The sequence below is a fragment of the Bacillus sp. GW821-FHT11D08 genome (assembly GCF_058808515.1).
In genome coordinates this window covers 515364-572231 of the sequence record NZ_JBXARS010000001.1, presented here as the reverse complement: position 1 = coordinate 572231, position 56868 = coordinate 515364, and the positions used below count along the sequence as shown (strand labels likewise).

The window sequence follows — 56868 nt, the reverse complement described above, 5'->3', positions numbered from 1 at the left end:
TAAATCGTCAGCGCAGCGGAAGACGGAAAAAACACCGTAATCAAAATGGTGATGATGAACGAATAGATAAGAGCGGCGAGATTATAAATACATACTTTCGGAAACACCAGCTGCCACGCATGTTTGATATTCCGGTGAAACAGATGCTGATTTTTTATTTCCCCGTCAACTGACAACACTGTTTTGAGCGCATCTCCGACGAGCTGATACGAAAAGTTCGCAATGATAACCGCCGCAGACACGATGGCGGCTGCCGAATACCCGATAAAATGATGCGACAGAAGCGGAATACAAAAACCTAAAAACAGCATGAACAAATACAGCATACTGCCGAAGTTCCTGATAAAAAACCCGTCAATTCTCGATAAAAACAGCAGATCCTTTTGAAAAACGGCATGAAATATTTTGTTATTTCTATATAATTTCAGCTTTGGCGCAAAATCTGCATTTGTCAAAAACATATAAGGAATAAGGTCCATTTTCTTCAGCGTGGCCGACCATAGTTTAAACATCCCCGCCGTTAAAAGGACGGCGGCCGCAAACACCGCAGCGAAAACGAGCACGGAATGTGAGCGGAATGCTAACCATACATACGGCGTATTCATGAGGATGTTCCGGAAAGCCGGTGACTCCGTAAAGCTTGAAATATCCTTTGCGGTATACTCCCCAAACACGAGAAGATAAACGGCATACCCGACTGCAAGCGGAACCAGCAGGCTGACGCTGAATAAAATGCCTTTCATGATTTTCAAGTAAAACAATTTGCTCCACATATTTGTAAGAAGATAAACAACATAAGAAAACAGCATAGATAAAAATAAATTGAGAAGAAAATAAACGAAGCCCAAGAAAAATACGATGACCGCCGCAGACCCGGTCATGCCTGCGCTTGATAAAAACAAAAAGACCGGAAAAACAAAAAGATACCATACGAAAATGGTTTTTTTGATCGCCTGGCCGGCAAAAACAGAAAACAGCTGTAAAAAACGAACCTTTTTTAATTGATGAATGACCTTGCGCGTATCCAGCAGAAAGGCATTGTGATGTTCTTTAAAGAAGCCGGCAGCCCAAAAAAGCTGCTCAAGTGAAACGGCGATTAAAACAAATTGCCCCCATGCGCTGAGGGGCAGCTGAATCAGTTTTGTCCCGAATACAACACCGCATCCCAGGAAAACGAGATATAAACATAACAGAGAAATAATAATGGCAGACAGCAGTTTGCTGTTGAGTTGAGGAATGCCCCAATCTTCCTTTCTTTTTCGAAACGATGACAGGGTATTATATTTGATAAGAGCCGCAATTTGTTTGACTATCATACTTTCAATCCTTACATATGTATTTGGGAGAGAGGCTCTTTTTGCAGCTTGTACAAAAAGAGCAATTATTTATTGATCGATTTTACCAAGCAGCTGCGTATTTTTTGCCGTATTTCTTAATCATTGTTTTTGCTGTTGCAACGATTGCATAAGAAATCGCGCCTGCGCCTGTAACGATACCGATAAGAGAAATGATAGAAGCAATTGTTGATGCCGCATCAATAATATCAATTGCTTTTTTAGCTGCTGCTGTAGAGATGCCGAGAGTAGAAGCTAATTCAGCATTGGCTGAGAATGCATGAGCCGCCGCCACGTTTAATTCAGTTCCCGTTAATAATAGTGCATAAACCAATGTTGCTGCAGCAAGAGCCGCGCCAAACAAAATGAAAGACTTTTTATTAGATTTTACTAAGTTCATCATAACATCTCCCTACTCTGTTTTTTTAATTTATAATAAAATTCAGCTTAATTGACTCTCTCCCGAGCTAAATTTTATCCGCCATAAAATAGTTTAAGAAAATAGTAAAGAGTTTTAGTAAAACAAAACATCCAGTCAAAATGATTCTCTTGCCTTTACTGAGATCGGTCAGTTTTCCCGCAGCAGCATAAAGAGCCGCGATTGATATGAGCAGAAATGGATCCAGCAGCTGCAGACTCAAGCTGGTGCCGCCGGCAGAATATATAAGCGAGGAATCAGCCGTTAAGTAGTTAACAACTGAAAGAATCAACATTTTAAATGCCGAGATTAAAGAAGTCAGCGTATATAGAAGCAAATATATTTTTTTCGGTTTTTTTGTACCGAGAATAAAAGCGGCAACGAATAACAGAAATCCGCCTATCAGAATTTCCACAAAAGTTGTGAAGATCATAAACCCTTGCAGAAACATGACAATCGTACGAACACTTTTCTCCCCGATATCGTAGGTATTTTCTCCGACGGAAGAATAATACGACTGCAGAACTTTATCTGAAATACTGAATTGGAAGAGTAATGAACAGATCAAAATGATGAAAAAAGAACTTAAAAATATTTTTTTATTGCTCAATTGACCTATCATATTATCATCCTTTTCTTACAAAATAAATTAACTATTCTATACTTTTACAATTTAGTTTAATCCTATCAAAAAATCAATATCCTTTCGAAAAATATGACTTTAGAACGCGTTGACAAAGAGCACAACTTTCAGAGTTTTTGGTGCTATGTACCCTTTATTTTTTTTCGAATTTGCAAATAGTATGATTTAGACAATTGATTTGAAGTTTTAGGAAGAATCTGTCGAAAGAGACGCAGGATATAAAAAAGGAGGATATCGTCATGTATCCTCCGGATGTATGATCGCCAGCACCTGATGATCTTCCCATTTTCCATTTATTTTTACATTTTTTCTCGCAATGCCTTCTTTATGAAAGCCAGCTTTTTCGAGCACCCGGATTGACGCCTTATTGTTCGGCATAACTCCGGCTTCTATCCGATGCAGTTCCAGCTCATTGAATGCATATTCGACTGCCAGCTTAACAGCCTTCGTCGCATAGCCTTTTCCGTTATATTTGCCATCTAAAAAATAACCGATAAAAGCGCTTTGGAGGGAACCCCGAACCACCTGAAAAAGGCTGATCGTGCCAATCAGGGTCTGATCCTGAAGAAAAATGCCGAAGCTGTATTCAGTATCATTTTCTGCATTCTTCAGTGATTGTTCAATTCGTTTTTTCCGGCCTTCCAGCGTATAAAAATCCTCTTGTCTCGTCATGGCAAACCGTTCAAAAAACATGCGGTTTTCCGTCTGCAAAACCAGTTCCTGCTCTGCATCATTCAAGCTGAGCGGCCTGATATCAACGCTGTTTCCTTCCTGCATATGCATCGCCGTCCTTTTGTTTTGATCAGAAACGTTTTTTTAATTGCCTCTCACCCATGTGATACGGTACGCTTTATCGCATTAAGAAAATTCCAAGACTTTACGTTCACCTTTCCTTTCGTGACCTATGTCTGATGTGAGTAACCGAAACGGAAGCACAAGGTTCTTTTGTTGACTTAAACCGTGCTTTAAGCCGTATCATCATATTGTGACAAGGAAAGAATAGTTTTGGCGGGTTTCCCGATGATCTAAAATCAATTTTACAGAATCACTGCTGTCTTATTTCATGCCTATTTGCGGGATGAATATATTGATTGGATCAAAGCTGAAATGTGACAAAGAAATGTAAAAACAATCGGAAAAGAGGAGTTAATATGAAACTGACGGGAAATACAATACTGATTACAGGCGGAAATGCCGGAATAGGATTGGCTTTCGCAGAACGGTTTTTAAAAGCGGGAAATAAAGTCATCGTGACCGGACGGCGTGAGCACGCTCTTCAAAAAGCAAAGGAAACATTCCCGGATCTTATTACATATGTCAGTGATTTGAGCATTCCATCTGAACGTATATCACTGTTTGATTGGGTGAAAGAAAATTATCCGGAAGTGAATGTGTTAGTAAACAACGCGGGGATTCAACAACGTTTTCATGTGCTGAAAGCGGATGCGAAGGACAATTGGGACTATTTCAATAAAGAAATCACAACGAACATTGAAGCTCCCTTCCACCTGTCTATGCTGTTCGCTCCGTTTTTTGCCGGAAAAGAAGATGCGGCTTTCATTAACGTCTCTTCGGGATTGGCTTTTACACCGCTTGCCATTGCACCGATCTATTCAGCAACGAAAGCGGCGCTTCATTCATTTACAATGAGTCTGAGACATCAGCTTTCTGATTCATCTGTAGAAGTGATTGAAGTTGCGCCTCCGGCGGTGAATACAGATTTAGGCGGAGCAGGGCTGCATACTCAAGGAGAACCGCTGGATGAATTCGCTGATGGGATTTTTAAAGGACTGAAAGAGGGCAAACAAGAAATCGGATATGGTTCTTCAGAAGAACGGCTGCGCATGTCACGGGATAAAGCCGATGAACATACGGCAAATATGTACCATGCTATGAAACATACAATCGAATAACCTCTTTGAAAAAGGAAAACCCGCTTCTGTTGAGCGGGTTTTCCTTTTATTAAACAGATAAACGCCTTTTTTAACAATGGTGCAAGCGCCACCGGAAAGAAAGACGTCATATTTTTTCATCCTAAGAATGGCGGGTTGACCCTTAACACTCTTCCGGCGTACCGGCGTTTTTGGCCGTGCGGAAAGATGAACCGCAGCCGCAGGAAGCGATGGCATTCGGGTTGTCAATGGTGAAACCGCCGCCCATCATGGACTGTTTGAAGTCAATGATCGTGCCGGTCATAATATCAAGGCTTTCGCTGTCGACCAAAACGGTGATTCCGTGCTGTTCAAACATGCTGTCTTTTTCGCCTTTTTCGTGCTCAAATCCCATTCCGTAAGACAGGCCGCTGCAGCCGCCGCCTTTTACGCCCACACGGAGAAACGCGTTTTCTTCTTCATGCTCTTTCATCATATCTTTTATATGCAAAGCCGCTGCTTCAGTGATGGTTACTGGAACACTCATAGGTAGACCTCCTTTTTTAAAAAACGGATGCTGATATCTATTATAAACCTTGAGGAGAGTATTTCTCAAACGAGCTGTTTACAAATAATAGACGCCGCTGCATACGGTTTCGGCGGGTCCCGTCATCAGCACGTGCCCGTTGTCCTGCCAATTAATCACAAGGTCGCCTCCCGCTAAATGAACGGTGATATCCCGGTTTCGTTCGGAAACACCGTTCAATACGGATGCGACAGCCGCCGCACAGGCGCCTGTTCCGCAAGCCTGTGTAATGCCGGAGCCGCGTTCCCATACGCGGAAATGAAGTTCATCGGCGCTGACGGATTCCACAAATTCGACATTGACGCCTTCCGGAAATCTCGGGTCTTTTTCAATGACGGGACCGAGCGTTGTAAGAGGCGCTTGATTGATATCCGCAACCGGAAAAACAATATGGGGGTTTCCCATTGATACGGCTGTTCCGGAAAGCTCCGTTTCTCCAAAAACAAAGGTTTCATCGATCGTCCGTTCATCTTCATTGCCGAGCATCGGCAGCTCTTTTTTGGTGAGGCGCGGTTCGCCCATATCAACGGCGACTTCACGCACAATCCCGTTGTCCTCTGTAATGTCTGCTTTCACTAGACCTGAAAGCGTCTCAATGAAAAAGGACGTTTCTTCTGTCAGCTTATGTTCGTATGCGTACTTTGCCACACAGCGAAGGCCGTTGCCGCAATTTTTCCCTTCTGAGCCGTCATTATTAAAAATCCGCATTTTGACGGGCGCTTTTTCTGACGGACAGATGAGGATCATTCCGTCAGAGCCGATGCCCGTGTGAATGCTGGACACTTTAACGGCAATCTCAGCCAGCCGTTCTTCCGGCAGCTGTTCTTCAAATTGATTTACATATATATAACTGTTTCCAAGACCGTGCATCTTGGTAAAACGGAATGAATTCATATCGGCCTCCAACTTTTTTTCTTTTACTTAGTATAAAAGCTCTTCTGCTCGGACACAATACAAATATCCCCCGTTTTTCATACATAAAAGCTCCCTGCATATGCAGGGAGCTTTTATCGTTTACTAAATAAACATGCCGGCAATCGCCGCGCTGAGAAGGTTTGCGAGTGTTCCCGCAATAACCGCTCTTAATCCGAGGCGCGCAATGTCCGAACGGCGGCTTGGGGCCAAACCGCCCAGTGTGCCGAGCATAATCGCAATCGAAGAGAAGTTGGCAAATCCGCACAGCGCAAAGCTGATAATCGTAGACGTTTTTTTAGAAAAGTCCGCAATATGCGGACCGAAGTTTGAATAAGCGACAAACTCATTCAGCACAAGTTTCTGTCCGATATAGCTTCCCGCTCCGAGTGCTTCATGCCAAGGAACGCCGATTACAAATGCGATCGGTGAAAACACGTAACCGAGAATGGATTCTAATGTAATATGTTTGAAACCGAACCAGCCGCCGATTCCGCCGAGAATTCCGTTCACTACGGCGATGAGCGCGACAAACGCAAGCAGCATGGCGCCGACATTTAGAGCAATCTGAAGGCCCGTGGACGCGCCTTTTGCCGCTGCATCAATCACATTAGCGGCGCCTTCGCCTTCTTCGTCCATATTAAAATCGCCTTTTATCGTCTGCGTTTTTTCCGTTTCAGGTATTAAAATTTTTCCGAACACGAGACCGGCCGGAGCCGCCATAAAGCTGGCCGCCAGCAAGTATTCGATCGGAATGCCTAACAGGGCGTAACCGAAAAGCGTCGAACCCGCTACAGCCGAAAGGCCGCTCGTCATAATCGTAAACAGCTCGGAACGGGTCAATCCCGCAATCAGCGGTTTAATGGCAAGCGGTGATTCAGACTGTCCGACAAAAATATTCGCAGCCGCCGCAAGCGATTCCGTTCTGCTTGTCCCAAGAAGTTTTGACAGTCCGCCTCCGATGACGCGAAAGATGAGCTGCATGATTTTCAAGTGATACAAAACGGCAATCAGCGCTGAGAAAAAGATAATGACCGGCAGAACGCTCAGCGCAAAAGCCGGGCTGCTGCCCACTTTTAACAGCGGGCCAAAAATAAAGCTGATGCCTTCGTTCGCATAATCAATGAGAAGCTGCACACGGCTTGAGAACCATAAAAATACGGCCCGTCCGGCGTCCCACTTTAATACGATGAATCCGAAGGCCATTTGTAAACATAAACCGACAATGACGGTTCGCAGGTTAATTTTGCTTTTCTTCTCTGATAACAAAAAAGCAATGGCTAATATAGCAACTGCCCCGAGCAGCCCCCAAACGATATTCAATGAATCCACCTCTAAAATTTTATTTAAAAAAAGTCTTTATTAAGATAACAATATTTATTTTTGCTGTCTACAAATTTTTTATTTTGCCAAAACCCGGGGCGCAATAAAAAAGAGACCCCGTTCGGAGCCTCTGATTAAAACATCGGATTTTCTTCTATGAATGTATATATGTTGTCAACCAATTCAGCAGGCGTGCCCCCCGTGACCACTTCGCCGTTGACCAGGGCGAACAGGGACTCCATGCATTTCCCGCAATAGCTTAAACAGCCGTATTCAAGCACGTCCAAGTTCGGATCCTTCTCTAAGATCTCAAGTGCTTCCTGGGAACCGCGCGCTAAATTGCTGACACAGAATTCAATCATCGGATTCATGCGGTTTCACCTCACATATGTACCTTATCCTAACGGAATTTCCTCTATTCGTCAAAGATCCGGTTTCACGCTCAATGTTATCGTAACATATTAATTCAGGTTAAAGGTTTTACTATTACGCGTTTTCTGGTCAATTTGTAGGTTATTTTAAAACTATTATTGTGGTTTTAGATCAAATTCGATATAATTCTAGATGTTATTTTACATAGTTCGTTATTTTGTAACAACATTGACTACCATATTTTTCGGGCAAAAGGGGAATCATTATGAAAAAATTGGTCTTGATCGGCGGGGGTTACGGAAACATGCGGGTGCTGCACCGCTTACTGCCGAACCAGCTTCCGTCAGATATATCCATCACGCTGATTGACAGAAACCCGTATCACTGCTTAAAAACAGAATATTATGCGCTCGCCGCCGGCACGATTTCTGATCATCATATCAGGGTGTCTTTTCCTGAGCATCCGAATCTGGATGTTCAATACGGTGAGGTGGCTTCCGTCGACACGAAAAACAAACAGGTTCTGTTTCATGACCGCGAACCGATTTCTTACGATGACGCGGTGATCGGACTGGGCTGCGAGGATAAGTATCATAACGTGCCCGGCGCGCCGGAACATACTTACAGCATTCAGACCATTGATCAGTCACGCGAGGCCTATCAAAAGCTGAACAACCTCGGCGCCAATGCATCTGTCGCTATCGTCGGAGCGGGATTAAGCGGCGTGGAGCTTGCCAGTGAATTAAGAGAGAGCCGTGACGATCTGAAGATTATGTTATTTGACCGGGGCGACCTGATTTTATCAAGCTTTCCGAAAAGACTCAGCAAGTATGTACAGAAATGGTTTGAAGAACACGGCGTCACCATTATCAATAATGCGAATATTACAAAAGTGGAAGACGGCATCGTTTATAATCATGATGAAGGAATATCGGCCGATGCCATCGTGTGGACGGCGGGAATTCAGCCGAATAAAGCCGTCAGAGAACTGGACGCTGAAAAAGATCCGCAGGGCCGCATCGTTTTAACACCGCACCACAATCTTCCGGGCGATGAGCATGTTTACGTCGTCGGTGATTGCGCGAGCCTGCCGCATGCGCCGAGCGCCCAGCTGGCTGAAGCACAAGCGGAACAAATTGTGCAGATCCTCCTGAAACGCTGGAACAATGAAGAGCTGCCGGAAACAATGCCGCAATTTAAGCTGAAAGGCGTTCTCGGTTCACTCGGAAAAAAAGCGGGCTTCGGTCTTGTCAACGACCGTCCGCTCATCGGGCGTGTGCCCCGTTTATTAAAATCAGGCCTTTTATGGATGTACAAGCATCATAACGGCTGATAAGAAAAAAGCCGCTGATTGCGATCAGCGGCCATTTTTAAGAGCCCGCAACATAGCCGCGCTTTTCCATTTCTTCATATATATCTTTTAAATGCGGATTCCCTTCCCCCACAATGACATCCTCCACCAGCACGAGCGGATAGAAAAATTCATCGTTTCTGATGCGCTCCGCAAGCTCTTCTGTCTCCTTTTGCTGAGGCGGTGCGTCAATATCAATATACCGCATGTTAAAAGGCTGCTCCGGATATTTCCGTTTCAGCGCCGCCTCCAGCCATTCAAACGTATCTTTGGCGCTCGGCATATTCACGCAGCTTGCGCAAAGCGTTTCAGCGCCGTAAACACTGAGCGTAACCGGCTTAATCATGTACATCATCCCCTTTACACCAGTATACAAAGGACGGGGCAGCTTTTGTATAAAAAACGGTTTTTATGTTCAAGTTTAAATATGCTATAATGAGGAAAGCAGCTTTGCAAACCAAACATTAGATTTTTACCGTTACTGTGAATATAATGGTTTTATGTATATGAAAGGAGCGAATCTCATGACTGAGGTTGAAATGAAAGAGCAAGTACAGGAAGTATTGGATAAATTACGTCCGTTTCTGCTTCGTGACGGCGGTGACTGTGAGCTTGTTGATGTAGACGAAGGCATTGTAAAGCTTCGCCTCCTTGGCGCATGCGGCAGCTGCCCAAGTTCAACGATTACGCTGAAAGCCGGAATCGAACGCGCCCTTCTTGAAGAAGTACCGGGTGTCGTTGAAGTAGAACAAGTATTTTAATCATAAAACCAGGCTGCATGACAGCCTGGTTTTTTATTTTTCACAAATAGTCATCAAACCATGAACAAATATAACGGATGCGTTTCATCCGCTGTTCCGGATGGCCGCTTCTCGACAGCTCATGCGTGGCTTTCGGAAATCGGATGAACGACGTCGTTTTGTTCAGTTTCTTCAACGCGGTAAAGAGCTGCTCGGCCTGCTCTATCGGACAGCGGTCATCTCGCTCACCGTGCAGAATCAAAAGCGGCGTCGAAACGCGGGACGCATATTTTACAGGAGAACGATCCCAAAGCTTATCCGCTTCCTCAAACAAATCATGCCCGAGCTGCCAGTCGGTAAAAAAGAAACCGATATCGCTGACACCGTGGAAGCTGAACCAATTTGAAATGGAGCGCTGCGTGACGGCTGCTTTAAAACGGTCTGTCTGTCCGACAATCCAATTCGTCATAAACCCTCCGTAGCTTCCGCCCGTCACACCGAGACGGCCGCTGTCAATAAACGGATACGCCTGAACGGCTTCATCCACCGCCTGCATGACATCACGGTAATCTCCGCCTCCGTAATCACCCCTGACACGATTGACAAAATCCTGCCCGTAGCCATGGCTTCCTCTTGGGTTGACATACACGACAGCATATCCTTGTGCGGCCAGCACTTGGAATTCGTGAAAATACGTATGGCCGTACATCATGTGAGGCCCGCCGTGTATGTATAGAATGAGGGGATAAGTTTGATCTTCTTCAAAAACGGCGGGCTTTAAAAACCAGCCGTTTACCGTCAGCCCGTCCTTTGTTTCATACTGCAGCTTTTCCGGCACGGATATGATGCGCTCCTCAATAAACCGATCATTGTCAAATGTCAATTGCTTCTCTTCCCCATCTTCAAGTGAAATGCTGTAAAGCTCGGAAGGCTGTGCGGGTTTGGCAATGACAGCGATACAGCTTTTCTGATCAGGATGAAAAGCAAAGCCGTTCACATACTCTTCTTCTAATCGGATCGGATATACGAGGCCGTCAATCGAGATATAATAAATACCGGTGCTTCCCTGCTCGCTCCCGAGAACGTAAAAACCCTGCCCGTCGTTTGTCCATACCGGCCGGGGCGTCACTCCTCCTATGATTGAATCCGCAATCAGCGCATCGCTCAAATGAACATCCAGCATGTCTGTCAGGCAGGACAGCCGCTCAGTTTTCACCTCGTACAGCCACGCTTTTTCTAAAGTCGCATTGCGAAATTCATTTTCATGGCCCAGCATCCCGATATAAGAACCGTCCGGTGAAAACACGCAGGAACCGAAAGAACCGCGGTGCGGCGTAATCTGCTTCAGGCTTCCGTCCGCCAGATTCATCAGATAGACATCGCTCGGCTTTCCGGCGTCACCCGGCTCGCATAAATTGGCGGTAAACGCAAGCTGCCTGCCATCCGGTGAAAAGGCCGCGTCATAATGATCCGCTTCATGATCCGTCAGCTGCTGAACCTCCCCCGTTTCAAGATGAATCAGCACAAGCTGGGCCCAGCTTCCGTTCAGCAGGCCTTTCCCGTCACGTTTATATGTTAATGACTGAATGTCAACCGGCTCATACTCGTCATGCTTCTTTTTTTCTTTCTCATCGGCGCGCTCCGCTGATGTCAGACTGACGGACACAAGCACGGATCTGCCGTCGGGCGCCCATATCGGATCTGATACACCCCAAGGAATATCGGCCGCCTGCTCCGCCTCTCCGCCGGCAGCGTCGATGATGTACAGCTGAGGGATGCCGTTCTCCCTGTCAGAAACAAAGGCGAGTCGCCGTCCGTCAGGCGACCACCGCGGACTTGTATTTCTGTTGTCCCCGAAAGTCCACGGGTTTGAGATGCCGGATTCTGTGTCATATACCATAATGGCTGAGGAATAGGCATCACGCTTATGATTGACTGTTGTCCGGACGTAAGCGGCTCTTCTGCCGTCAGGGGCATATTGCGGGTCTGTCACGGATACGAGAGTCGCAATGTCCTCCTCGGTTATGAGTTTTTTCAAATCGTTTCTCCTCCTTTTCTTTTTTATTTCGCTTCCCTAAATAAAAATCCTTCTCCAGAAAAAGAAAGCGTCCTTCTCTGATGGGAAGAACGCTTTTTTTCATTATACACTTTTCACCTGCTCTAAAGGATTCCGTTCAATTACGCTTCCTTCTGACGGGACGGTAAGCGCCGCAATCTCACAGTGGGGGAAATGCTCAGAAAGCTGTTTTCTCAGCTCTTCTCCCTTTCCTTTTTCAATCAGGACAAGAATCGTCGGTCCCGCTCCGCTCAGCGCCGTCCCGTAGGCGCCTTTCATTTCGGCCGCATGTTCCACCTTTGAAAGCTCAGGAACAAGCATGGCGCGGTACGGCTGATGGAGAATGTCTTTTCTCATCATTTTCCCGGCGAGCGCCCAGTCATTTGACATGATCGCAGCAACGAGAAGGTTGCTGACGGCGCTTGCTTTAACGGCGCGTCGGTACGGCAGCTCTTTCGGGAGCACGTCTCTTGCGTCCCTGGTCAGAACTTCGTAAAACGGAATGACTGCCACAACGTCGATATCCGCTTCGGCAACACGCACGATATGTGTTTCATCTTCTTCGTGAAGGCCGATCACAAGCCCTCCTGCAAGGGAAGCAGCGGCATTATCAGGATGCCCCTCTTCAAGACTGGCTAAGTGCAGCTTGTCGCTTTCCGACAGCTGCAGGCCGCATAACTCATCCGCAAGCTCAATGGCGGCGACGATAGCGGCCGCGCTGCTTCCGAGACCCCGTGCAAGGGGGATGTCACTCCACACTTTGACATGGGCGGGCGGCAGCTCTTTCTGATAGCGGTCAGCCGTCCGTTTGGCGACTTGGTAGATGAGGTTGTCCGTTCCTTGAGGGATGCCCGCAACAGTTTCGGTTTCCGCCGAGAACTGCCATTCATCGTTTCGGAAAACCGAAAGCTTCAAATATCTGCTGAGCGCCATCCCGACGGAATCAAACCCAGGCCCTAAGTTGGCGGTGCTTCCCGGAACCGTAATGGAAAACAGCATCTCCGCCTCATTCATACACGCGCCGCTCCATTTAAGTATTCCAGAATACTGTCCTCATCTGTCGGCAGCGTAATCGGTTTTATGTCAGATACGTCTACAGCCGTGTTCGGATCTTTCAGGCCGTTTCCGGTCAAAACTGCGACAACCTTGCTGCCTTTTGGAATTTCACCGGATTTTACCTGTTTCAAAACGCCGGCGATGGATGCACAGGAGCCCGGTTCGGCAAACACGCCTTCTTCACGGGCAATCAGCTGATAAGCGTGAAGAATGTCTTCATCTGTGACTTCATCAATTTTTCCGGCTGATTCTTCCGCAGCGAGCACCGCTTTGTCCCAGCTGGCAGGATTCCCGATTCGGATTGCCGTCGCAACAGTCTCTGGATTTTTAATGACTTCGCCGCGGACGATAGCCGCAGAACCTTCCGCCTCAAAACCGCGCATCTTCGGAAGTCCGGTGCCGTTTTTCTCATGGTATTCTTTGAACCCTTTCCAGTAGGCCGTGATATTCCCGGCGTTTCCTACCGGGATCGCCAGAATGCCCGGCGCTTCGCCGAGCTGTTCGCATACTTCAAAGGCCGCTGTTTTTTGCCCTTCAATCCGGTAAGGGTTTACTGAATTCACTAATGCAATCGGTGATTTTTCGCAAATTGACCGGACGATGGCCAGCGCGTCGTCAAAGTTTCCGTCAATCGCGATGATTTCCGCACCGTACATGACGGCCTGCGCAAGTTTTCCGAAGGCGATTTTTCCGTCCGGGATGATGACGATGCATTTCATGCCGGCTCTCGCCGCGTATGCGGCAGCTGCCGCGGATGTGTTGCCTGTAGAGGCGCACATGATGGTATCATTGCCTTCTTCTTTCGCTTTGGCGACCGCCATGACCATGCCGCGGTCTTTAAAGGATCCCGTCGGATTAACGCCCTCTGTTTTCACATGCAGTTCAATTCCGAGCTTTTCGGAAAGTTTCGGCAGGTGAATCAGCGGCGTGTTGCCTTCATGCAATGTCAGGGCCGGCGTCTGATCCGTCACCGGCAGAAATTCTTTATATTGATGGATGAGTCCTTTCCACATTAGCTCCAACCGTTCCCTTCTACGCGATATGTGCTTTTTACTTCTTGTACGACTTCGAGGTCATTTAAGTTTTGCAGAATGTCACTGAAATCTTCTTCCGATGTATGATGCGTGACGATGACAATTTCCGCGAGGTCGTCATGGCCTTTGATCGGCAGCTGCAGAATTTTTTCAAAGCTGACGCCGCGCTCTGAGAAGGCCGATGTGATTTTTGAAAAAGAGCCGACCTGGTCTTTGACGTGAATTCTTAAAAACTGCTGGGCATAGATATCAGACGGCTGCTTCAGATTTCTTTCAAACTGCGGGGCGACAAAGCTGTTTCCGTTTACGCCGAGACGCATGTTTTTCATGACCGCGACCAGATCGGAAACGACCGATGTCGCAGTCGGCATGCTTCCGGCTCCGGGGCCGTAAAACATCGTTTCGCCGACGGCTTCTCCGTACACGTAAACGGCATTAAACTCGTTATGCACCGCAGAGAGCGGATGATGATCCGGGAGCAGTGTCGGCTGAACGCTGACTTCGATTTTATTGTCATCACGCTGGGCGATGCCGATCAGCTTCATCGTATAGCCGAGCCGTTTGCTGAAGCTGATGTCTTCATCCGTAATCCGGGAAATTCCTTTTACTTTGACATCGTCCAGATCGACGTTCATAGAGAAGCCGAGACGGGCTAAAATCGCCATCTTGCGTGCGGCATCGAGGCCTTCTACATCGGCGGTCGGGTCCGCTTCCGCGAATCCGAGATCCTGCGCTTCCTTCAGCACTTCTTCATACGGGCTTTTTTCTTTAATCATTTTCGTTAAGATGAAGTTCGTCGTTCCGTTGACGATTCCCATCATTTTTGTGATCCGGTCAGAGGAAAGGCCTTCTTCGAGCGTGCGTAAAATCGGGATTCCGCCGGCGACACTCGCTTCATAATACAAGTCACAGCCATTTTCCTTTGCGGCGGCTAAAAGCTCTGACCCGTATACGGCGATCAGATCTTTATTTGCGGTCACAACATGTTTTTTCGCTTTCAAGGCATCAAGAAGATATTGCTTCGTCTGTTCGACACCGCCGATGACTTCAATAATCACGTCGACCTCAGGGTCATCGATCACATCATAGACTTCTGTCGTCAGCACTTCTTTCGGCAGGTCTGCGTCTCGTTTTTTATCAATATCTTTAACTAGCACTTTTTTGATCGTCACCGGACAGCCGACCTGGTGCATAAGCTTATCCTGATGATCTTGTATAATTTTGACGACTCCGCTTCCCACGGTTCCCAGTCCTAACAGTCCAATACGAATCGCTTCCAAAGAGAAACTCCACCTTTCTTCCTTTTGTCCACTAGAAAAGGACAATTGTTAACCCTTCACAGACATTTAAGTTACAAATATTATATAAGCCCGCATTTGTTTTGACAAGCGGCTGAATATTGTTTCTGCGGCTATGAAAACGCTTAACACACTGATATGACAAGATTCCCTATTTTCTAAATATTTTTACGTCATATTTTCTTACGAACTGATTCCTTTTCCGAGCCACGCCACAGGCGGGACAAAAACCTGCGCCGACCTGACATTCATCATGTTGTGACATGTCTGTAAAAACTGTTCATAGCGGGTGCAGTCGGCAAGAATGTAGTCAAGCTGCTCTTCGTAAAACTGTTTTTCAGAATCATGAGAAATGTAATAGCTCTCCACCGTCTCGAAGAAATGGAGCGGAAACAGCAGGCGGCTGTAAAACAGGCGTTTGGAAAAGGAGGATAACGGCGTAACTTGCTCATATTCCTGCAGAAACAAAAACCCATCTTTGAGCAGGTCGTCACGATGATACAAATATGTGCTGCGCATATATTCCGCAATATCACGGGCGGCATGGTCGAATACCCAATCGCCCGGAATGCGGATCAATGATTCCTCCGACCAGGTATCCCGTTCCATCCGCTGATGGCAGATTGTCCCCGAGTCTTCTGCGCCGGGATTGTCATCCAGCTCCGTATCCACTAAATATTGAATGGCGTTTTCCGCTAAGCCTGAATAATAAGGAAATGCTTCGATCATTTTCTTTTCGAACGGTTCAAGCGGAGACATATGAATTTTCTGCATCCAGAATGATTCCAGCTGATCCACCCGTTTTCCCCATAAGTCCTTCCATTGGCCGATCCTGCCCGCTTCTTTCACTTCGTACGGAAAACCCCGCCCTTTTCTGTGAAATTCGGCAAGCTCCCCTCCGACGGAAAACGACCGGTTTGAGACGGGAATCGGCGCTTTTAAGAGCGCATACGTTTTGCCTTCGTCCTCAAAGGTCAGTTCTCCTTCCTTCGTAAAGATAAATACTGAAACGTATGGGTCACTTTGTTCTTGTAAATACTGACTCATGTAGTAAAGCTCCGTCAGCTCTGATTGCGAAAACCCGGAAACGGGAATTATAAGAAAGAAGGAATTAGGCGTCTGGAAGCATTGGTATTTCTGATAAACGGAAAGCTGTCTGACGTGGATGCCGTATTTTTCTTTAATGATGCTTTTCATCATAATCACCTGCCTGAAAAATTAGAGCTATTCACATCGTAGTCATACGCCGGCGGAATTATGAATACATATTGTAATCCTTTGAATCAAGTGGAGAAACATCGTACACATCGGAAGAGTGTTGTATAAACTAGTAAAAAAAGATTGGGTGAAGCAAATGTCAGAAAAGGAACAACTGAATCAGGTGGAAGCTGTCGCCAGGGCGCGTTTAAAAGAACGGGGGGTTGAGACGGACGATATTGCCGAGCTGGTGTATTTCCTTCAAAAAAAATATCATCCTGATTTGACGATGGAGGTATGCAGGCTCAATGTGGACCGTGTCATCGCAAAACGCGAGGTGCAAAACGCCATTTTAACGGGAATAGAATTAGATGTGCTCGCCGAACAAAAAAAGCTGTCTGAACCGCTTCAGACCATTCTGGCGATTGATGAAAGCCTGTATGGGGTTGACGAGGTGCTCGCCTTCTCTATCGTGAATATATACGGCTCGATCGGCTTTACGAATTACGGCTACATTGACAAAGAAAAACCCGGTATTCTCGGGCGGTTAAATGATAAATCTACGGGCGAATGCCATACGTTTCTTGATGATATCGTCGGCGCAATCGCAGCAGCGGCTTCAAGCCGGCTTGCTCACAGCGCAAGAAATACAGAATAAGGACGGCCGTCATGGCCGTCCCTTTTTTTATAGATGTTCAATCCATTCGGTTAAAGAGTCAATCGCATATGTCGGCTTTTGGCCGTAATCTGCCATATGCTCACGCTTTGTCACTCCGGTATGAACCAGCAGCGTATCCATGCCCGCATTGATGCCGGCCATAATATCCGTTGCATAGTTATCGCCGACCATGAGTGTTTCGGAAATATCCGTTCCGAGCACACGCATCGCCTGTTCCATAATAATGGATTCAGGCTTGCCGATAAAGACAGGCTCAACGCCCGTTGACACCGTCAAAACGGATGTGAGCGAACCGTTCCCTGGTAAAAGCCCTCTTTCAGTCGGAATGGCGACGTCGCCGTTTGTTGAAATGAACCGGGCGCCGTTTCTGATCGCAAGGCATCCCGTTGCCAACTTTTCATATGTAATGCCGCGGTCGATTCCCACAACGACAAAGTCCGCGTTTTCTTCTCCGAAGCTCAGCCCGTTTTCTTCAATGGCCTGACGGATGCCTTCTTCGCCGATCACATACACCGACGCGTCTTTTTTCTCCTGGGCGATATGCTGCGCAGTCGCCATGCTCGTCGTGAAGACCTGCTCTTCAGATGCCGGAATGTCAAAGCTCATCAGCTTGTCCGCCACCTGCTTCGGCGTCCGGGAAGAATTGTTCGTCACGAATAAATACGGAATGCCGCGCGCTTTAAGCGTTCTCACGAATTCACACGCTTCTTCGATTTTTTCCGTCCCGTTGTACATTGTGCCGTCCAAATCTATCAAATATCCTTTATAATCCTTCATACTCAACACTCCTGTGGATTTTCTCACTCGTTGTTATTTAAATGCGGAAACAGGCCCTAATTCTGTTTCCAGGTAGGTTCTTACACGGGCCGGAAAGGCTTTCAGCACATCTCTGTTTGACGTGATCAGCGTAAACAGCTCCTGATGGTCGGCGTGCTGATATTCCTGGACAAGCTGCTTTCTGGAAGAGATCAGCTGCTTCAGCTTATTCCCTTCATCCTCAGCTACCACCTTTTCATCCGTCAGAATATCCATGATGTCGTCATAACTGCCCGGATCGCGCATGATAAAGCCGTCAATCATATCATTTCCGACATCGAGAATGCATTCGATCATAAGATGGCTGATCCGCTCAAGCGCCCTTTTTTCGATTTCGCTCTGCCATGCAGGCGTGCTGTCAAACAGCGCCAGCTGGGTCTCAAAAAAACGGAGTGTTTGTTCGATATTATTTCTGTCAACAAAATACACGTGACAGCATCCCCTTCTGCATCAATTATTTTCTGATTCGTTTTAAAACAAAATACGCGCAGCCGAAATTGCAGTATTCGTAAATGTATTCGTCCAATGTGCTGATTTTTGTTTCAAAGGTTGCTTTTTGATTCTGGTCATCAAAGAAGCCTTTGAGCCGCAGCTGACTGTATCCCCAGTCTCCCACAATGTAATCATATTTATTTAATATGTCCGAATAGCGGGCTTTGAACGCTTCTTCATTAAAGCCGTTTTTAAAATCGTGTACGAGTTCAAACTCGGCATTTTGAATAAGAATCATGTCTTCACCTCTTTTATCACTCTTTACTATCATAATTCATTGACTTCTGTCCATCAATTGCAAAATGAGACGGTTCGGACGGACGGAGAATTTTTCCTCTTTATATCCAGTGTAGCGGTTCAGACGATCCTTATTCAAGAATGACTTTTTCCCTGCAAAAACGGCTCCATCACAAAAAACCCAAAACCTGCGGCGTTTTGGGTTTTTTCGGCTTATCTTATGCTTGGGCCTGGCGTTTTTTAGACGCTTCGTTCACTTGTTCATCCGCATGGTAGGAAGAACGGACAAGCGGGCCTGCTTCACAGTGGCTGAAGCCTTTTTGCATCGCGATTTCTTTCAGTTCGGCAAATTCGTCCGGATGATAATATTTTTGGACTTTTAAATGTTTTTTCGACGGCTGCAGGTATTGGCCGATCGCCATGATGTCGACATTGTTCGCAAGCAGGTCGTCCATCACTTCAATAATTTCTTCCTTCGTTTCGCCGAGACCGATCATAATGCTTGATTTCGTCGGGATGTCAGGCTGCATTTCTTTCGCACGGCGCAAGAATTCCAAAGAACGGTCATATGTTGCGCGGGCCCGGACTCTCGGTGTCAGGCGGCGGACGGTTTCAATGTTGTGGTTCAGAATATCAGGACGGGTATCCATTAATGTTTTCAGGTTGTCGTAATTTCCGCCCATATCGGATGGCAGCACTTCAATTGTCGTGAACGGGCTTTTTCTGCGGATCGCCCGGACCGTTTCCGCAAAGACGCCTGCTCCGCCGTCTTTCTGATCATCACGCGCTACGGCCGTGATGACGGCGTGTTTTAAATTCATCAGCGCGACGGAATCAGCTACGCGTTCCGGTTCCTGCAGATCCAGCTCAGTCGGCAGTCCCGTTTTTACAGCGCAGAAACGGCATGCTCTCGTACAGACGGAACCGAGAATCATGAACGTCGCCGTACGTCTGACAGCCCAGCATTCATGGATGTTCGGGCATTTTGCTTCTTCACATACGGTATGCAGATTATTTTCACGCATTAATTTTTTCAGACCCGTATAGTTTTCATTCGTGTTCAGCTTTATTTTGAGCCATTCCGGCTTTCTCAGATGCTCGTCTTTCTTTGCCATTTCCCCATCATCTCCATTATCCCTTTATTCATGTTCGTGTGCGAAAAATTTCTATTTCACGATGGATATAAAACTTGCGGATTTCTATTCAATAGTCACTTTAACATAGGAAAAATTTCTCGACAAGGGAAGAGAATTACTTACATTTTCTCGGATTGTTGCCGCAAACTATTTGTATTCAATCCTGAAAGGAGATCATGTTGTGAAAGTTCTGTTATCTGCTCTTCTCCTTTTTTCAGTTTTCTGTCCGGCTGCAAGCGGGAAAGAACAATCGGCTCTTGTTTACGGCGAACGGATGCAGTTGTACCGCAAAGCCGAAGCAGTCACGCAGATTCCTTGGTATGTGCTTGCGGCAGTTGATCAATATGAAGAAAATGTCCGCTCGAACCGAAAGGATCTGCCGGAAAAAGCGGGAATCATCAGCATTTATATTCCGGATCATTTGTGGAGCGGCCCTGAAAATCCAAATCCTAAGGACGATGCGCCTCTCAGCATTAAAGTATTTGACGGGATCGGCCTGGACGGCGACGGCGACGGAAAAGCCGAGGTAAGCAATGATGAGGATATCCTTTATACATTTGCTCAGTATTTAGCGGGATTCGGAACCGATCTTGACCATATCCGCATCGGTCTCTGGAATTATTACCGCCGTGATCAGACGGTCGGCATTATCACCGAATTCATGACACTGTTTAAAACGTTCGGCCGCCTTGATCTCGGAGAGCACGCTTTTCCGCTTCCCGTGAAGACGGATTACAGCTACCGCAGCACATGGGGCGCCGCACGGGGTTTCGGCGGGCGCCGGATTCACGAAGGAACGGATCTGTTCGCTCATTACGGGCTCCCCGTCAGATCGACCTGCTACGGTATTGTTGAAATGAAGGGCTGGAACCGTTTCGGCGGCTGGAGAATCGGCATCAGGGATATCAATAACACGTATCACTACTTCGCTCACCTGAACGGCTTTGCAAAAGGTGTGCATAAAGGCCAGATCGTCAAACCCGGAGAGGTGATCGGCTCTGTCGGCAGTTCCGGGTACGGACCGCCGGGCACCGCGGGAAAATTTCCGCCGCATCTTCACTACGGGATGTATAAAGATAACGGCAGATCGGAATGGTCTTTTGATCCGTATCCCCATTTAAGGGCATGGGAACGAAAAGAAATCCGCAGGAAAAAGTAAACACACAGCCGCCAGGAAAGATTGCGGCTGTGTGTTTTTATTTATCTTTCTTCTGTTTTTCACTCGGCAGCTGGACGGAAGGCGTCACACCTGACCCGCCGCTTCCGTTATAAAACTGCGGCACCTCTCCTTGAATCGCTTTAATGGAGACCGGAATATTATTTGTCACGACTGATGTCTTACTGGCAAACGGAATAATGACCTTCACTTTTATTTCCACAAAAATACTGATATCGATCAGGGCATTGTTAATGCCGTACGGCTTTATTTTTGTTTTCACATCAGTTAACGCATCACCGATCAGGTTAAAGCGCACGGGGATTTTCGGCCCCAGATTTCCGAGAATGCTGTTTCCCGTGACCTGCCCTAAGGGAATATCGATCATAATTTCATCGGCCGTTTTCGCGCCTTTTTCCGTTTCATGCTGCTTATTGTTCGACTCCGCTTCCTTCAGATGAGCCTGAAGCTGCTTTGTCACTTTCGCCTTCATACTGTTGACCATTTGTGTATTAAAATCCATCGTTGTGACTTTTCCGTTTTCATCCGTTTTCATATCGACCATATCTTTCACATTATCGCTGTGAGACATGTATTCTTCAATGGATTCCGTAATGACCTCTGTCGCCACCCGTTTGGTTTCCATTTCTCCTATGTTCATCAGCACCGGTTTGATTGAGGAGTTGATCATCCAAAGGCTGATGACCGTCGATATGATAAAAAAAGCAAACGACAGAAGAAGCACATATCGAAAAGGCAAAGGCCCTCTCTTGCGAAGAGCGCTCCGGTATCTAGGCAAGAAAAATCCCCCCTTACATATCACAATGTATGCTTGCAAGAGGGGACATAGTATTTTATTTTCACTCTTAAAAAGTCCCGCTTACCTTCACTCGGATGTAATGGAACGGTCGGCGGATATCTGACATTACGGCTGCTGCGCGAGCTTCCAGGCGAGCAGATCCCTTAAAAACTCCGGCATAAAGTATTGCTTTTCTTTTGAATCGCGGATGTAAGGGAACAGCTTTCCGAGTGTAAACATGTCGAGAACGGCAACCGAGTATATCCGCTCCGGATCAATCTCTTCTCCGTTCACTTTCACATTGAGGAGATGTGTCACACCGTCTTCAAGAATGCCGGCCTCTGCCTCCGCTCCGGCATATACCATCCTTCCCATCACTTCCCCGCGGAAGCCGAGGCCTTTTATCCGCAGCTGCTCCATTTGTTCCGAGGCAGCCTGGCTGATTGTTTCCTGGAGTTCCCTGCCTGAAAGACGAACGGCCACCGGATTGATCGGATGAGGGCAGATACGGTGCAGGTCAAGCTTTGTGACAGGCCCCTTCTGTAAAGGCCCCAAAATAACGCCTGAATTCACCATGCTGACTTCACAGCCGCACCAGCTTTTCAGCGCTTCGGCTAATAGAAGCGGGAGCGGCGATTCCTCAAACCACTTCACGCCGGCTTCTTCATTCAGGTTGGCGACTTGTTCGGAGAGCAGGTTTTCCGCTTCCCGTTCCTTCTCTTTCAGAAAAGCCGCCGTATCTTCAGATTCCCCTTGCCAATCAGCCATTTTCTGTACAGACGCCTGTTTGCTGACAATGGTTCGTGATTCACTTTCTATCGTCAGCTCGACACAGCCGACATAGTTCCCGTATTTCTCCGCACATGCAAGCAATACGCCGTTTATGTCCTGTCCGTCCTCAAGAAGGTGGTGCGTATGTGATTCAAGAATGACATCGATGTCCGGAAATTTTTCCGCTGCGGCCCGGTCATCGATCAGGCCTAAATGAGAAAGCAGAATGATGATGTCCGCTTTGCCCTTGATATCGTCAAGTGATTCTTGAATGCTTTTTTCCGCATCCGTCACCGTCCAGCCTAGTTTTTGATAGACGGGATAATACGGCACCGTGACGCCGAGTATGCCGGCGGTCATCCCGTTTTTCAGCGTTTTGATCACGTAGGGCTCGGCCCATTCCGGCCGCTGTCCATCCGCGTCAAACAGGTTAGACACAATGACGGGAAACGCGGCATGGGTATATAAATCCGCCAGCTCATCGTGAGGCAGCGTAATTCCTTCATTATTCCCGACGGCAGCCGCATCGATCTCAAGCCGGTTTAACAAGTCGACATTCGCTTTGCCGAAGGTCGCTTCCGTTATCATTTGGAATCGGTCCATATGATCGCCGATGTCGAATACGAGTGTTTCCTCCCCGTCTTTTTCATGTTCATTTCTCTTCTGCTCAATATAATGTACGATTTTCGGCCAATTTTCGAAATGGCTGTGCAAATCATTCGTATGATATAAACGGAGCTTCTCTAACATACCATCTCTCCTACCTTTTAGCTGAATATCCCTTGATAAATCAATTCACAGCCGATCAAAATCAAGACGACCCGCATGAAAAGCACGATCGTTTTCGTCTGCACCCGCTTATTAACCCACGCGCCCATTTTGCCGCCGAACCACGCGCCCGGAACGAGGCACAGCGCATACAGCCAATTGACATGGCCCTCTGCGATATGTGACACGGAACCCGTCACGGAGGATAAGAAAATAATGAGCATTGACGTCGCCACAGCCACTTTCGGCGGGAACAAAAATAACAGCATCATGGCCGGAACCATAAGAGAGCCGCCGCCAATGCCGAAAAGACCGCCCAATAAACCGACGAAAAAGGCAATCACGATACCGGTAAAAATACGGTACGAATATGTATAAAGCTCACCCGATTCATCCTCATATGTCCGGATCATGCCTTTATGCGCTTTATTGACCGGTTTTGCTTTCGCCTTCAGCATTAATGTAATGGAAATCAAAATCATAAAAAGTCCGAACCAGACGGAAAACGTATGCGCATTAAAAAGTTTAGACAAATACGCGCCGATGATGCTTCCCGGGCCGGAACCGATAAAAAAGATCAGTCCGCTTTTGTAGTCAACGGTTTTATATTTCATATAGGCCAAAGTTGATGACAAGCCCGTAAAAATAATCACCAAAAGGGACGTGCCGATGGCAGTCTGCGGTGTTACGTCATGGAAAAACGGAGTCATCGTGCTTAAATAGAGCATTGCCGGCACGATGATAATTCCTCCCCCAAGCCCGATCAGGCTGCCGACCGTTCCCGCGATAAATCCTAATATGATCAAAATAAGATAAGACATGTGTCTTGAAACCTCTTTTCTAGCTGAATAGGTCGAGCTGCTTCGGAGCAAGCCCGGTATATGAGATATTTAACATTTCAAGCATCTCAAGCCCGTTATCGGCAGCGTCTCCGCCTGAGTTATTATTGAAGAGCACATACAGATTGCGCGACTGTTTTTTCAGCACCTGAAGATTGTTTTTCCAATCTTTGAGCTCCTGTTTGTTATAGCGGTATAAATATCTGACCTCACGCCAGTTTTGTCCGCCGTCTGGTTTGATCCAGCCCTGTTTGTTCCGCCCGTGAAAACGGACAAGCGTTTTTTCTTCATCCGTTGCTTTCAGGACGGTCGGAATGCTGCCCTCGCCGATTTGCGGCTCGTCACATATGCTGTGAATCCAGCCTTCCTCCTTCATAAAGGAAAGCGTCTGTTCATAAAATGGCGGGGAAAACCAAGACCGGTTGCGGAATTCAAGCGCGCACGGGATATCGCCCATCTGCTGCCTGCACCATCTTAAATATGCGACGTTTTCTTTCTTGCAGTCAAACCACGGCGGGAATTGGAACAGCACCATGGCAAGCTTTCCATGCTCTATATACGGCGATAATGACAGCTTAAACGCCTCAAACATTTCTTCCTTCGATTCATAGGGAATATCGCCGCGCTGATGGCCCGTCATTCCTTGATATGCCTTAATGACAAATTGAAAAGATTCCGGCGTCTCTTTGACCCATCTTTCATTATTGCGGGCGGGCTGTATCGCGTAAAAGCTCGCGTCCAGCTCAACGATGGGAAAATGGGAGGAATACGCCTGCAGTTTTTGCGGGCCCGCTGTTTTAGGCGGATAGATGCTGTCATGATCCCCCCACCCCGTCAGTCCGATATAAATCACAATCCTTCACCTCTCACTCTAGTTTATCACAGGTGTTTTTCTCTTTCTGTTTCCATGTTTTTTCTGAATGCACTTTTCAGGAACCGATACTGATGTTCATTGGTGTCCGAAAATGCCTCATCTCTGGAAGAAAGAATGTGCTGATAGACGATCGGCTCTGAAAACTGACCGCTCGTGAAATCATATATCTCCCCGTCTATTCGGTTATAAAAATGCCAGCTTGTGCCGGTTTTTGTTTTGAGAATGTCACCGCCGTAAACATCTTGGATGACTAAAGCCGTCACGCCGCACTGGCCTTTGGCCGGGCAATCTTCCGTCCATTTTGTACTAGTCTTGCGCGACCAGGATGCCGTTAATATGTTCAAGATTTGATCATACAATGTGTTTTACTCCTTTTTATAAAAAGATACCACGAGACCCGCTTTCCAAACGACAAAAAAAGCCGATTCTCATCAGAGAATCGGCTCTTTTATTTGAGAAGGCTTCAGGAATGTTCCGAAAGCCCCGCTCTGCTTACGGCCTCCATCCTGATACACACAGCGTCCCTTGCTGTAGGTCGCAGCAATTCGGTATGGAAAGGTGCGGCCTTCATACAGGCTTTGCTTATGTTTGGAAAACATCGTTTCTTTTGTGACGGTAAAAGGTTCCGGCCGGACGATGGCAAAATCAGCGTCAAATCCCTCTTCAAGCCGTCCTTTATTCGTTAAACCGAAGCGCTTGGCAGGTGCTTCGGCCGTCCATCGGGCCACATGTTCAAACGGAATCCCATGATCGATCGCTAATTGAATCATGCCGAGAAGCGTAAATTGGCCTCCGCTGATCCCGCCCCACGACAGAAACATATTATCCTCGCGTTTCAAAGACGGATGACAGGGAGAATGATCCGAAGACACCATATCAATCAGGCCCTCAGCCAAAACTCCGATCAATTCCTCTTTATCAGCCTCTGAGCGGAGCGGCGGAGCGCATTTGGCGGCCGCCCCTTTTTTGAGGAAGTCTTCAAAGCTGAATAATAAGTAGTGCGGACACGTTTCAACGGTGACATCCAATCCGTCTTTTTTCGCCTGCTGAATGGAGAGCACGGCCCGTTTCGTGCTGATATGTACAAAATGAAGCGCGCATCCCGTCGCTCTTGCATATTCAATCGCCCGCTGCACAGCCTCGCATTCGGCTTCTTCCGGACGGGAGGAAGCGTAAGCGCGGGCATCAATTTTCCCTTGGAGCGCGTACTCGGTTTCAAGGAATCGGGTGAGGGCGTCGCTTTCTGCGTGCAGGGCCAAAATCTTGCCGCACGCCGCGATTTCCTTCATTCCCTTTAAAAGAGTCCGTTCATCGGCTGATTGAAATTCATCCGTTCCCGATTTAGACAGAAACGCTTTAAACCCGATTGCCCCCGCTTCTGCCATCGGCCGGATATGTTCGGTATATCCGGGCATCAAACCGCCCCAAAGCGCAAAATCAACCGCTGACTTCCGTTCGGCGATTTCCGCCTTTGCCAGCAGGTTTTCAGCAGTTACCGTCGAAGGGATGCAGTTAAGCGGCATATCAAAATAAGCCGTACAGCCGCCGGCAGCCAGCATGTTTGAGCCGGTTTCAATGCCTTCCCATTCTTCTCGGCCGGGTTCATTGAAATGGACGTGACAATCGACCGCGCCCGGAAACACATACATGCCGTCCGCCTGCACCACTTGTTCCGCGTTTTCGTCAATGCCGGGTCCGATCAAGGCGATTTTCCCGTCCTTGACGGCGATATCAGCCCGCTCTGTTCCGCCTTTTCGTACAGCTTTCGCACCCTTTACAATTACGTCATAGGCCATTTTATCTTCCTCCCTGTAAGGATGACGATTTTTCTGTCAGTTTTTATCACAACATGCGTCTATGATTGCCAGTTTACTGCTACTATGATCGTAATACATCAGTAAAACCGCTATAATTTTTGATGATTTTTATTCATATTAACCAATGGTTGTCTTTAGAACCTGAAAGGAGACTGACTGATGAACATTTATGACGTGATGAAGATTCCCGCTTATGAGCGGGCCGCATTAATCGCAGGCAAATCCGGCGGCTGGAGGGAGGTGCAGCACGTCAACATGATGGATGCGCCGGACATCGCTGATTTTTTACATAAAAACGAATTGCTCGTCACCACGGCTTACCACTTGAAGGACCGCCCTCAGCTGTTGAAAGATTTGATCCGCCTCATGGCAAAACGGGGCTGCGCGGGACTGGGGATCAAAACGAAGCGTTACCTTAATGTCATTCCGAAAGATGCCGCGGAGCTTGCCGACCGGTATGAATTTCCGATTATTGAGCTGCCGGAAGACATCAGGCTCGGAGATATCGTCAACGCCACACTGAGCCATATTCTTGATATGCGTTCAAATGAGCTCCAGCAGGCCATTTACGCCCATAAAAAATTCACAAACCACATCATGAGCGGCAAAGGGCTGCAATCCCTGCTTAAGAAGCTCTCAGACATTCTCCGGCTTCCCGTGCTTCTTTTGGATCAGCATACAAAACTCTTATCATCGTCCCACCGCATACCCATTGACACGTCTTTATTGAAAAACATCTGTTATTCCCTTTCCGGGCCTTATTTCACCTGCTTTTCCATGCTGTCCGACAGAAAGGCGTATTCTGTCCTGCCGATTCTGAATGTTGAGAAAAACTGCGGTTATCTGGTGATACCGGAGCTGGTGCAGACCGCTGATAAAGGCATGATTTTGACAATTGAACAGGCGGCTAACGTCATTTCCTTTGAACTGCTGAAAGAAAATGCCGTCAAACAATTCGGCAGACGGGCGCGCAATGAATTTTTCAGCAATTTCATCGACCGCTCATTTACCGGCCATGAAGAAATCAAAAGCCGCGCCAAAGAATTCCGGCTCCGCTGGGATCAGAAATACATGTGCATTTGCGGAAAGCTTGACCGAAATGAGAAAACGATCAGCTTTACCGAAAATCAGCTCGTTTCCGATCATGTATTTGATCTGCTTGAAGGGGAGCTGTCATCCTTTCCGTTTCCCCCTCATCTCTTTATTAAAGGAAATGTCGGTATTCTTTTAATTGAAGCGACAGACAGCTGGAATGAAATGCACGCGTCTGTCATCAGCTTTTTGGAGCAGTTTCAAAAGCAGGTCCGGACGCAATTTAAACGGACTGTCTCCTTCGGCATCTCAAACATATGCCAAAAGCTGATCGACGTCCCTGACGCTTTTACTGAAGCTTCAGACGCCATTTCATCCGGGCATTTGTCCAGAAGCGCCGAGTTTATTCAAATCTATCATGCCAAAGACGTGCCGGAGCTGCTCCGCCTGCTTCCGGCGGAAGATGTGAAGAAGTTTTACGAAGCCACCCTCCAAAGCCTGGCCGACCGGCAAAAGGAGGACCAGAGCCTGCTTCATACGCTGTCTGTTTACCTGGAGACCCACTGCCAGATTTCAGAAACGGCTAAGCGCCTGTACGTCCATCGAAATACGGTGATCTATCGTTTAGAAAAATGCGAGGAACTGCTCGGCAAAAGCTTAAAAGATCCGGAGACGACGATGCGCCTGCGGCTCGCGCTGAGAATGCAGCGGCTGATCGGTTAAGGAATCGTTAGAGACAGGGATGCGGGTGTTCTCCCGCATCCTATTTAAGAGGGATTCATTCAGCTAAATTCTCAAAATGCTGCCATCAAAATCTGCTTCCAGTGATGTCATCAGGCTTTTTCTAATATCCGGGATGCAACCGATAATCTCACCCTTTTTAATTTCATCCCAAATTGCCTCAGAACCTTTGTCACAAGCACCCATGATCCTTTTTTGATGGTTTCGCCATTCATTTAAAAATCAGCGGGGAGCGACATAAGACTCAACCACTTCACCAACGCCGCCCTGAAAGTCATGTTGCTTTTCCTTTTCTGATTTCATAAAAAAACTGCTTTTGATTAGCAGCCTTGTCTACGTAAGAAACATGTGTGATTTTTGCATTTATCAGTTCTCTTGGCATGTGTTCACTCATTTCAAAGAATATTTAACAATTTCTCCATTGTTACATTTCCGTTAAGTGTTATTTTTATCCTATAAAAGACAAAAGGAGGTTTCACTTTGAAACTAGCTAAAAATGCTTTGTTATCACTTGCAATTGTTTCATTCGTTTTCGCGCCTTTTTTTAACTCTTCAGCATCAGCTGCCGGGCCCACTACTAAAGTGAATAAGAATTTGTTTCAACCTCAGTCTGAAACCCGCGTCAATTTAAAAGTAGGAGAGATAAGGAATTATTCTACTTCTGGTAATCGCATTACCTTTAATCCTATGGGTTATAACCCTCCTGCTGTTACATGGAGAGCTTTAGGTACTGACTACAAAACTATTCAGGTATTTGCAGTCGCTAAAGGAGAAGCCTGGATTGAATTCTATGATGACTCCTTCACTTGGAAAACCCGATACCATTTTGTAGTTCAGTAATAATCCGAAGAGATAGAATCTATCTCTTCTTTTTAATTAAACGATTGCGGCGTTTCGAATCTCTTCTTTTTCTTCAGCAGACAGCCCCAAAATCTCGTTATCTACTACAGGAGATAGAACGCAGTGAGAACTAACCCGCTCAGCGGCGGAAAGCTTTGTGTCTCGCTGATACACACAGGTTTCGCTGCTTCCTGATATCTTGAATTCTTCGTCAATACCAACAGTCGAACACATCAAGACCAAATACCGCTTCTGGCAGGCCGATCAAGAGGATTTTATTAAATTTCCGAAAAAGGAGGGGTGGTTCCCCTCCGTGAATCGTATTGAAGCTTTGTGTGTTTGCTAATGGCTGTCTGGATAATGGTCTCACTGTCATCTTGGAAAGATCACTTACTTCTATAAGTCTTTCTTTTTAACAAAAACCGCAGATATAGCAGCAGAAATAACTATCCGCTCCGCTTCTTATGCACTCTCTGTAACATGGAGAATTATAAAAAGGAGGGCGCGCGGAAACATAGGTGGAGCTCCCTGAATGGGTCAATTGATGGGCCCATGGATAAGAATTAAATTCTTGCCGCTGATACAAATGGAATGACGGGTAATAATACAATATTTTCAACTCCTTTTCCGTACACCATATTGTACTTACCGACACCCTTTTTAGATGATTGTCTCTTGCATAATTGTGTGTTGGCCTAATTGCGGGTTTTAATCTGCAAAATTCGTGCAGGGGAACCATCACAAAGTCATCCGAGAAAGGTTTTATAAGACCACCACTCCTTAATGTCACCAATAGACCCCTTCTGAACAGTTCGTATTATTTCAATGACCCGTTTTATCAGAATGCTCTCCCCCCTGCATACGAAACAGCAAGTTCCAAAACACTGCTTTTTCCTTCTCAGCATTTACCGCTCAATGATGTCCCCGCCTGACTGCCTTCTTTTTTGATCAACTTCCGGCATCAAATTCGTCAGACTCGTCAAGCGATAAAGCTGGTTTTCCTTTATCTACACCTGTTCCGGTTTCCATTCGCGCCATGCTTGAGCATGCGGAACAACGGTTTTTCCTATAATTCACAATGGCGTTCGATATGATTTTCCCTCTATGCGCATCTCTGCAAATTCAGAGATGCAGACAGCCAAAGAATAAACGGCAATCAGCAAAAAGCCTCCGGATACCCGGAGGCTTTTGATTCTATCCTTGCTGCGTGAACGGCCGGGTCTGTGTCTTTTTGCCCCAGCCAAGCGCGACAAGAAAACTGATGGCGAGAATGGCCGCTCCCAGCATATACGGAAATTCCATATTTACATCAAAGAGAAAACCGGCGGCTGACGGTCCGGCGATATTCGCTAAGCTGATGAATGAGGTGTTCATCCCTCCGGCAAACCCCTGCTGGTCACCGGCGAGCTTCGACAGCATCGTATTAACCGCCGGCCGGAGCAGCGATGTCAGCGTCAGGAAAAAGATTGCCGCGGCAAAAACGGCCCAATATGAACCCGCAAACCGGCACCACACAAGTCCTGCAGCAGCCCCGATCAACGTCACGTTAATGACGCGCTTTTCCCCGAACCTGTGGACGAGATAACTGACGCCGACCGCCTGCACAAACACGCCGATGAGACCCGCAGCCGTAATAATAAAGGCAATATCAGACGCTTTAAATCCGTGTTTATGGTCAACGTAAAGGCCGAAAACAGATTCAAAGTTCATAATTCCGAAGTTCAGCACAAAAACCAGAATCAGCATAAACGCGAACGGCGACTTGAGCGCGCGTGACATTTGCTTAAACAGATGCTCACGTTTTTCCGTTTTTGCCCGGGCTTCCAGCTGCTTTTCACGTCCCAGCGTTTCAGGCAGAAAGAAAAATGAAAGCACCGTTGAAAAGCAGGCGAGACTTGCGGACACGATGAACGGCACAGACATGCCGTAATGAACCAAATAGCCTCCGACACCGGGCCCGATGACGACACCGAGCGTCATCGCCGCGCTGAACAGCCCCATTCCTTTCCCGCGTTCTTCTTCGGTCGTAATATCCGCTATGTAAGCGAACATTGACGGCATTAAAAACGCCGCGCCCATTCCGCCCAAAAGGCGGGATGCGAACAATTGCCACAGGCTTCCGGCAAAAGCGAAGATCAATTGTGACACGGCAAAGGCGGCGATGCCGAAAATAATCAGTTTCCGCCGTCCGTATTTGTCGGTTATTTCCCCGGCAATAGGCGCAAATAAAAGCTGTGTAAGCCCCGCCGCCGCAACAAGCAGACCCATCGTGCTCCCCGTCGCTCCGAATTCGGTAATATATGCGGGCATAATCGGAATAATCAATCCGATTCCAAGCATCGCAATAAACATATTCAGCATTAAAATTGACAATCGGCCCATGTACGCCATGATTTCTTACCTTCTCCCCAGACAAACAGATGATCGTTCCATATTTGTCATTTTTTATACCATTCAGTATAACGGGGAAAAGGGAAAAAAGTCCAGATGATTTCAATCTCGTTTTCATGTCTCATGACAGCACACCGGTTTCAGCCGGCAGATCATATATGTTAAGGGCCGCCTGCAGCGCTTCCCCGGCTTTAACGGCAACACCGTGTCTGATCAGAACCGCTTCAAGTCCGGCCAGCACAAACAGCACATTTTCCTTTCTGCAGCTGTAGCCCATCGTTCCGATTCTCCAAATTTTCCCCTGCAGCGGACCGAATGAGCTGGCGATTTCAATTCCGAATTGAGACAAAAGCATCCTTCTGATCGATTCGCCGTCTGCTTCCGGCGGAATCTTCACACATGTGACGACAGGCAGCTTCGCCCCCGGATCGCCGAATAAATCAAGGCCCATCGCTGCAAGTCCCGCCGTAAGCGCTTTTTCGTGACGCCGATGCCGGCGGAACCGTTCTTCAAGTCCTTCTTCCAGGACAAGGCGCACACCCTCCCGCAGCGCATAAAGCATTGCTGTCGCTTCTGTATGGTGATTCAGCCTTCTTTCACTCCAATAATCCTCGAGCTGGCTCAGATCAAAATAGTTGCTCGTAATCGGCCGATGACCGGACAGCATTTTGCCGTCAGCTGCCGTCGCAATGCCCCGTTCTACCTTTTTACGCGCGGCAATGACAGCTGCCGTCCGGTCATTATAAGTAATCGGAGCCATTCCGGAGGGGACCGATAGGCATTTTTGCGTTCCCCCGATGACTGCGTCAATCTTCCATTCATCCGTTTTTACGGCGCAGCCTCCGATCGTGGCCACGGCATCCACGATAAAGAGTGCGTCTTGGGCGCGGCACGCTTCCCCGATTTCTTGCAGCGGGTGAATCCGCCCCGTTGATGTTTCTCCGTGCACCATAGCGACGATTTTCGGGGAAATCTTTTTCATCTCGCTGATAATCTCTTCAGGCCGGAAGACCGTTCCCCATTCACACTCGATCGTATGAACGTCCGCTCCGTACCGCTCGGCGATTTCAGTCAGCAGGTATCCGAAGCGTCCGTATATCGGAACGAGCACGCTGTCGCCCGGTTCTATCACACTTGCGAGAACAGCCTCAATCCCCGCTCTTGATGTACCGTCAATCGGATAGGCCCAGCGGTTTTCCGTTTGAAACAATTCACGGAGCATTTGCATCGTTTCGTTCATGATGCCGGTAAATGCCGGGTCAAACTGGCCGATGATCGGAGCGCACATCGCCCTCAGCACTCTCGGTTCAGCTTCTGTCGGTCCCGGTGTCATAATGGTTCTTTGCGGAATGCACAATTCTTTTCTGGTCGGCACGCCGATTCCCCCTTTACGTTAATAGGCAAGTTTATGTAATACATTCGCCAGCGTAAGGACGCCGGTTTCAAGCTGATGTGCGGGTGTGAATTCAAGCGGCGAGTGGCTGATCCCGCCACGGCTCGGTACAAACAGCATGCAGGCCGGAAAGGTTCTGCCGAGCATCTGGGCGTCATGTCCCGCTCCGCTTACGATTTTCTCCGGGTCCGCCCCCAGTTCTTTTGCAGCCTCCGCTGTGGTACGCGTCAGTGTCTGATTCATTTGAACCGGCTCTATCCTCATATATTCATCAATAATGGGCCTGACTCCTTTGTTGCGGCTGATGTTTTCAACAATCGACGCCAGTTTCTGATGGAAGGCTGCCAGCACGTCTTCCTGCCGGTGGCGAATATCAACGGAAAACTGGATACGGCCCGGAATGACATTCGCCATATTCGGTTCAACCGTCATTTTCCCGCACGTCAGACGGAGCTCTTCCGGCTGTCTTTCCGCTGAAAGCATCAGTTCGTGGATGATGCTGCTTCCCGCCGCGAGCGGGTCTTTCCGCCATTTCATTGAAGTGGTGCCGGCATGGTTGCATTCACCGTCAAGCGTAACGGTATAGCGTCTCTGTCCGGCAATCCCGGTGACAATCCCGATATCCTTTCCTGATCGTTCAAGCGTTTGCCCCTGTTCAATATGAATTTCCAGAAAGGCTTTGATATCTGTGCGCAGCGGTGCTGGATAACGGCCTGCACCGAAGCCGTTCTGCCGCATGGCTTCTTTCAGAGAAATGCCGGACGCGTCTTTCGGCGTTTCCGCATCTGAAAGCGAGAAAGCACCGGTGATATTGCCTGAGCCCCAATAGGTGATGGGAAAACGGCTCCCTTCCTCTTCACAGAGCGACACAGCCTCCAGCGTTTTTTTCGGACGCCCGCACGTCTCATGCAAATGCCGGATCGCCAGCATGCCCGCCAGCACGCCGAACGCACCGTCATATTTGCCGCCGTCAATAACGGTGTCAATATGCGACCCGGTCAGAATCACCTCACCAGGCGATTCTGTGCCGTTCAGCCGGCCGAACACGTTTCCGACATCGTCAAATGCCGTTTCCAGCCCGAACGCCTCCATTTTCTTTTTGACGGCAAGCTGGGCGTCCATCCATTCTTTCGTATATAAAAGCCTCGTCACTCCGCCGGAAGCGGAAGCGCCGAATTGAGACAGCCATTGTATGTCATCGGAAATCCCGATATTCGCCGCCGAAAGCTGCTGGTGTTCCATACACACCCTCCTTTTAAACTGAAAAACTGACAAGATGATCTTCATTATAGAAGGAGCGCATAACGAGTTCATTATCATATCTTCCAAAAAATCAATGATTTTCCGGATACTTTGACCAATAAGCCGAAGGAACCATTTTTCAAAAAAGATAGAATATTAGATTTATTTTTTGGATAATAGAGGTAAAGGAGGGCAAGTCATGACAAAAAAACTTTGGTTTCTGCCGATTGTCTGCCTGTTTTTCATTTTTGGATGGGCCGCGCCGTCAGCCTCTGCGGGCGCGCCGGCTGACACGAATCTGTACAGCCGGATGGCGGTTTCAACTGCCGGCGGCACAACTCTTTTTCCGCAAACTGCCTCAGCTGTCATCACTCCGTCTGCGGATACGGACACATATTACAAAGAAGCTTCCGGAAAAAGCGGAACGGCCTTAAAGAGCGCCCTGCACCGCATCATCAGCGGACATACAAAGCTGTCTTACAGCCAAGTATGGAATGCATTGAAGGAAACTGACGAAGATCCGGCAAACCCGAACAATGTCATCTTGCTCTACACCCAGGAATCACGGGCCAAAAGTAAAAACGGCGGCAGCGTCGGGGACTGGAACCGGGAACACGTGTGGGCAAAGTCACACGGAAACTTCGGAACAGCTGCCGGCCCCGGGACGGACATTCATCATCTGCGCCCTGCAGACGTCCAGGTGAACAGTGCCAGAGGAAACATGGATTTTGATAACGGCGGCTCAGAATACCCGAAAGCGCCGGGCAATTATTACGACGGTGATTCCTGGGAGCCGCGCGATGAGGTTAAAGGAGATGTCGCCCGCATGCTGTTTTACATGGCGGTGCGTTATGAAGGAGACGACGGGTATCCCGACCTTGAGCTGAATGATAAAACCGGAAACGGCTCAGCTCCTTACATGGGAAAACTGTCCGTTTTGCTCAAATGGAATCAACAAGACCCCGTCGACAGTAAGGAAAAACGGCGGAACGAAATCATTTACGAAGACTATCAGCATAACCGCAATCCGTTTATCGACCATCCGGAATGGGCGGATGAAATCTGGTAATCGTATCATAAGAAGTGATAAGGGAGCCCCGATCATCAGGCTCCCTTTTTCAATATACGGCGTTTTCAGTGTCGGCATCAAAAAAGACGGCCCGGTTCATATTGACCGCAAGCAGAATGGCATCGCCGGGTTTCACCTGTGAAGCGCCGTCAAGACGGATCGTCATGCGGTCATCTCCGCTCACCGCATGAACGTACATCTCCGCGCCTAAGTTTTCACATACTTCCGCCACAGCCCGGCACACCGCTTCAGGCGGGTGCTCTGATTGTCCGGCAAGCGTCAAATGCTCCGGACGCAGCCCCGCAATCATCTCCTTACCGCTGTATCCTTTCTGCACAAGAACGGCCGCTTTTTCTTTCGGAATGGGCAGACGAACGGACGAACCGGCAAAATACCATTGCCCGTGACTTTCTTCAACGACGCCTTTTATAAAATTCATACTCGGAGAACCGATAAAACCCGCCACAAACAGATTCGCCGGATAATGATAAATCTCATGGGGGCTTGCGGCCTGCTGAATATCTCCTTCATTCATCACGACAATCCGGTCGCCCATTGTCATCGCTTCCGTCTGATCATGCGTCACATAAACGATGGTCGCTTTCAAACGCTGATGGAGCTTGCTGATTTCGGCGCGCATCGTCACTCGCAATTTCGCGTCTAAGTTGGAAAGCGGCTCGTCCATCAGAAACACTTTCGGCTCCCGCACGATCGACCGGCCGAGCGCAACCCGCTGCCGCTGTCCGCCTGAAAGAGCCTTCGGTTTCCGCTTGAGCAGATGCCCGATTTCCAAAATATCGGCGGCCGTCCGGACTCGCTCTGCGATTTCTTTTTTCGGCAGCTTTCTGAGCTTCAAACCGAACGCCATATTATCAAACACCGTCATGTGGGGATACAGCGCGTAATTCTGAAAAACCATCGCGATATCGCGATCCTTCGGGGGCAGATCGTTCACCGCGTCTCCATCGATATAAAGCTTCCCCTCAGAAATGCTCTCCAGTCCGGCAATCATTCTGAGTGTCGTAGATTTGCCGCAGCCGGAGGGCCCGACAAGCACCAGCAGCTCCTCATCTTTTACATCTAAGTGAAAATCCTTCACTGCCGCCGATTGGGCGCCGTATGTTTTTTTGATATGGTCAAATGTTAATGATGCCATTCGAAACCTCCTCCAATACTGGAAACCGCCACATCTTTCTGTTATGTTAAAAATGTTCGGGGTTTCTGACAGATTCATAAATGAAAAGCAAATTTGTATTATAACGTCATAATACATATAATAGTACTACTACTTGACAAAGGAGGTCCGTCCCATTGTTAAATAACGGGAGCTCGAAACCTTTATATATTCAGCTGAAACAAATTATCGCGGACGATATCAAGAAGGGCGTTTATTCGCCGTCCGTAAAACTGCCGACCGAAAATGAGCTGTGCGAAACGTACAACGTCAGCCGCATAACGGTCAGGAAGGCCATCCTTGATCTTGTGGAAGAAGGCTGGCTCGTCCGGCAGCAGGGAAAGGGAACGTTCGTTAAAAGCCCTAAACTGAAGCGGGAGCTCATCGCGGTCAACGGCTACTCTGAATTTATGGAATCAACGGGGAAAAAACCGAAACACCAGATCCTTTCCCATGAAACCATTGAAGCGCCTAAATCCATCGCCCAAAAACTTCGCGTCGCTTCCGAAAGTCCCGTTCTTGAATTAAAACGCATTTTATTTCACGACGACCAGCCACTCTCATTCGAAATCGCCCACTATCCGCTCAGTTTATTTCCCGACATCGGCAAGCATATTAAAGGCGGCGTGTCGATGCATGACATTTTGAAACAGCACTATCAGGTGGTGCCCACCCATAATACGAAGCTGTTAAATGTCGTATACGCCAAGCAGGAAGAAAGCCGCTATCTGGCTTGTGATATCGGGGATGCGCTTTTTGAAATTGACAAAACTGCTTTTATGTCAAAAGACAAGCCGATATACAGCTCGCTGTTTTTAATGCATACCGACCGCGTCACGTTTACCATTAACAGTCCCTATGCGTAACAAGTATGAAAAACGAGACAATGCTTATCGTATTCTCGTTTTTTCACTGCTTTTCCCGCCTTCCGGCCTGTAGGGATGCCCGTAACCGAACGCTCCGAACCCTCCGCATGTTTTGGCAGCCGTCCCGGCGGCCGCAGTAAGCGCTCGCCGAATATCCTGATGCTCGAAGAAATCGGTAAGAAACCCGGCGATAAAAGAATCACCCGCGCCCAATGTATCTATTATATCAGCTCTTACCACCGGCTGATGATAGACGCGTTCCCCATCCGATAACACCGCGCCATATTCCCCCCTTGTCAGACAGACGATTTTCGCTCCGAAACCGCGGGCTTTTTCGGCAAGCCGCATACATTCACTTTCACTCAAATCACTCCCGGAAAAAAACGCATACGTCACGTACGGACAGACCGCTTCTAAATAGGCTTCGTCACGTTTTACAGAGAAGTCAAAGGAAATCGGCACATGGCCGCTCAGCATCGGAAGATCACGTTCTATCCTGCTGTATACGCTCGTATGCAGCAGATCATGTCCGGCGATAAATGAGATGTCATTCTCCTGAAAAGCGAGCGTCAGACGCGATTGCACGCCGCCTTTATTTGATCCGGCAAATATCCTGTCCCCTCTTTCATCAAGCGTGACGACCGCCATCCCGTTTTCGCCGTATGCCCGGCGGATCAGATCGGCATTCACCTTTTCCAGTTTCAGCACATTCAATACGTGATCCGCCGCTTCATCACTGCCGAGAATCCCGATATAAGAAGTTTCGTGGCCTAAGCGCCGGGCAAGCACGGCTACGTTTAACGCATTTCCGCCCGGGTAAAACGTCTCCTGATCCTGATAATAATCTACTACATTATCTCCGGCCGCTATCAGTTTCATCTTTTCATCCTCCTTATCCTTTCACGCTTCCCGCAGCAATGCCGCGGATAAAATATCTCTGCATCAATAAAAACAGCGCTATGATCGGAGCAGCAGAAATCGTCAGCCCGGCCAGCAGCACGCCCCAATCCGTCTGCAGCGCATCTCTGAACTGCATCAGCCCGGCCGGAATCGTCCGTAAATTTTCATCATCGATAAAAATAATCGCAAACATAAACTCATTCCATGTATGGTAAGCCGTCAAAATGCCTGATGTCACCAGAATCGGCACGCTCATAGGTAAGAATATTCTGAAAAATATTCCGAAACTTGTACATCCATCCAGATAGGCAGCTTCCTCAAGCTCTTTGGAAATCGACAAAAAATAGGAACGGATCAGAATCACGGTAAACGGAATACGGTAGGCTGCGTACGGAAGAATCAAAGCCCAATACGTATTGTACAGTCCCAATGACTGGATAATGGAGTACAGCGGCACAAGACTGACCTGCGGCGTCAGCATCAAGCCGCCAAGACAAATGATCAGCACAAACCCTTTTCCTTTAAATTGAAAACGGGCCAGCCCGTATGCCGCCCAGGCGCTCACAAATACGGTGATGAGACAAGTCAGCACGGTCACAATGACGCTGTTCATAAAATAAGCGGAAATCCCTTGGTTCCATGCGGATACGAAGTTTTCGGGATGCCAGACAGAGGGCAGCGACCAACTGTGCTCAAAAATCTCATCCGAGCTTTTAAAGGCGCTGACCGCCATCCATAACAGCGGATATGCAACGGCAATGAGGTAAATAAAGAGAAACAGCCACACAGACGTTTCCCCGACATACCATTTTCTCGGTTTTCCGCCTGTTCTGACGGCCTGACGGGCATGACGCAAGTCCGTCTTTTCAGGAAGCATCGGCTACTCCTCCTTTCCGGTCTTAAAGAATTTCATCTGAATAAGCGACAGAGCAAGCGTCAGCAAAAGCACCACCGTCGCGATCGCAGAAGCGTAGCCCATCATATCCTTTGTAAAAGCGCTCTTATACAAAAATGTGCTCAGCACTTCTGAAGCATTGCCCGGCCCTCCGCCGGTCAGAATATACGGTTCATTAAATACGGTAAATGCGCCGGTCAGCGTCATCACCACAGCAACAAACGACATTTCTTTCGTCTGCGGCACCGTAATGTGAAAAAACTGCTGGATTTTTCCGGCTCCGTCCAGCTGCGCCGATTCATATAATTCAGCAGGAATGCTCTGAATCGAGACAATGTACAGCATGGCGATGTAACCGACAGACTGCCATTGAGACACAAAAATGACAGACAGCATAGCGGTGTTTTCATCGCCCAGCCACGCCCGGGTCAGTTCATCAAGTCCGACGGCTTCCAGCAGCTGATTCAAAAGCCCGATTTCCGGGTTATAAATAAAATCAAACAACAGCGCAATGACGGTCATGGAAATGACGACCGGAAGAAAAAAGACCGTGCGGAAAAACGGCGACCATTTTCTTACCAATCTGTCTTCCAGCACGGCCGCCAGAATTAAGCCGCCGCCAACCTGGCAAATCAGCGATATGACCGCATACAGCACATTGTTGCGGAGCGCTGTAAAAAATACGGGATCGTGAAACAGGTCAATATAATTTTTCAAACCGATAAACGTCTTTTCGGGTTGAAATGAGCTCCATTCAAACAGACTGAAAAACACATTCTCAATAATCGGAATGTAAACGAACAGCAGAAAAATCAGCGCGGGCGCGAGAAAAAGATACGGAATGAAACGTTTTCGGCTGACCAAGGAAATCCTCATCTCCTTTCTCCAAAGAAATCTGTTCTATTCAGATGACGCTTTGACCTGACGCGCCGCTTTCTGCACGGAATTCATCACCTCGCGCGGTGTCATTGTGCCGCCGAGCATCTGCTGAACGCCTGCCGCATACACATCGGCGATTTCAACGTCAACATCCATATCAAACCACGGCACCATTGATTCGGCGCGGACGATATCCTGCACGGCTTCACGCTGGATCGGGGTGGAATTGTTTTCTGTCGCCGTTCCTTGAACCGCGCTGTATTTACCGACGTCTTTTATCAGCTTCTCTCCCATTTTTTTCGAGGTTAAAAACTGTAGAAATTCCATGGCTTCTTTCGGGTGCTTCGTTTTTGAGGAAATCATAAATCCTTCCGGAGATCCGGTCAGTGCACGGGGAGATCCCTTTTCGCCGCTGATTTTCGGGAAAGGAAACAAGCCCAGATTGACCGGTTCGACGAGCTTAATTTCTGCCGTTTCCGCATAAATCATCGCCGCTTTGCCGCTCGTAAACTGCTGGCGCACGTATTCGTGATCAACGGAGTTCACGTGCTTTGTAAAGTACGGCAGAAGTTCCTGAAGCTTTTCAAGCGCTTTGACATAGCCTTCGTCCGTAAACTCCCCGGTTTCCGGGCTGTAATCCTTCGCCCGCGTTTTTTCATCCACCATACGCTGGTTCAGCGTCCCGATATAATGAGAAATGGTCCAAGGCGCTTTTGTGCCGAAACTGATCGGAATATATCCGTTCTCTTTCAATTTCTCAGAGACTGTGATCAGTTCATCCCATGTCGCCGGGGGCTTCAAATGTAATGAATTAAAAATGTCCTTATTATAAAAGAATGATTTAGCGTCCATTTGCCACGGAACACCGTACTGTTTTCCGTCATGCGTAAAAGGTTTGATTTGTGACTGCACAAGCTGTGAGGACCAATCTTTATCCTGCTGATAGTAAGACGACAGATCGAGGGCTTTATCTCCTTTGATGAATTTATAAGCAAACCGGTCGCTCCATGAAAAGAAAATATCAGGGGGGCTCGTTGTTCCGAGCATGACTTTCACCTTGTCTTTATAAGAATCGTTTAAGACCGCTTCCGTTTGGATATGAATATCCGGATGAGCGGCTTCAAATTCTTTGACCGCTTCTTCAAAATAGCTTTTTTCCGGCTCCTTCGGCCACCTGTGAAAAAACTTCAGAGTCACTTTTCCGTCAGAGGAACTGCTTTGGCTTGAACAGGCGGCGGCTGACAGACATACGGCTAACAGAACGAACAGGCAGATGAGCTTTTTCAGATGCTTTTCCTCCTTTGTCACCGGACTATAACGTTATATATCATTATAGTCCGGTGAAATATAATGCGCGTTCTTAATATTCGACTTTCCACATGTAACGCCGCTGGCTTAACGGATGGTTCCTTGCTTCCGCCAGCGCATCCGCATAGCTTCTGAGCACCCGGTTTAATACGAGAGGAGCCAGATAGCCTTTTACAGAATCGTCAATTCCGGAAAAATCATATGCTGCCGCATCAAGCACAGTCAGTTTTTTGCCGTATCTTTTTGAGAAGGAAAGCGCCCGCTCTTCAAGGGGTCTTGTTTCGTCTAAGCCGAGCAGGATAATAAATGGAACGGATTCATCAATGATTTCGAACGGTCCGTGAAAATATTCTCCGGCATGAATGGCGTGGGAATGAATCCATTGCATTTCCATGAGAATGCAGATGCTGTAGGAGTAAGCGACGCCGTAGTTCGCACCGCTTGCCATCGTGTAAATGATATCTTCTTTTTCGTGGGCTTTCGCGAATGCCTTTGCGTGATCCGCTTCTTGTTTAAGCGCTTTGTCATATACGGTCTGGAGCTTATTGAGTCCGTCGATCGCCGACTCAAACGCGGGATGGTTTTCCAGCACGTGTAAAGCGCCGAACACGATTTGATACAGAACCCCGTAATTCGTATTTATCGCCTGTGCATTCTCACCCCAGTCATACACCGCGACATATTCGGCTTCTTTCGCTAGCGGCGAATCAGGCTCAAAGGTCATCGCAATCGTAAGCGCGCCTTTTTTTCTGGCGAAACCGGCGGCTTTCACCGTTTCCGGCGTATTGCCTGACTGAGAACATAAAATCACGAGAGAGTTCTCTCCGAGCTGAACGGGATTGCGCTGAATAAATTCATTTGAACTGTAGAGATCAGAGCTGATGGCTTTCGCCTCTCTGTCAAACACGTACTTGCTCGGATACATAATGGCTGAAGAACCCCCGCAAGCGACGAAAAAGACGTGGTCAATCGTTTTTCCTTTCAGATCATCCAAGAAAGCCTGAACTTTGTGATTCACTTGTGCGGCAGTTTGACTCAAATCCTTCACTCCTCAGTGTTTTATTATATAACGTTATATAACATTATATAACGTTATATTAATCGCAACAAAGGTGCGTTGTCAATCATATTTTCTGAAATTTCTAAAATATAAAATAAACCCGTCTTATTTCCCGCCCTCTCTTGACCTGACCCTTAGAGACACGTTTAGAATGAAAAACAGGGAGTGATTCAGAATGAATATAAAAGAAGCCGCCAGGCAGACGGGTCTCACGAAAAAAGCCATCAAATATTATGAGCAGGAAGGTTTAATCACCGTCAGCAAAAACCCTGATAACGGATACCGTGAGTATTCCGCTCAGAACGTGAATACGCTGAAAATGATTGCCGCCCTCCGAATGCTGGCACTGTCTGTAAGCGATATTAAAGCGTTCCTCTTAGAGGGCAGCAGTCTGCATGATATACTGCGCCGGCAGCATCAAAAGCTCAGCCGGCAGATTGAAGAGCTTGAGCAGGAACGGAAACTGACTGAAATGCTGATCAAGCGCGTGGAAGATGCGGAAAATGTCGATTCAATTCTGCATGATATCGGCGAGGTCAAAATAGATGAACCGAAGTATATGGGACTTCAGCTGAAAAAACTGTTCCCGGGAGATTTCGGAGAATTTATCGCCGCGCTGTTTGAACCGTTCCTCGACTTTTCTATTGATACAGATGAGAAAAAAACGATATGGGCGGAGCTTATTAAAGTATTGGATGATATGGAAGAAGTTCCGGCTGCACACCCGATGATGCAGCTGGTCGGCAAGGAGGATCCGGCTCAGCTCCAGCAGCACAAAGTACAGCATGATCAATTTATCGAGCGGATTTTGGAGAGAGACCCCGCCACTTGGGACACTCATAAAAACATCATCATTCAGCTTGTGAAAAGAGTGCAGACAGATGAAGAATACAGGGAAAGCCTGATCAAGGTCGGAGAATCAGCTTCTGATCTGCCCGCGCTGAAGGAGGGATCGCCTTTCAGCAATCTTCTTCAAAAGCTCAGCCCGAAATATGACACGTACGTGCGACTTCAGCTTGAACTGAAAAAAGAAGCCGACGAGGAACTCGGCTTTGATTCAGAAGCATATTTAAAACAGATGCTTCAATCAAAAAAACGCTAAGGTTCGTCTCCTTAGCGTTTTCTTTCTTCAGCCTCAGTGCTGCGCGTTAATGCGGTCAACGACATTAGCGATGAGCTGCTCTTTTCCTAAGTCGGAATCTTCGTCAACGCTTGCTACTGTCAAAATGATGGCCGCTACCGCAAGAGCGATCGTCTCAATGGCGGCCGCCGCGTTTAAAAATACCCATACAGCCGTTGCGCATTGGCCGATGGCCGTTGATTTTCCTTTGTCCATGCTCTTTTTGTCAAACTCTTCTTTCAGCACTTTCGCCATAATCTGCGAACCTTGATCAATGACGCTGTTCACTTTCTCATAATCGCCGCTGTAGACCGCCGCTTTCAACTCTTTAAAATAATCCGGCGATGACTTTTTAATATCAGCGATCACCTGATCGGAAACTTGCTTTAATTCATCCTGATCAATCTTTTTGACAGCCTTGGTATCCCATACTTCAGGAAGGAGCTTTGCGACCTCACCTTGTCCGAAAAAGATGCCGGAAAAAATGTCTTCACCCGAATAAGAGACGGATGGCTCAGTTTTCGCCGCGGCATGCGGGCCGACTAATGCGACCATTAAAACAAACACCAGCATCATGGCAGCTGCGGACTTCTTGCTTTTAACCATATAATTTCCTCCTTTTCCTTTTATTGAAAAAATTGTATCTGATAAAAAGGGGATTGTAATGGTTCAAAGCTACTGTTTTCTCTGCCGGCACCAAAAACAGGACCAAAATACCAGCCACCGTAATGGAAAACGAGGTAAGCCCCAGCATAACGGCAAAGATTTCGTGCATAAAAATGGAGATAAACAATATCAAACGCCAATATGTTTTCGGAGCAAACAAAGCGCAGAACATAATGGTTTGCACAATGAGCGTGCCCCACGTCGGGATGATGACAAGCTTGGACTGCAGGATAAAGTCAAACAGACCGTGAAGCGCATCCGGCAGACCCAGCATCGGATCGTTCAAATAGTAATAAACGGCAGTTCCGTTCTGCCACTCTTCTTCCATCAGTTTAGCAATGACGGAGTTAAAATACAGCATTGCGACCTGTATTCTGATGATTGTCAGCGTCGCCCAGCACAAGGAGCGGTAATAAGGCTCAAGCGGCCTTTTCTCAAAAGACGCCTCGTACGGAGACCAGTGCCATTTCCGCGGATCGGTTAATGTCAGCGGGAGCAGCAGCAGTGTAAAAACGGCAGCCACCTGATCTCCTCCGTCAAGGGTAACGGCGGAGTTTTGGAAGCTGTACGAAATCCACCAGTGAAAAAAACCGGTGATTCGCGGCCGCCAGCCAATGACGACAAGGATTAACATACAGATACAAACGGCTTTGACGATCTCAATGTAACGGAAATCGGGAAACAGCAGAAACAGGCTGAACGTGTCGGAAAAACTGAGCATTTGATTTTGCGTTTTGAAGAAGACAGACGCCGGATTGAACAGCAATGTCAGCAGCGTGCCGAGCGCGATTAAGCTTCTGGCAAGCCCGTACACATTTGTCCAAGGCGGATTCTTCATCATCCATAAGGTGAGCTGCTTTTTTGCATCCTGAATCAATTGACATCCACTCCGATGTATTTTTTGATGGTTCTTTTCGTTTCGGTATGTTGGCTCCATGCCCATGGGGTAATGCGTTCATATGTAATGATCATTTTCCCTTTCAGCCTTGGGGAGGGAGACTCATTTTTCATTTTCAAAAATGTGGTATCCTTAATGTCTTGGCCAGTCGTGAAGTCGTTCCACTTCTCTTTGGAAGGCAGCTTTTCCAGCATAAGGCCGAGCTCTATCCCTTGCGTCCGGCCGTAGCGGTTTAAGCCGATGACATTTTTCAGAGAATTATTCGGCCATCTGAGCTCCTCATCGGCATCAAGAAGATAGATGTTCAAGCTGTCTTCTCTCGGATCTTTACTGAAAAATCCCCAGCTTTGCGGATAAATCATGGAAACGGTTTTGGATTGATGCTTGGTTAATTGGATGGCGGAGCTTGGCAATGCCGCGATGATGGTAAAAAACAAAACGATGATCCAGGCGGCCATGATAAAAAGAAAGAATGAAAACATGCTGGTTTGCTTCTTGTCAGTCAATTGAAACCCTCCTAGCGTATGGAAATTTCATTGACATGATTATACACCATTCAACAAGTAAAATATTGATAAATTAGATTTTTCAGACTAATATACTATTATATGTAAAAAAGGGAGTGTTCATATGTTTTTGATGAATGATAAAGTGCTGTGGGGAGCTGTGGTTCTCGCCTTTATTCTGTCGATTGTGTTTTATCCGTTTCTTCCTGCTGATATGGCCATTCACTATGACGTATCGAACCGTCCGAATACATCAATCAATAAAACGGCCGGCGTCCTGATTTTTCCCGTGCTCATGATGATCTGCATGTTATTCAGAAAAAAGGTCGTCCAGCTATTCCTCATCGTTTACTGTCTGCTAATCGTGCATATTGCAGTGATGTGGCTGGCACTGTAAACATAAAGAAAACCGGAGCCCTTAAGCTCCGGTTTTTCTTATTTATAAAATACTTTCTCAATGTTGTATTTCGACTGAAGGGTATTGATCGCGTACGTTTCGTAAATCTCCCTTTCCATCGGATCATTTACGACACATACTTCAATTTTATACACTTCGTCTCTGTGATGTTTAACAGGCGACACATTGTCTTCAAAATGCTTTTTGATTCTTTGTCTTAATTTACGGGCTTTCCCGACAAACAGCAGCTCATCATGAATGTTATAAAACATAAATATGCCGCCTTTGTCTCTCGGAATTTGGTGAAAATCAATGAAACCGTAAATCGCTTTAATCGCCGGTTCATTCTCCGACGGTGACTGCTGCCGTTCCGTAATGGTTACATCAGGAGCAGGAAGGTTTATTTTTATCAAATGGGTCACGTCCTCTTATTCATTAAAGCTCCATCCTATCATAAGAATGCGCCAAAAGCTATTTTTTATTCAAGCGCCCCGGCCGGATCATAAAGGCTCAAATCAATTTCCGTCTGCTGCCCGAGCGCGAGTTTCGCCAGTTCAGCCCCCAGATACGGCCCGCTCGTCAGCCCTGAGGCGCCCAGCCCGTTGGCAACGAGGAGTCCGCTGATATTCGGCACTTTGCCGATGACGGGAAGAAAACCGGGAGTAAACGGCCTGAAACCGACTCTTGTCTCTATCATAGTACTGTCTGAAAGCCCCGGCGCCACGGTTAATGCTTTGTCAAAAATCTCGCGGAGACCGCCGGCCGTCACCCGCAAATCCATGCCGGTATCGTTTTCATGAGTCGCGCCCGCTATGATTCTGCCGCTGTCAAAGGCGAGAATGTATTGATCGTTTGGGGGCATGACGACGGGCCAGCCGCCCGTCTCCTCTCCCTGAAGCTCTAAATGAACGATCTGCGCCTTTTGGTATGATACTGAAAAACGGATGCCGAGCGGCTCAAGCAGCTCTCTCGCCCAAGCGCCGGCCGTTACGAGAACCTGGTCGGCAGTAAGCGTGCGTTCTGCGGTTTTCACACCGATGACGGCACCGTCCTCTGTCAATATTGACGCTTCTTCATTGTAAACAATCGCGCCGTGCTTAACGGCCGCGTTTAACAGCGCCTTACGAAGCGCCCTCCCGTTCACCCGGGCCGCGCCGCTGACATGAACCGCCCCGTATTCCTCCGACAGCGCGGGGAACAGCGCCTTCGTTTCTTCCGGAGTCAGTCTTGTAATGTCACCGATTTCAGGGGCGTCCTCTCTTCTTTTATAAGCTCTTTCCTCCATTTGGCTGAGCTTTTTTTCATCCGTATGGAGGCTGACGGCACCGACCTTTTGATAACCGGTTTCTGTTTCTCCATCAGCTTCAAGCTGCTGTATCAATTGGTTATAATAGCGGGCTCCGCCTTTTGCGATCGCATACCATGCCTGATTGCGGCGCTGTGACAGCCACGGGCAGACGATCCCCGCCGCGGCGTCAGTCGCCTGCCCCGGGTGCTTCCGGTCAATGACCGTTACATCCGCCCCGGCCTTTGCGAGATGATAAGCCGCGGACGCACCGAGAATGCCGGCCCCGATAATCAAATAAGACTTCATGTATAACACCTTTTCTATCTGTTTTGTCTTATTTATTTTAACAAATGGAGCGCCCGGTTCCTACCGGAGTCCTGACAGCAATAATGAGTTTCGAAAACGGAAACGTATAATAAAAGGAATACGTTCTTGTCTGAAAGCCGTTTTCCTCAAGAATCTCTCTGTATTGTGATGTATTTTTTATATCTGACACGGCCAAAATGCCGCCAGGCTTCAGCACCCTCACCATTTCCGCAATCGCCCGTTCCCTCTTTTTTCTGCCTGAAATGTTGTGTACGGTAAAATGCGAAATGACAAGATCAAACGTCTCATCAGGAAACGGCATGTCTTGCGCCAGTCCGTCATACAAATCAATTTCCGGCGCTCTTTCAGCCTGTCTGTTCTTTTCAAATGCGTCTCTTCCGTTTCCGACCAGGTCCCAGCTTGACCATTTGTCAATCGCTGAGACGTCAGCGCCTTTTTGAGCCGCGGCGATGGCTAATAGCCCCCGCCCCGTACCGACATCAAGCACCTTCATGTCCGGCTTTAAACCGGATAGCGCAAGAATGCGATGGCGGTGTAAAAGTTTAATGGCCGTTGAATACAAGAGCATCCAAAGACCGAGCAATAAAAACAAGGTGCCCGTCAGCCAGCCCCAGTAAGGAGGAATCATGCCGTATAACGTGCCTGCGGCATAAAGGAGCGCAATAAAGATAAATCCAAACGCTCCATAAGGCGCATCAATTCCGTATCGTGTTGTCATAACACCCACCCCTTTCAATATTTATCCAAATGGTATACCATATTATTCTAGCAAAAGCCGAAAGGAGATACGACCATATGAAACGCGGCATTACATTTAACATCCCAAATCAATTCGGGCGGTTTGCGGCAGATATATTACAACCGTTCCCCATCTCTTCCTATACGTGGTTTATCGGTGATGGAGAGGCGTATACGGAATTCAAAGAAGACACCGATACAGACCTGTTTCCGCAAAATCAGCGCATCATTCAGGGTCAAGAACTCCGTCAGCGTCTGGAAGGAAACCCTTATTATATGATTTTTGCTGAATTGAAAGCTTTCCCGGGCGGGATGGTAACGGAAATCAATACGTACGAGGAGTATTTGGAGAGTTCCTGTGAACTTGTGCTTCTCATCGCAGATTGCTCGTATGTAACGTTATATTGCAAAGATCCGGATATGCTCGAAGCCCTTTATCAGCAGGCTGTACAATGCGGATTTCTCCGCGTTGACTATGTTACAGATGAGAATGACGCGAGAACGGGATTGTCTGTCTGATGAAGGTGCGTTCTTTTTATGAAGCGCCTGATAGGGCTTAGGATTCAAAATATTGACAAATTCGTGTGTTTTCAACAAAAAAACAACCCCCTCATGTATACTGAGTGCGTAACTTACATATGAAAGGGGTATGGCAATGAAAATCAGCTTGAAGAAAAAAGCAGGTTTTTGGAAGAAGACGGCGGTTTCGTCACTTATTTTCACCATGTTTTTTACCCTGATGATGAGCGGTACGGTTTTTGCGGCCGGGCTGAATAAGGATCAGAAGCGCCGGGCGGAACAGCTGACCAGCATTTTTGAAAACGGAAAGACGGAAATCCAATACGGATATGTTGAAGCGTTGGATGACGGAAGAGGTTACACTTGCGGGCGGGCCGGCTTTACGACGGCTACCGGAGATGCGCTGGAAGTAGTCGAAGTATACACGAAAGCGGTGCCAAATAACAAATTGAAAAAGTATTTGCCTGAATTGCGACGTCTTGCGAAGGACGAAAGCGATGACATCAGCAATCTGGAAGGATTCGCTTCTGCCTGGCGCTCACTTGGCAATGATAAAGCCTTCCGCGCTGCCCAAGATAAGGTAAATGACAGCTTGTATTATCAGCCGGCGATGAAACGTTCAGAAAATGCCGGACTGAAAACGGCCTTGGCAAAAGCAGTGATGTACGATACGGTGATTCAGCATGGCGACGGCGATGATCCAGACTCCTTTTATGCCCTGATTAAACGCACGAACAAAAAAATGGGCGGGTCACCGAAAGACGGTACTGACGAGAAGAAATGGCTCAATAAATTCTTGGATGTGCGCTATGACGATCTGATGAATCCGTCAGATGAGGACACCCAGGACGAATGGAGAGAATCGGTTGCCCGTGTCGACGTTTTCCGCGATATTGTCAAAGAGAAGAACTACAATTTAAACGGGCCGATTCATGTCCGGTCAAGCGAATACGGAAATTTCACTATTCAATAAACAAAAAAACCCCGCCATATGGCGGGGTTTTACTATTAACCGATAGAACCTTCCATTTCGAACTTAATCAAACGGTTCATTTCAACTGCGTATTCCATCGGAAGTTCTTTTGTGAACGGCTCGATGAAGCCCATAACGATCATTTCTGTTGCTTCTTCTTCAGAAATACCGCGGCTCATCAAGTAGAAAAGCTGTTCTTCAGAAACTTTTGATACTTTCGCTTCGTGCTCCAATGAAATGTTGTCGTTCAGGATTTCATTGTAAGGGATTGTATCAGAAGTTGATTTGTTATCCATAATGAGCGTATCACATTCGATGTTTGAACGGGCGCCGTCCGCTTTCCGTCCGAAGTGGACGATACCGCGGTATGTTACTTTTCCGCCTTGTTTAGAAATCGATTTTGATACGATTGTGGATGACGTATTCGGTGCAAGGTGAATCATTTTCGCGCCTGCGTCCTGATGCTGTCCTTTACCCGCAAGAGCGATAGAAAGCGTCATGCCGCGCGCGCCTTCACCTTTCAGAATGACAGCCGGATATTTCATCGTCAATTTAGAACCGATGTTTCCGTCAACCCATTCCATCGTCGCGTTTTCTTCACAAACCGTACGTTTCGTTACTAGGTTGTAAACGTTGTTCGCCCAGTTTTGAATTGTTGTATAACGGCAGTAGCCGCCTTTTTTGACGATGATTTCAACAACCGCGCTGTGAAGCGAGTTTGTTGTGTACACAGGAGCCGTACAGCCCTCTACGTAATGAACGCTTGCTTCTTCGTCAACGATGATCAGCGTACGTTCGAACTGACCCATATTTTCAGAGTTGATGCGGAAGTAAGCTTGAAGCGGTGTTTCAACCTTCACGCCTTTAGGCACGTAGATGAAAGATCCGCCGGACCAAACAGCTGAGTTCAGCGCCGCAAACTTGTTATCAGTCGGCGGAATGACTTTCGCCCAGTGCTCGCGGAAAATGTCTTCATTTTCTTTCAGCGCGCTGTCTGTGTCTTTGAAGACGATGCCTTGCTCTTCAAGATCTTCTTTCATATTGTGGTAAACAACTTCGGATTCGTACTGTGCAGAAACACCGGCAAGGTATTTTTGCTCAGCTTCAGGAATACCGAGTTTGTCGAATGTCTGTTTAATTTCCTCAGGCACTTCATCCCAAGAACGCTCTGAACGCTCAGACGGCTTTACGTAATACGTAATTTCGTCAAAGTTTAAAGAGTTTAAATCCCCGCCCCACTGCGGCATCGGCATGTTGTAGAAATGCTCAAGAGATTTCAGGCGGAAATCAAGCATCCATTGAGGCTCTTCTTTCATGCGTGAAATTTCTTCTACGATTTCTTTTGTCAATCCGCGCTCTGAACGGAAAATGGAAACGTCCTTATCGTGAAAACCGTACTTGTATTCACCAATTTCAGGCATTTTTTTAGCCATCCATTTTCACTCCAATCTTTTAATTGCCGCCTTTTTCGCCAGCGACTCCTTTTTCAAGTGCTTTCCATGAAAGGGTGGCACATTTAATCCGGGCCGGGAATTTCGAAACGCCTTGAAGAGCTTCAATATCCCCGAGATCTATCGAGTCGTCATACTCTTTCCCTTGCATCATGTCTGAGAAAACCTTAGACATGGAAAGGGCGGTATCAATATCTTTTCCTTTAATCGCCTGCGTCATCATGGAAGCCGAAGCCATGGAGATAGAACATCCTTCCCCTTCAAACTTCGCTTCCTGAACGGTATCGCCGTCAAGCTTCATTGTCAGTCTGATCCGGTCGCCGCAAGTCGGGTTGTTCATATCGACGACGATGCTGTCATCCAAAACCCCTTTGTTGCGCGGATTTTTGTAATGATCCATGATCACTTGTCTGTATAATGTATCTAAATTTGCATTAAAAGACATTTGTAAAGTACTCCTTTGTCTTTTGGAGGGCTTCCGCGAGCTTATCGATCTCTTCCTCTGTATTATACAGATAAAAACTCGCTCTCGCAGTAGCAGATACATCCAGCCATTTCATGAGCGGCTGGGCGCAATGATGGCCGGCTCTGACCGCAATGCCCTCAGCATCGAGGACAGTCGCGACATCATGAGGGTGAACCTCATCAAGATTAAATGTCACAAGTCCCGCCCGCTCTTTCGGACCGTATACCGTCACGCCGTCTAGCTGCTCGAAACGGTCAAGCGCATAGGCTGCAAGCTTATGCTCATGCCGGGAAATCTCGCCGAGTCCGATCTCTTCAAGAAAATCAATCGCAGCTCCCAATCCGATCGCGCCTGCGATAATCGGCGTGCCTGCTTCAAATTTCCACGGAAGCTCTTTCCAAGTTGATTCATAAAGCCCTACAAAGTCGATCATTTCGCCGCCAAATTCGGCCGGCTCCATATTCTCAAGCAGTTCTTTCTTGCCGTACAGCACGCCGATTCCCGTCGGGCCGCACATTTTATGGGAAGAAAGCGCGAAGAAGTCGCAATCCAAGTCCTGAACGTCGATTTTCATGTGCGGTGTGCTTTGCGCCCCGTCCACCACGATGACCGCGCCATTGTCATGAGCGATTTTGGCGATCTCTTTAATCGGGTTGATCGTGCCGAGCACGTTTGACACATGAGCGACTGCCACGATCTTCGTATGGCTTGTGACAGTCTGCCGGACGTCGTCTAACGAAAGCGTGCCGTCTTCCTGCATCGGGATATACTTTAAAGTCGCGCCGGTTGCTTTTACAGCCTGCTGCCACGGAATGATATTCGCATGATGCTCCATTTGGGTGATGACCACTTCATCACCGGGTTTTAAGCTGGCGCGGGCATAGCTCAGCGCCACCATATTCAGTGAAGTTGTCGTGCCTTTTGTGAAAATGACCTCAGCCATTGATTTCGCATTGATAAACTTACGGACTTTTTCACGCGCACCTTCATAGCCGTCTGTCGCTCTCGTGCCAAGAGTATGAACGCCTCTGTGGACATTGGAATTGTATTTGCTGTAATACTGATCCACTGCTTCAATGACAGCACGCGGCTTCTGGGAAGTCGCCGCGCTGTCAAGGTACACGAGGTCATGTCCGTTCACTTGCTGATGAAGGATCGGGAACTGTTCACGAATATCGGTGATATTCATTATTTTACTTTCCTTTCGATGACGGAGACGAGCTGTTTCTTAACTCCTTCAATCGGAAGCTCTTTTACCACCGGAGCAAGGAATCCGTAAATGACTAAGCGCTCCGCTTCTTCTTTCGGAATTCCGCGGCTCATTAAGTAGTAAAGCTGGATCGGGTCCACACGGCCGACAGATGCCGCATGTCCTGCAGTTACATCGTCTTCATCAATTAAAAGAATCGGGTTTGCATCTCCGCGTGCTTTTTCACTCAGCATCAGAACGCGGGATTCCTGTTCAGCGTTTGCTTTAGACGCGCCGTGCTCGATTTTGCCGATTCCGTTAAAGATGGAAGATGCGGCATCTTTCATGACTCCGTGCTTCAGGATATAGCCTTCAGAAGCCTTACCGAAGTGGATGATCTGCGTCGTAAAGTTTTCCGTCTGTTCTCCTCTTCCGACAACTACGGTTTTCGTATCGCCGTATGTGCCGTCTCCGTAGAGGTTTGTCGTATTTTCAGAAATCGTGTCGCCGTCGTTCATCAGTCCGAGCGCCCACTCGATTCTGCTGTCGCGTCCGCGCGCGGCTCCGCGGCGGTTGACGTATGTTGTGACGCCTGCTGACAGGTTGTCAACGGCGCCGTACGTCACGCTGGCATTATCACCTGTGACCACTTCACTGATAATGTTGAATACAGATTCTTTCGGATTCACCGTGCTGATGTAGTTCTCAACGTAAGTGACGGAGCTGTGGTCTTCAGCGACGATCAGCACGTGGTTGAACAATGCCGTGTCATTGCTTTCATGAACGTAAACGGCCTGAACAGGCGTCTCCACCTGAACGTTTTTAGGAACATAAAGGAATGCCCCGCCGTTCATTAATGCTGCATGAAGCGCAGTCAGTTTATGTTCGTCGACCTTAACGCCGTCTTTCATGAAATACTTCTCAACGAGGTCGCTGTGCTCACGGGCAGCCGTTAAGATGTCCGTAAAGATGACGCCTTTGTCTTTCAGTTCTTTGGAAAGAGAAAGGAAAGCGGGCGTTTGGTCACGCTGCACGTATAACGTTTTGTCTTCGTTTTCGATATCGATCAGCGCTTTTGCTTCATCAGCTAAATCTTCTAAAGAAGCAAGCGGCGCATTTTCTACTGTATGCTTGTTGAACTTTGTAAAGTTCCAATTTGTGATTTTTGTTTTATCAGGCTTAGGCAGCGGCAGATCTTCAGCTTTTTCAAGAGCCTGTAAGCGCAGGTTTTTCAGCCAGGCAGGTTCTTGATGCTTTTCGGAAAAGCCTTTGACATATTCCTGATCTACGGATAGTTTCGTTTCCAATGTCATGATTATCCCCCTAACGCTTACGCTTCTTGGCCTACAGTTTCGTCTTCAATGCCTAGTTCTTGTTTAATCCAGTCATAACCTTCCGCTTCAAGGCGCTGTGCAAGCTCCGCGCCGCCGGATTTCACTACGCGTCCCTGCATCATAACGTGAACGACATCAGGCGTAATGTAGTTCAGAAGGCGCTGGTAGTGAGTGATCATTAAGCAGCCGAAGTTTTCGCTGCGCATTCTGTTGATTCCTTTAGAAACGACTTTAAGCGCATCGATATCAAGACCTGAATCGATCTCGTCAAGAATGGCGATTTTCGGCTCGATCATCATAAGCTGAAGGATTTCGTTGCGTTTTTTCTCCCCGCCTGAGAAACCTTCGTTCAGGTAACGCTGCGCCATTTCAGGGTCCATTTCAAGGAACTCCATGTTTTCGTCCATTTTGCGGATGAATTTCATAAGAGAAATTTCATCGCCTTCTTCACGGCGTGCGTTAATCGCAGAGCGAAGGAAATCGGCATTTGTCACACCGCTGATTTCGCTTGGGTACTGCATCGCCAGGAAAAGACCCGCCTGAGCGCGCTCGTCCACTTCCATTTCCAGTACATCCTTGCCGTCAAGCGTGATGCTGCCTTTTGTAACTTCGTATTTCGGGTGTCCCATAATCGCTGCTGAGAGCGTGGATTTACCGGTACCGTTCGGCCCCATGACAGCGTGGAATTCGCCGCCTTTTATTTCAAGGTTTACACCTTTTAAGATCTCTTTTCCTTCGATTTCAACGTGAAGATCCTTGATCGTTAATGTTGAAGCAGCCATATCTATACCTCCAAAATATATAATCATTATTCTCAATTTATTCTCATTCTAATTTTATAACAAATGAAAAGTAAATACAACTTTTTATATTACCCGGAACATTCCTAAAGTTTATCAAAGATCAAGGCGTAATTAAAGCTGTTTGAAACAGAAAAAGGGCGGAAATCCACCCTTTTTTACTGACCGATTTTCTCATTAAGCTGCGCTGCGAGGAACTTGCTTTTTTGATATTCAAGCTCCCTCTGCCGTTCGACTTCCATCCTTTTTGAAAGACGCCGTCCGTATTCCTCGTAGCCGATGCCGTGTGACTTCTGCATCGCTTTTTCCATTTCAGGCGTATAGTCAAGGTCCAGTCTCTCGTGGCTGGTGCAGATAATGAATCAATCCCTTCATATATTTGTTTCTATTGTAACAATGATCCCCTGCTCCGGCCAAAGAGAGTGTGCCCCTGAATCCTTTCGAATGTGCCGGAAACCGGCGCTCGCTTTATCTGAAAAACGGTATTCACACGATTGCTCATTCTAATGCGTCGTATGTCCGAATTCCTGAATGCACTGCTGCACGAGGGTCACTCCCTGACTGAGAGCCGCGCCGCCCCCGAATGCCGCCGCGACGCTGATGACCTCAAGGATGTTTTCTTCTGTGGCCCCTTGGTCAAGGCAGCCCTTCGTATGATAAATCATGCAAAATTCATCTTGAGCGCTGATGCTGATGCCCAGAGCGATTAATTGTTTCTCTTTTTCAGTTAATGAATCCGCTGAGAAACACTGTTCAGTAAATTCATTAAACTTCCGCCCCATCATCGGCATTTTTTGTTCAAATATGCCTAAACCTTCTTTGTATTGTTTTAACGCGTCATGCACGCTTTTGCCGTTATCCTGGTATTGAGCCACTGCCATTCCCTCCAATAAGTTAACCTTCCCTTTTATTATGGACAGTTCTCCGATTAATACCCGAAAAAAACCCCGGATGACTCATCCGGGGTTTTCGCTTTATTCAGATACGGGAAGCACGGCTCCGTCGTATTTTTTCTCAATGAAGTCTTTGATTTTCTTAGAGTGAAGCACTTCCATAAGCGCTTTGATTTTCTCTGATTTTTCGTCACCTTTGCGTACGGCGATGATGTTTGCGTACGGGTTGTTTTTCGTTGATTCCACTTCAATCGCGTCTTTTAACGGATTCAGTTTGTTTTGAATCGCATAGTTGACGTTAATGAAGACTGCATCGCCTTCTTCTTCATTATATGCTTTCGCCGTTAATTCAGGGGCGATTTTTTTGAATGTCAGGTTTTTCGGGTTTTTCGTAATGTTTTTCGTAGTCGCTTCAATCGTTTTCACCTTCGGATCAAGTGTGATCAGTCCGGCTTTTTCAAGCATCGCCAGCATACGGCCTTGTTCAGCGACATTGTTAGTCATGATGATGGTCGCGCCTTTAGGCAGGTCTTTCAGTGATTTGTATTTTTTCGTGTAAATTCCGAATGGCTCAAGGTGAACGGCTCCGGCATTCACGAGTTTGTAATCTTTATTTTCCTTCATTTCCTGTTCAAGGTAAGGAACGTGCTGGAAGTAGTTCGCATCCACTTCATTATCAGCTAACGCTTTGTTGTACATTTTGTAATCGTTCAGCACTTTTACTTTTAATGTGTAGCCTTTTTCCTTCAAGAGCGGTTCCGCTTCTTTTAAGATTTCAGCATGCGGTGTTTTTGTCGCGGCGACGACGATTTCCTTTTTATTCGAGCCGTTTGATCCGCAGGCGGCCAAAACTCCCGCGAACACAAGCAGCAGCGCACTTAATACAATCTTTTTCAATGTAAATCCTCCCTTATCTTTTGTCTATTATATTTGTAATT

The 56868-nt window shown here is 47.4% G+C and carries 60 protein-coding genes and 3 pseudogenes (2 of these 63 running past the window's edge); 13 read left to right on the top strand and 50 right to left on the bottom strand.

All coding sequences use genetic code 11. The features are described 5' to 3' along the window. From AC1RRX_RS02935 to AC1RRX_RS02920, 4 genes are all read right to left on the bottom strand, one after another. Window positions 1-1316, bottom strand: partial view of a hypothetical protein gene (locus AC1RRX_RS02935; protein WP_113766686.1) — the 5' portion only. It extends 340 nt beyond the left edge of the window; the window shows 1316 of its 1656 coding nt (coding positions 1-1316); the start codon lies at window positions 1314-1316; the stop codon falls past the left edge of the window. 82 nt (window positions 1317-1398) lie between these two features. Further along, on the bottom strand, window positions 1399-1734 hold the full coding sequence (locus AC1RRX_RS02930; RefSeq protein ID WP_003151973.1) for an uberolysin/carnocyclin family circular bacteriocin: 336 nt from the start codon (window positions 1732-1734) through the stop codon (window positions 1399-1401). A gap of 67 nt (window positions 1735-1801) precedes the next feature. Further along, window positions 1802-2374 (bottom strand): hypothetical protein, encoded by a 573-nt coding sequence (locus tag AC1RRX_RS02925; RefSeq protein WP_007408715.1) that lies wholly within the window; start codon window positions 2372-2374, stop codon window positions 1802-1804. 258 nt (window positions 2375-2632) lie between these two features. Further along, window positions 2633-3172 carry a GNAT family N-acetyltransferase gene (locus tag AC1RRX_RS02920; RefSeq protein WP_032867147.1) on the bottom strand — a complete coding sequence of 180 codons (540 nt, stop codon included), beginning with the start codon at window positions 3170-3172 and terminating at the stop codon, window positions 2633-2635. A 374-nt stretch (window positions 3173-3546) separates the two neighbouring features. Here AC1RRX_RS02920 and AC1RRX_RS02915 point away from each other — a divergent pair, with 374 nt between their 5' ends. Then, a complete protein-coding gene (locus tag AC1RRX_RS02915) occupies window positions 3547-4308 on the top strand; it encodes an SDR family oxidoreductase (protein ID WP_007408717.1) in 762 nt (253 codons plus the stop codon). Between the two features lie 142 nt (window positions 4309-4450). Here the strand turns inward: AC1RRX_RS02915 and AC1RRX_RS02910 are convergent, their stop codons facing one another. The 4 genes from AC1RRX_RS02910 to AC1RRX_RS02895 all read right to left on the bottom strand — a co-directional run bounded on the left by AC1RRX_RS02910 (window position 4451) and on the right by AC1RRX_RS02895 (window position 7458). Beyond that, window positions 4451-4813, bottom strand: coding sequence for a HesB/IscA family protein (locus AC1RRX_RS02910; protein ID WP_003151967.1), 363 nt, complete (start codon window positions 4811-4813; stop codon window positions 4451-4453). Window positions 4814-4891: 78 nt separating this feature from the next. Further along, window positions 4892-5746 (bottom strand): diaminopimelate epimerase, encoded by an 855-nt coding sequence (gene dapF / locus AC1RRX_RS02905; protein WP_053104628.1) that lies wholly within the window; start codon window positions 5744-5746, stop codon window positions 4892-4894. A 123-nt stretch (window positions 5747-5869) separates the two neighbouring features. After that, a complete protein-coding gene (locus AC1RRX_RS02900; RefSeq protein WP_012118346.1) occupies window positions 5870-7087 on the bottom strand; it encodes a NupC/NupG family nucleoside CNT transporter in 1218 nt (405 codons plus the stop codon). 134 nt (window positions 7088-7221) lie between these two features. Continuing rightward, window positions 7222-7458, bottom strand: coding sequence for a YuzB family protein (locus tag AC1RRX_RS02895; protein WP_007408721.1), 237 nt, complete (start codon window positions 7456-7458; stop codon window positions 7222-7224). Window positions 7459-7724: 266 nt separating this feature from the next. On the opposite strand from AC1RRX_RS02895, the gene AC1RRX_RS02890 reads away from it, so the two are divergent. Next, window positions 7725-8792 carry an NAD(P)/FAD-dependent oxidoreductase gene (locus tag AC1RRX_RS02890; RefSeq protein WP_109567173.1) on the top strand — a complete coding sequence of 356 codons (1068 nt, stop codon included), beginning with the start codon at window positions 7725-7727 and terminating at the stop codon, window positions 8790-8792. Between the two features lie 37 nt (window positions 8793-8829). On the opposite strand, the gene AC1RRX_RS02885 is transcribed toward AC1RRX_RS02890, so the two are convergent. Next, window positions 8830-9156 carry a YuzD family protein gene (locus AC1RRX_RS02885; RefSeq protein ID WP_144463928.1) on the bottom strand — a complete coding sequence of 109 codons (327 nt, stop codon included), beginning with the start codon at window positions 9154-9156 and terminating at the stop codon, window positions 8830-8832. A gap of 79 nt (window positions 9157-9235) precedes the next feature. Between AC1RRX_RS02885 and AC1RRX_RS02880 the strand changes: the two genes are divergently transcribed. Then, on the top strand, window positions 9236-9571 hold the full coding sequence (locus AC1RRX_RS02880; RefSeq protein ID WP_181461952.1) for a NifU family protein: 336 nt from the start codon (window positions 9236-9238) through the stop codon (window positions 9569-9571). Window positions 9572-9611: 40 nt separating this feature from the next. Here the strand turns inward: AC1RRX_RS02880 and AC1RRX_RS02875 are convergent, their stop codons facing one another. The 5 genes from AC1RRX_RS02875 to cotNH all read right to left on the bottom strand — a co-directional run bounded on the left by AC1RRX_RS02875 (window position 9612) and on the right by cotNH (window position 16194). Further along, window positions 9612-11588 (bottom strand): S9 family peptidase, encoded by a 1977-nt coding sequence (locus tag AC1RRX_RS02875; protein ID WP_144463927.1) that lies wholly within the window; start codon window positions 11586-11588, stop codon window positions 9612-9614. Window positions 11589-11690: 102 nt separating this feature from the next. Beyond that, window positions 11691-12620 carry a homoserine kinase gene (thrB, locus tag AC1RRX_RS02870; protein ID WP_007613546.1) on the bottom strand — a complete coding sequence of 310 codons (930 nt, stop codon included), beginning with the start codon at window positions 12618-12620 and terminating at the stop codon, window positions 11691-11693. Then, window positions 12617-13675 (bottom strand): threonine synthase, encoded by a 1059-nt coding sequence (gene thrC, locus AC1RRX_RS02865; RefSeq protein WP_144463956.1) that lies wholly within the window; start codon window positions 13673-13675, stop codon window positions 12617-12619. Before thrC ends, thrB begins: the two co-directional genes overlap by 4 nt. Further along, window positions 13675-14976: a homoserine dehydrogenase gene (locus AC1RRX_RS02860; RefSeq protein WP_003151938.1), complete on the bottom strand. Its 1302-nt coding sequence runs from the start codon at window positions 14974-14976 to the stop codon at window positions 13675-13677. The genes thrC and AC1RRX_RS02860 overlap by 1 nt, the downstream gene beginning before the upstream one ends. A 201-nt stretch (window positions 14977-15177) precedes the next feature. Then, window positions 15178-16194 (bottom strand): spore coat-associated protein CotNH, encoded by a 1017-nt coding sequence (gene cotNH, locus AC1RRX_RS02855; protein WP_007613555.1) that lies wholly within the window; start codon window positions 16192-16194, stop codon window positions 15178-15180. A 154-nt stretch (window positions 16195-16348) separates the two neighbouring features. On the opposite strand from cotNH, the gene AC1RRX_RS02850 reads away from it, so the two are divergent. Beyond that, a complete protein-coding gene (locus AC1RRX_RS02850; protein WP_003151934.1) occupies window positions 16349-16849 on the top strand; it encodes a phosphatidylglycerophosphatase A family protein in 501 nt (166 codons plus the stop codon). 27 nt (window positions 16850-16876) lie between these two features. Here AC1RRX_RS02850 and AC1RRX_RS02845 read toward each other — a convergent pair whose 3' ends face one another. From AC1RRX_RS02845 to lipA, 4 genes are all read right to left on the bottom strand, one after another. Further along, window positions 16877-17647, bottom strand: a complete 771-nt coding sequence (locus AC1RRX_RS02845; protein ID WP_007408728.1) for a TIGR01457 family HAD-type hydrolase — start codon at window positions 17645-17647, stop codon at window positions 16877-16879. A gap of 33 nt (window positions 17648-17680) precedes the next feature. Then, window positions 17681-18115, bottom strand: coding sequence for a DUF86 domain-containing protein (locus AC1RRX_RS02840; protein WP_038459720.1), 435 nt, complete (start codon window positions 18113-18115; stop codon window positions 17681-17683). A gap of 25 nt (window positions 18116-18140) precedes the next feature. Continuing rightward, complete coding sequence (locus AC1RRX_RS02835) at window positions 18141-18416, bottom strand: YutD family protein (protein ID WP_003151928.1); 276 nt, start codon at window positions 18414-18416, stop codon at window positions 18141-18143. Between the two features lie 217 nt (window positions 18417-18633). Beyond that, the gene (gene lipA, locus AC1RRX_RS02830; RefSeq protein WP_003151923.1) at window positions 18634-19530 is read right to left on the bottom strand and encodes a lipoyl synthase; all 897 of its coding nucleotides are present in this window, start codon (window positions 19528-19530) and stop codon (window positions 18634-18636) included. A gap of 202 nt (window positions 19531-19732) precedes the next feature. On the opposite strand from lipA, the gene lytH reads away from it, so the two are divergent. Then, window positions 19733-20710, top strand: a complete 978-nt coding sequence (gene lytH / locus AC1RRX_RS02825; protein ID WP_007408731.1) for an L-Ala--D-Glu endopeptidase — start codon at window positions 19733-19735, stop codon at window positions 20708-20710. Between the two features lie 37 nt (window positions 20711-20747). On the opposite strand, the gene yunB is transcribed toward lytH, so the two are convergent. From yunB to AC1RRX_RS02795, 6 genes are all read right to left on the bottom strand, one after another. Beyond that, entirely contained in the window at window positions 20748-21506 is a 759-nt protein-coding gene (gene yunB, locus AC1RRX_RS02820) for a sporulation protein YunB (protein WP_020954305.1), read from the bottom strand. Window positions 21507-21632: 126 nt separating this feature from the next. Continuing rightward, the gene (locus tag AC1RRX_RS02815) at window positions 21633-23027 is read right to left on the bottom strand and encodes a bifunctional metallophosphatase/5'-nucleotidase (RefSeq protein WP_052827807.1); all 1395 of its coding nucleotides are present in this window, start codon (window positions 23025-23027) and stop codon (window positions 21633-21635) included. Window positions 23028-23044: 17 nt separating this feature from the next. Beyond that, window positions 23045-23866 carry a sulfite exporter TauE/SafE family protein gene (locus AC1RRX_RS02810; protein ID WP_007613562.1) on the bottom strand — a complete coding sequence of 274 codons (822 nt, stop codon included), beginning with the start codon at window positions 23864-23866 and terminating at the stop codon, window positions 23045-23047. Window positions 23867-23885: 19 nt separating this feature from the next. Next, entirely contained in the window at window positions 23886-24737 is an 852-nt protein-coding gene (locus tag AC1RRX_RS02805; RefSeq protein ID WP_015240515.1) for a DUF72 domain-containing protein, read from the bottom strand. A 26-nt stretch (window positions 24738-24763) separates the two neighbouring features. Then, window positions 24764-25117: a YunG family protein gene (locus AC1RRX_RS02800; RefSeq protein ID WP_007408736.1), complete on the bottom strand. Its 354-nt coding sequence runs from the start codon at window positions 25115-25117 to the stop codon at window positions 24764-24766. 72 nt (window positions 25118-25189) lie between these two features. Next, window positions 25190-26554 (bottom strand): allantoinase, encoded by a 1365-nt coding sequence (locus AC1RRX_RS02795; protein ID WP_007408737.1) that lies wholly within the window; start codon window positions 26552-26554, stop codon window positions 25190-25192. A gap of 180 nt (window positions 26555-26734) precedes the next feature. On the opposite strand from AC1RRX_RS02795, the gene AC1RRX_RS02790 reads away from it, so the two are divergent. Then, window positions 26735-28330, top strand: a complete 1596-nt coding sequence (locus AC1RRX_RS02790) for a PucR family transcriptional regulator (RefSeq protein ID WP_014418804.1) — start codon at window positions 26735-26737, stop codon at window positions 28328-28330. Window positions 28331-28468: 138 nt separating this feature from the next. On the opposite strand, the pseudogene AC1RRX_RS02785 reads toward AC1RRX_RS02790, so the two are convergent. Further along, window positions 28469-28730 (bottom strand): annotated as a pseudogene (locus tag AC1RRX_RS02785) (XkdF-like putative serine protease domain-containing protein); the annotation flags it as partial. Window positions 28731-28828: 98 nt separating this feature from the next. Here AC1RRX_RS02785 and AC1RRX_RS02780 point away from each other — a divergent pair. Continuing rightward, window positions 28829-29188 (top strand): hypothetical protein, encoded by a 360-nt coding sequence (locus AC1RRX_RS02780; protein ID WP_144463926.1) that lies wholly within the window; start codon window positions 28829-28831, stop codon window positions 29186-29188. A gap of 36 nt (window positions 29189-29224) precedes the next feature. On the opposite strand, the pseudogene AC1RRX_RS02775 reads toward AC1RRX_RS02780, so the two are convergent. From AC1RRX_RS02775 to allC, 4 genes and pseudogenes are all read right to left on the bottom strand, one after another. Beyond that, window positions 29225-29407 (bottom strand): annotated as a pseudogene (locus AC1RRX_RS02775) (hypothetical protein); the annotation flags it as partial. 975 nt (window positions 29408-30382) lie between these two features. After that, window positions 30383-31579 carry an MFS transporter gene (locus AC1RRX_RS02770; protein ID WP_144463925.1) on the bottom strand — a complete coding sequence of 399 codons (1197 nt, stop codon included), beginning with the start codon at window positions 31577-31579 and terminating at the stop codon, window positions 30383-30385. A gap of 121 nt (window positions 31580-31700) precedes the next feature. After that, window positions 31701-32912: a pyridoxal-phosphate-dependent aminotransferase family protein gene (locus AC1RRX_RS02765; protein WP_258566443.1), complete on the bottom strand. Its 1212-nt coding sequence runs from the start codon at window positions 32910-32912 to the stop codon at window positions 31701-31703. Window positions 32913-32972: 60 nt separating this feature from the next. Next, a complete protein-coding gene (allC, locus tag AC1RRX_RS02760; protein WP_144463923.1) occupies window positions 32973-34214 on the bottom strand; it encodes an allantoate deiminase in 1242 nt (413 codons plus the stop codon). A 199-nt stretch (window positions 34215-34413) separates the two neighbouring features. Here allC and AC1RRX_RS02755 point away from each other — a divergent pair, with 199 nt between their 5' ends. After that, window positions 34414-35283: an endonuclease I family protein gene (locus tag AC1RRX_RS02755; RefSeq protein ID WP_007410107.1), complete on the top strand. Its 870-nt coding sequence runs from the start codon at window positions 34414-34416 to the stop codon at window positions 35281-35283. 49 nt (window positions 35284-35332) lie between these two features. On the opposite strand, the gene AC1RRX_RS02750 is transcribed toward AC1RRX_RS02755, so the two are convergent. Then, window positions 35333-36439, bottom strand: a complete 1107-nt coding sequence (locus AC1RRX_RS02750; protein WP_020956299.1) for an ABC transporter ATP-binding protein — start codon at window positions 36437-36439, stop codon at window positions 35333-35335. Between the two features lie 155 nt (window positions 36440-36594). Between AC1RRX_RS02750 and frlR the strand changes: the two genes are divergently transcribed. Continuing rightward, on the top strand, window positions 36595-37323 hold the full coding sequence (frlR, locus tag AC1RRX_RS02745) for a transcriptional regulator FrlR (RefSeq protein ID WP_020956300.1): 729 nt from the start codon (window positions 36595-36597) through the stop codon (window positions 37321-37323). A gap of 24 nt (window positions 37324-37347) precedes the next feature. Here frlR and AC1RRX_RS02740 read toward each other — a convergent pair whose 3' ends face one another. The 5 genes from AC1RRX_RS02740 to AC1RRX_RS02720 all read right to left on the bottom strand — a co-directional run bounded on the left by AC1RRX_RS02740 (window position 37348) and on the right by AC1RRX_RS02720 (window position 42344). Next, window positions 37348-38202 (bottom strand): PfkB family carbohydrate kinase, encoded by an 855-nt coding sequence (locus tag AC1RRX_RS02740; RefSeq protein WP_144463922.1) that lies wholly within the window; start codon window positions 38200-38202, stop codon window positions 37348-37350. A 13-nt stretch (window positions 38203-38215) separates the two neighbouring features. Further along, on the bottom strand, window positions 38216-39100 hold the full coding sequence (locus tag AC1RRX_RS02735) for a carbohydrate ABC transporter permease (RefSeq protein WP_003151895.1): 885 nt from the start codon (window positions 39098-39100) through the stop codon (window positions 38216-38218). Between the two features lie 3 nt (window positions 39101-39103). Then, a complete protein-coding gene (locus tag AC1RRX_RS02730; RefSeq protein ID WP_012118373.1) occupies window positions 39104-39994 on the bottom strand; it encodes a carbohydrate ABC transporter permease in 891 nt (296 codons plus the stop codon). 24 nt (window positions 39995-40018) lie between these two features. Then, entirely contained in the window at window positions 40019-41284 is a 1266-nt protein-coding gene (locus tag AC1RRX_RS02725; RefSeq protein WP_144463955.1) for an ABC transporter substrate-binding protein, read from the bottom strand. 73 nt (window positions 41285-41357) lie between these two features. Beyond that, the gene (locus AC1RRX_RS02720) at window positions 41358-42344 is read right to left on the bottom strand and encodes an SIS domain-containing protein (protein WP_007410100.1); all 987 of its coding nucleotides are present in this window, start codon (window positions 42342-42344) and stop codon (window positions 41358-41360) included. A gap of 196 nt (window positions 42345-42540) precedes the next feature. On the opposite strand from AC1RRX_RS02720, the gene AC1RRX_RS02715 reads away from it, so the two are divergent. After that, on the top strand, window positions 42541-43467 hold the full coding sequence (locus AC1RRX_RS02715) for a MerR family transcriptional regulator (protein ID WP_040238906.1): 927 nt from the start codon (window positions 42541-42543) through the stop codon (window positions 43465-43467). 33 nt (window positions 43468-43500) lie between these two features. Here AC1RRX_RS02715 and AC1RRX_RS02710 read toward each other — a convergent pair whose 3' ends face one another. From AC1RRX_RS02710 to AC1RRX_RS02700, 3 genes and pseudogenes are all read right to left on the bottom strand, one after another. After that, a complete protein-coding gene (locus AC1RRX_RS02710; protein ID WP_007410098.1) occupies window positions 43501-44091 on the bottom strand; it encodes a sporulation delaying protein family toxin in 591 nt (196 codons plus the stop codon). An 84-nt stretch (window positions 44092-44175) separates the two neighbouring features. Continuing rightward, a pseudogene (locus AC1RRX_RS02705) lies at window positions 44176-44992 on the bottom strand (sporulation-delaying protein SdpB family protein); the annotation flags it as partial. A gap of 32 nt (window positions 44993-45024) precedes the next feature. After that, complete coding sequence (locus AC1RRX_RS02700) at window positions 45025-45555, bottom strand: SdpA family antimicrobial peptide system protein (protein WP_025285231.1); 531 nt, start codon at window positions 45553-45555, stop codon at window positions 45025-45027. Window positions 45556-45679: 124 nt separating this feature from the next. Here AC1RRX_RS02700 and AC1RRX_RS02695 point away from each other — a divergent pair, with 124 nt between their 5' ends. After that, the gene (locus AC1RRX_RS02695; protein ID WP_015240532.1) at window positions 45680-45952 is read left to right on the top strand and encodes a DUF1648 domain-containing protein; all 273 of its coding nucleotides are present in this window, start codon (window positions 45680-45682) and stop codon (window positions 45950-45952) included. A 38-nt stretch (window positions 45953-45990) separates the two neighbouring features. On the opposite strand, the gene AC1RRX_RS02690 is transcribed toward AC1RRX_RS02695, so the two are convergent. The 3 genes from AC1RRX_RS02690 to AC1RRX_RS02680 all read right to left on the bottom strand — a co-directional run bounded on the left by AC1RRX_RS02690 (window position 45991) and on the right by AC1RRX_RS02680 (window position 48285). Then, complete coding sequence (locus tag AC1RRX_RS02690; protein ID WP_007410094.1) at window positions 45991-46365, bottom strand: nucleotide excision repair endonuclease; 375 nt, start codon at window positions 46363-46365, stop codon at window positions 45991-45993. Between the two features lie 65 nt (window positions 46366-46430). After that, on the bottom strand, window positions 46431-47546 hold the full coding sequence (locus AC1RRX_RS02685) for an NAD(P)/FAD-dependent oxidoreductase (protein ID WP_144463921.1): 1116 nt from the start codon (window positions 47544-47546) through the stop codon (window positions 46431-46433). Window positions 47547-47583: 37 nt separating this feature from the next. After that, entirely contained in the window at window positions 47584-48285 is a 702-nt protein-coding gene (locus tag AC1RRX_RS02680) for a class I SAM-dependent methyltransferase (protein WP_007410092.1), read from the bottom strand. A 77-nt stretch (window positions 48286-48362) separates the two neighbouring features. Here AC1RRX_RS02680 and AC1RRX_RS02675 point away from each other — a divergent pair, with 77 nt between their 5' ends. Both AC1RRX_RS02675 and csn read left to right on the top strand, forming a co-directional pair. Then, window positions 48363-48824: a DUF2691 family protein gene (locus AC1RRX_RS02675; RefSeq protein WP_025285234.1), complete on the top strand. Its 462-nt coding sequence runs from the start codon at window positions 48363-48365 to the stop codon at window positions 48822-48824. A gap of 136 nt (window positions 48825-48960) precedes the next feature. Further along, complete coding sequence (gene csn / locus AC1RRX_RS02670) at window positions 48961-49797, top strand: chitosanase (protein ID WP_144463920.1); 837 nt, start codon at window positions 48961-48963, stop codon at window positions 49795-49797. Between the two features lie 35 nt (window positions 49798-49832). Here csn and sufB read toward each other — a convergent pair whose 3' ends face one another. From sufB to AC1RRX_RS02625, 9 genes are all read right to left on the bottom strand, one after another. After that, window positions 49833-51230, bottom strand: a complete 1398-nt coding sequence (gene sufB / locus AC1RRX_RS02665) for a Fe-S cluster assembly protein SufB (RefSeq protein ID WP_007410090.1) — start codon at window positions 51228-51230, stop codon at window positions 49833-49835. A gap of 19 nt (window positions 51231-51249) precedes the next feature. Continuing rightward, window positions 51250-51693 carry a Fe-S cluster assembly sulfur transfer protein SufU gene (gene sufU, locus AC1RRX_RS02660; RefSeq protein WP_007613601.1) on the bottom strand — a complete coding sequence of 148 codons (444 nt, stop codon included), beginning with the start codon at window positions 51691-51693 and terminating at the stop codon, window positions 51250-51252. After that, window positions 51683-52903, bottom strand: coding sequence for a cysteine desulfurase SufS (sufS, locus tag AC1RRX_RS02655; protein ID WP_020956309.1), 1221 nt, complete (start codon window positions 52901-52903; stop codon window positions 51683-51685). The genes sufU and sufS overlap by 11 nt, the downstream gene beginning before the upstream one ends. Then, complete coding sequence (gene sufD / locus AC1RRX_RS02650; RefSeq protein ID WP_144463919.1) at window positions 52903-54216, bottom strand: Fe-S cluster assembly protein SufD; 1314 nt, start codon at window positions 54214-54216, stop codon at window positions 52903-52905. Before sufD ends, sufS begins: the two co-directional genes overlap by 1 nt. 17 nt (window positions 54217-54233) lie before the next feature. After that, window positions 54234-55019 carry a Fe-S cluster assembly ATPase SufC gene (gene sufC / locus AC1RRX_RS02645; RefSeq protein ID WP_003327022.1) on the bottom strand — a complete coding sequence of 262 codons (786 nt, stop codon included), beginning with the start codon at window positions 55017-55019 and terminating at the stop codon, window positions 54234-54236. A 176-nt stretch (window positions 55020-55195) separates the two neighbouring features. Beyond that, window positions 55196-55348 carry a YuzK family famiily protein gene (locus tag AC1RRX_RS02640; RefSeq protein ID WP_003151857.1) on the bottom strand — a complete coding sequence of 51 codons (153 nt, stop codon included), beginning with the start codon at window positions 55346-55348 and terminating at the stop codon, window positions 55196-55198. A gap of 192 nt (window positions 55349-55540) precedes the next feature. Continuing rightward, window positions 55541-55918, bottom strand: coding sequence for a carboxymuconolactone decarboxylase family protein (locus tag AC1RRX_RS02635; RefSeq protein WP_031306536.1), 378 nt, complete (start codon window positions 55916-55918; stop codon window positions 55541-55543). A gap of 93 nt (window positions 55919-56011) precedes the next feature. Continuing rightward, window positions 56012-56827: a methionine ABC transporter substrate-binding lipoprotein MetQ gene (gene metQ, locus AC1RRX_RS02630; protein WP_007410087.1), complete on the bottom strand. Its 816-nt coding sequence runs from the start codon at window positions 56825-56827 to the stop codon at window positions 56012-56014. Between the two features lie 13 nt (window positions 56828-56840). Continuing rightward, on the bottom strand, window positions 56841-56868 hold the 3' portion of the coding sequence (locus AC1RRX_RS02625) for a methionine ABC transporter permease (RefSeq protein ID WP_007410086.1). It continues 641 nt past the right edge of the window; only the last 28 of its 669 coding nucleotides appear in the window; its start codon lies off the right edge, out of view — the gene reads right to left on this strand; it ends in the stop codon at window positions 56841-56843.

Bases quoted from the DNA above. Each gene is read 5' to 3' on its own strand.
- AC1RRX_RS02930 (WP_003151973.1), bottom strand. From the start codon at position 1,734: ATGAACTTAGTAAAATCTAATAAAAAGTCTTTCATTTTGTTTGGCGCG.
- AC1RRX_RS02925 (WP_007408715.1), bottom strand. From the start codon at position 2,374: ATGATAGGTCAATTGAGCAATAAAAAAATATTTTTAAGTTCTTTTTTC.
- AC1RRX_RS02920 (WP_032867147.1), bottom strand. From the start codon at position 3,172: ATGCAGGAAGGAAACAGCGTTGATATCAGGCCGCTCAGCTTGAATGAT.
- AC1RRX_RS02915 (WP_007408717.1), top strand. From the start codon at position 3,547: ATGAAACTGACGGGAAATACAATACTGATTACAGGCGGAAATGCCGGA.
- AC1RRX_RS02910 (WP_003151967.1), bottom strand. From the start codon at position 4,813: ATGAGTGTTCCAGTAACCATCACTGAAGCAGCGGCTTTGCATATAAAA.
- dapF (WP_053104628.1), bottom strand. From the start codon at position 5,746: ATGAATTCATTCCGTTTTACCAAGATGCACGGTCTTGGAAACAGTTAT.
- AC1RRX_RS02895 (WP_007408721.1), bottom strand. From the start codon at position 7,458: ATGAATCCGATGATTGAATTCTGTGTCAGCAATTTAGCGCGCGGTTCC.
- AC1RRX_RS02890 (WP_109567173.1), top strand. From the start codon at position 7,725: ATGAAAAAATTGGTCTTGATCGGCGGGGGTTACGGAAACATGCGGGTG.
- AC1RRX_RS02885 (WP_144463928.1), bottom strand. From the start codon at position 9,156: ATGATTAAGCCGGTTACGCTCAGTGTTTACGGCGCTGAAACGCTTTGC.
- thrB (WP_007613546.1), bottom strand. From the start codon at position 12,620: ATGAATGAGGCGGAGATGCTGTTTTCCATTACGGTTCCGGGAAGCACC.
- thrC (WP_144463956.1), bottom strand. From the start codon at position 13,675: ATGTGGAAAGGACTCATCCATCAATATAAAGAATTTCTGCCGGTGACG.
- cotNH (WP_007613555.1), bottom strand. From the start codon at position 16,194: ATGATGAAAAGCATCATTAAAGAAAAATACGGCATCCACGTCAGACAG.
- AC1RRX_RS02850 (WP_003151934.1), top strand. From the start codon at position 16,349: ATGTCAGAAAAGGAACAACTGAATCAGGTGGAAGCTGTCGCCAGGGCG.
- AC1RRX_RS02845 (WP_007408728.1), bottom strand. From the start codon at position 17,647: ATGAAGGATTATAAAGGATATTTGATAGATTTGGACGGCACAATGTAC.
- AC1RRX_RS02835 (WP_003151928.1), bottom strand. From the start codon at position 18,416: ATGATTCTTATTCAAAATGCCGAGTTTGAACTCGTACACGATTTTAAA.
- lipA (WP_003151923.1), bottom strand. From the start codon at position 19,530: ATGGCAAAGAAAGACGAGCATCTGAGAAAGCCGGAATGGCTCAAAATA.
- AC1RRX_RS02815 (WP_052827807.1), bottom strand. From the start codon at position 23,027: ATGTTAGAGAAGCTCCGTTTATATCATACGAATGATTTGCACAGCCAT.
- AC1RRX_RS02810 (WP_007613562.1), bottom strand. From the start codon at position 23,866: ATGTCTTATCTTATTTTGATCATATTAGGATTTATCGCGGGAACGGTC.
- AC1RRX_RS02795 (WP_007408737.1), bottom strand. From the start codon at position 26,554: ATGGCCTATGACGTAATTGTAAAGGGTGCGAAAGCTGTACGAAAAGGC.
- AC1RRX_RS02790 (WP_014418804.1), top strand. From the start codon at position 26,735: ATGAACATTTATGACGTGATGAAGATTCCCGCTTATGAGCGGGCCGCA.
- AC1RRX_RS02770 (WP_144463925.1), bottom strand. From the start codon at position 31,579: ATGGCGTACATGGGCCGATTGTCAATTTTAATGCTGAATATGTTTATT.
- AC1RRX_RS02765 (WP_258566443.1), bottom strand. From the start codon at position 32,912: ATGACACCGGGACCGACAGAAGCTGAACCGAGAGTGCTGAGGGCGATG.
- allC (WP_144463923.1), bottom strand. From the start codon at position 34,214: ATGGAACACCAGCAGCTTTCGGCGGCGAATATCGGGATTTCCGATGAC.
- AC1RRX_RS02755 (WP_007410107.1), top strand. From the start codon at position 34,414: ATGACAAAAAAACTTTGGTTTCTGCCGATTGTCTGCCTGTTTTTCATT.
- AC1RRX_RS02750 (WP_020956299.1), bottom strand. From the start codon at position 36,439: ATGGCATCATTAACATTTGACCATATCAAAAAAACATACGGCGCCCAA.
- AC1RRX_RS02740 (WP_144463922.1), bottom strand. From the start codon at position 38,202: ATGAAACTGATAGCGGCCGGAGATAATGTAGTAGATTATTATCAGGAT.
- AC1RRX_RS02735 (WP_003151895.1), bottom strand. From the start codon at position 39,100: ATGCTTCCTGAAAAGACGGACTTGCGTCATGCCCGTCAGGCCGTCAGA.
- AC1RRX_RS02730 (WP_012118373.1), bottom strand. From the start codon at position 39,994: ATGAGGATTTCCTTGGTCAGCCGAAAACGTTTCATTCCGTATCTTTTT.
- AC1RRX_RS02715 (WP_040238906.1), top strand. From the start codon at position 42,541: ATGAATATAAAAGAAGCCGCCAGGCAGACGGGTCTCACGAAAAAAGCC.
- AC1RRX_RS02710 (WP_007410098.1), bottom strand. From the start codon at position 44,091: ATGGTTAAAAGCAAGAAGTCCGCAGCTGCCATGATGCTGGTGTTTGTT.
- AC1RRX_RS02695 (WP_015240532.1), top strand. From the start codon at position 45,680: ATGTTTTTGATGAATGATAAAGTGCTGTGGGGAGCTGTGGTTCTCGCC.
- AC1RRX_RS02685 (WP_144463921.1), bottom strand. From the start codon at position 47,546: ATGAAGTCTTATTTGATTATCGGGGCCGGCATTCTCGGTGCGTCCGCG.
- AC1RRX_RS02680 (WP_007410092.1), bottom strand. From the start codon at position 48,285: ATGACAACACGATACGGAATTGATGCGCCTTATGGAGCGTTTGGATTT.
- AC1RRX_RS02675 (WP_025285234.1), top strand. From the start codon at position 48,363: ATGAAACGCGGCATTACATTTAACATCCCAAATCAATTCGGGCGGTTT.
- csn (WP_144463920.1), top strand. From the start codon at position 48,961: ATGAAAATCAGCTTGAAGAAAAAAGCAGGTTTTTGGAAGAAGACGGCG.
- sufB (WP_007410090.1), bottom strand. From the start codon at position 51,230: ATGGCTAAAAAAATGCCTGAAATTGGTGAATACAAGTACGGTTTTCAC.
- sufU (WP_007613601.1), bottom strand. From the start codon at position 51,693: ATGTCTTTTAATGCAAATTTAGATACATTATACAGACAAGTGATCATG.
- sufS (WP_020956309.1), bottom strand. From the start codon at position 52,903: ATGAATATCACCGATATTCGTGAACAGTTCCCGATCCTTCATCAGCAA.
- sufD (WP_144463919.1), bottom strand. From the start codon at position 54,216: ATGACATTGGAAACGAAACTATCCGTAGATCAGGAATATGTCAAAGGC.
- sufC (WP_003327022.1), bottom strand. From the start codon at position 55,019: ATGGCTGCTTCAACATTAACGATCAAGGATCTTCACGTTGAAATCGAA.
- AC1RRX_RS02640 (WP_003151857.1), bottom strand. From the start codon at position 55,348: ATGGAAAAAGCGATGCAGAAGTCACACGGCATCGGCTACGAGGAATAC.
- AC1RRX_RS02635 (WP_031306536.1), bottom strand. From the start codon at position 55,918: ATGGCAGTGGCTCAATACCAGGATAACGGCAAAAGCGTGCATGACGCG.